Source organism: Actinomyces israelii, from assembly GCF_030253495.1.
GTDB classification, from domain to species: domain Bacteria; phylum Actinomycetota; class Actinomycetes; order Actinomycetales; family Actinomycetaceae; genus Actinomyces; species Actinomyces israelii.
In genome coordinates, this window is record NZ_CP124548.1 from 2,120,286 (window position 1) to 2,177,614 (window position 57,329).

Here is a 57,329-nt window from a genome sequence, read left to right on the forward strand (position 1 = left end):
CACGTGATCTGGCATACGTTTGACATCCTGAACCGGGACCGATGTCCCATGAGCGGGTCCCACCGGGTCGGCGCGCCGGGGTCCGGCGGCGAGACCGGGAGCCCGCGATCGGGCCCCGCCGCATCGCGCGTCGAGATCACATGTCGAGCATGTCCTGGGTGAGGGCGGACTCGGTGTCCGGCACGCCCAGCTCGCGGGCCCGCTTGTCCGCCATGGCGAGCAGGCGCCGGATACGGCCCGCGACGGCGTCCTTGGTCAGCTGGGGGTCGGAGAGCCGGCCGAGCTCCTCCAGGCTCGCCTGCTTGTGCTCCATGCGCAGGCGCCCGGCCTGCACCAGGTGCTCGGGAACGTCGTCGCCCAGGATCTCGAAGGCCCGCTCCACGCGCGCGCCCGAGGCCACGGCCGCACGGGCGGAGCGGCGCAGGTTGGCGTCGTCGAAGTTGGCCAGCCGGTTGGCAGTGCCGCGCGTCTCCCGGCGGGAGCGCCGCTCGCCCCAGGTCGCGAAGGTCTCCACGGCGCCCATCCGCTCCAGCAGGATGCCGATGGCCTCGCCGTCGCGCACGACGACGCGATCGGCCCCGCGCACCTCGCGGGCCTTGGCGGCGATGTCGAAGCGCCGGGCCGCGCCGACCAGGGCCAGGGCCGCCTCGCTGCCGGGGCAGGTGACCTCCAGGGACGAGGAGCGCCCGGGCTCGGTCAGCGACCCGCGGGCCAGGAAGGCCCCGCGCCAGGCGGCGGCCGAGGCGTTGCGCCCGCCCTGGACGACGGCGACCGGCATGCCGCGCACCGGCCGCCCCCGCCCGTCGACGAGCCCGGTCAGGCGCGCCAGGTCCTTGCCGCGGTCGGTCACGCGCAGCACGTAGTGGTTGCCGCGGTGCAGGGAGCCGGACTGGACCACGACGACCTCGGGCTCCATGGAGAACAGGTCGCGCAGCTCGCGGTGGAGGCGGCGCACCGCCCCCCCGTGATCGAGCTCGGCCTCGACGACGATCCTGCCGGAGACGATGTGCAGCCCGCCGGAGAAGCGGAGCATGGAGGCGACCTCCGCGCGCCGCTGGGCGGCGTTCTGAGCGGTGACGTGCGCGAGCTCGTCCTTGACGGCCACTGTCAGTGACATGGCGGGGAACCTCCTCGGTCGGTGAAGGCGGACGGTCAGTCCGCTTGGGTCCAGGCGACGTCACCCATGACGCCGTCAAAGGCGTCGCGGAAAGCGGCGGCCAGACGCAGGGGGTCGTGGTTGCACAGGGTCTCGCCCGTGCGCACCTGACGCAGGACGACGACGGCGCCGAGCTGTCCCGCGACAGCCTCCAGGTCGTCGATGTCCTCCACGACGCTCGGATCGGCAATAATAACGTCTAATTGCAGATCCGGTGCGTACTCATTGAGGACGCGCAGGTGGTCCGCGGAGGTCATCCCGTCGGTCTCCCCGCGCTGGGAGGACAGGTTGAGCACGACGGCCTTGAGGGCCTTCGTGCTCTCCAGGGCCCGCCGCATGGAGGGCAGGATCAGGTGGGGCAGGACCGAGGTGTACCAGGAGCCGGGCCCCAGGACCACCCAGTCGGCCTCGTCGATGGCCTGCACCGCCTCGGGGTGGGCGTCCGCGTCGGCGGGGACGATGCCCACATTCTCCATCTGGCCCCGCTCGGTGGCCACGGCCACCTGTCCGCGCACCCGCCTGCGGCGGGCGCCGTCGACGATGTCGGCCTCGATGACCAGGGGCGAGGCGCTCATGGGGATCACGCGCCCGTGGATCGCCAGAAGCCGTCCGACCCAGTCCAGGCCCTCGACCTCGTCGCCGAGGAGCTGCCACAGCGCGAGGATGAGCAGATTGCCCAGGGCGTGGTTGTCGAGCTCGCCCTGGCCGGCGAAGCGGTGCTGGAGCACGTCGCGCCAGGTCAGCCCCCACTCGGAGTCGTCGGTCAGCGCGGCCAGGGCCATGCGCAGGTCCCCGGGCGGCAGGCAGTCGAACTCGCGGCGCAGGCGCCCGGAGGACCCGCCGTCGTCGGCGACGGTGACCACCGCCGTGAGGCGATGGGTGACGTGCCGCAGCGCCCGCAGTGTCGCTGACAGGCCGTGCCCCCCGCCGAGCGCCACAACCGCCGGCCCGTCCTCGCCGCGTCGCGGCCAGCCCGCGGGGTCAAGCATCGAGTGCGCATTCACGGGCTCTCACTCCCGCCCCAGGTCGCGGTGCTGGGTGGAGACCTTGAAGCCGGCGGCGCGCAGATGGGCGGAGATCCGCTCGGCCGAGGCCACCGAGCGGTGCTTGCCGCCGGTGCAGCCCACCGCGATCGTCACATTCGGCTTGAGCTCCTCGAGGTAGGCGGGCAGGGCGGGGGCCAGCAGGGCGGCGTAGCCGTCGACGAAGGCGGCGGCGCCCTTCTGCCGGAAGACGTACTCGGCCACCGGCGCGTCGCGCCCGGTGAGGTGGCGCAGCTCGGTGACCCAGTAGGGGTTGGGGATGAAGCGCACGTCCAGGACGTGATCGGCGTCCATGGGCAGGCCGTACTTGAAGCCGAAGGACATGACCGTCACCTGGAGCGCCAGCTCGGACTCGGTGGCGACCAGCTCCCGCACGCGCCGCGCCAGGTCGTGGACCGAGTAGTCGGTGGTGTCGATGACGTGGTCGGCCTGGGCCTTCAGGCCCGCCAGCAGGGTGCGCTCGTGCCTGATGCCGTCCAGGATCGAGCCCGTGCCCTGCAGCGGGTGGGGGCGCCGGGAGGACTCGAAGCGCCGGATGAGGACGGAGTCGGAGGCGTCCAGGAAGATCAGGCGCAGGCTGACCCCGGACTTGCGCAGCTGGCCGAGGTACTGCATGAAGGAGGCGAAGAACTCGCGGGTGCGCACATCGACCACGGCCGCCAGGCGGTGGACCCCCGCGCCGACCGTCGTCATCATGCCCGCCATCGCGGGCAGCAGCTGGGGCGGGAGGTTGTCGACGACGTACCAGTCCAGGTCCTCCAGCGCATTGGCGGCACGGGAGCGGCCGGCCCCCGACATCCCGGTGACGATGATCATCTCGGGCCGCTGGGCCGGCGGGACGGGCGGAGTCGCGTCATCGATGACGGGGATGAAAGGAGGCACGGTGTCCCGCAGAGGGTCGCGGCCCTGACTCGGGTCGCGGGCGGAACTGGCGGCAGAGCGGTGGGCGTCCATGCGTCTAGCATGGCACGCTTCGCGCGGGCATCCGGGGCGCGCCATGGGTAGCGTTGCGGGTGACACGCCCCGACACCGCCGCTGGAGACGCCCATGGCCACTGAACCCGACGACGCCGCCGAGACCGCTGAGGACGCCGACGCCGTGAAGGCCGCCGGAACCGCCGGGGGCGCCGGCTGCCGTACCGCCCCGCCCCTCATCGGAACGCCGTGGACGCGGTCGGCCACCCGCGTGGCGCTGCTCGGCTCGGGGGAGCTCGGCAAGGAGATCGCCATCGCCCTCATGCGGCTCGGAGCGGAGGTCACCGCCATCGACCGCTACGACGGCGCTCCCGCCCAGCAGGTGGCGCACAACGCCCTGACGGCGGATATGGGCGACCCGGAGGCGCTCACCGCCGCGATCCGCTCCAGCGGCGCGAGCATCGTGGTCCCGGAGATCGAGGCGCTGGCGACGGATGCCCTGGTGGCCCTGGAGGACGCCGGCGGGGCGCGCGTCGTGCCGACCGCGAGGGCCGCCCGCCTGACCATGAACCGGGAGTGGATCCGGCGCCTGGCGGCCGAGGAGCTGGGCATTCCCACCAGCCCCTATGTCTTCGCCTCCAGCCCCTCCGAGCTCGCGACCGGCGCCGAGCGAGTCGGCCTCCCCTGCGTCGTCAAGCCGGTCACCTCCTCCTCCGGCCACGGGCAGTCGGTGGTGCGCTCCCCCGACGAGCTCGCCGCGGCCTGGCGCCGCGCGGGGGCGGACGGGCGGGTGGACCGCGGGCGGGTGATCGTCGAGGGCTTCGTCGACTTCGACGCCGAGGTCACGCTGCTGACCGTGCGCTCCCGCGACCCGCGCACCGGAGGGACGGTGACGAGCTTCTGCGCCCCCATCGGGCACCGCCAGGTCGATGGCGACTACGTGGAGTCCTGGCAGCCCCAGGCCCTGGCGCCGGCGGTCCTGGAGCGCGCCCGGCGCACGGCGGCCACGGTCACGGGGGCGCTCGGCGGCTGGGGCCTGTTCGGGGTGGAGCTGTTCATCTGCGGCGACGAGGTCCTCTTCTCCGAGGTCTCCCCCAGGCCCCACGACACCGGCCTGGTCACGCTGGCCAGTCAGCGCCTGAGCGAGTTCGAGCTGCACGCCCGGGCCCTGCTGGGCCTGCCGGTGGACACCGCCCTGCGCTCCCCCGGCGCCTCGGCCGTGATCAAGGCCGCCGGCGACTCGGCTCCCGGCGAGGGCGTGAGCTTCACCGGGACCGATGCCGCGCTGGCAGTCCAGGGCGCCGACCTGCACCTGTTCGGCAAGCCCGTGGCCCACCCGGGCCGCCGGCTGGGCGTGGCCGTGGCCTGCGCCGACGACGTCGCCACCGCCCGGCGGCGGGTCCGCGCCGCGGCCCAGGCGGTTCGGCCCAGCGTCTGAGACGGACGGGGCCGGACCGGGGTCGCAGTGCGACTGCGCGGGTCCCGAGCCGACTCGCGGCCTCCCGGCGCACCGGGCCCGGCCGGGACCCGTCGTCCCGGCCGGGCCAGAGCGGGACTGCTCAGTCCTGCGAGTGACCGGAGCGGTCGACGAGAGTGCCCCCGTTGGAGGCGATGAGGTCCCTGTACCAGCCGAAGGACCTCTTGCGGTAACGGGCCAGGGTCCCGGCGCCGTCGTCGTCGCGATCGACGTAGATGAAGCCGTAGCGCTTGGACATCTGGGCGGTGGAGGCCGAGACCAGGTCGATGCACCCCCAGGATGTGTAGCCCAGGACCTGCACGCCGTCGGCGATGGCCTCGCGGACCTCGACGAGATGGTCGTTCATGTAGTCGATGCGGTAGTCGTCCTCGACGGTGGGGCCGTCGGGGCCCTGAACGAGGACGTCCTTGGCGCCCAGGCCGTTCTCCACGATGAACAGCGGCTTGCCCCAGCGGTCCCAGTAGTCGTTCAGGATCGTGCGCAGGCCCGCCGGGTCGATGGCCCAGCCCCACTGCGAGACCTCGAGGGTGGGGTTGACGACGCCGCCCATGAGATTGCCTCCCCCGGCCTCGCGCTCCTGTGTGGCGGTCTCGCAGGAGGACATGTAGTAGGAGAAGGAGACGAAGTCCACCGTGTGCTCGGCCAGCAGCTCGCGGTCCTCGGCGGTGATGTTCAGCTCCACTCCCCTCTCGGCGAGCTTGCGCAGGTAGTATCCGGGGTAGGCGCCGCGCGCGTGGACGTCCCCGAAGGCGTAGTTGTCGCGCTCGGCCTGCTTGGCGGCCCACACGTCGCGCGGGTCGGGGGTCAGCGGGTAGAAGGGGATCGCCAGGATCATGCAGCCCACCCGGATGTCGGGGTTGACCTCGTGGGCGATGCGGGTGGCGGCCGCGGAGGCGACGAGCTCGTGGTGGATCGCCTGGTAGAGGTCCTGGTCGCTGAGCTCCTCCTTGGGGGTGTTGATGCCCCCGGACATGAAGGGCTCATGGAGCACTGAGTTGATCTCGTTGAAGGTCAGCCAGTACCTCACCCGCCGCCCGTAGCGCTCGAAGAGGGTGCGGGCGTAGCGCTCGAAGAACCCGATCGTGCGCCGGTCGGCCCAGCCGTCGTAGGCGCGGGCCAGGTGCAGCGGGGTCTCGTAGTGGCTGATGGTCACCAGTGGCTCGATGCCGTGCTTCTCGAGCTCGTCCAGGACCCGGTCGTAGAAGGCCAGGCCCTCCTCGTTCGGCTCGGCCTCGTCCCCGCGCGGGAAGATCCGCGACCAGGCGATGGAGAAGCGGAAGACCTTGAAGCCCATCTCCGCGAAGAGGGCGATGTCCTGCTCGTAGCGGTGGTAGAAGTCGATGGCCTCGAGCTTGAGGTTGTCCGGCGTGGGCTCCTGCGTGCGGGGTCTGACAATGCCCCCGGGCATGACGTCCTGGACGCTCAGGCCCTTGCCGCCCTCGTCCCAGGCGCCCTCGATCTGGTTGGCGGCGGTGGCCCCGCCCCACAGGAAGCCGTCGGGGAAGACGGGGGGTGAAGTGATAGCAGCGGTCATGGTCGTGTCATTCCTTCTGTGCTGTGCTGTGCTGTTCTGTGAGGTTCTGCACCACGGCACCACGGCGCCGCGGCTCTGCGCGGCCCGGTCCGGATGCGCTCGCGCCGTCAGTGACTGATCTCAATCACGGTGTCGTCGGTGGTGACCTCGCCGTCGACCACGGGGACGACGGCGGCCAGGGAGGCGGTGTTGGTGACCACGAGGATGGTCGTGGGATCGTATCCGGCGTCCCGTACCGCAGCCAGGTCCACATCTACCAGGGGGTCCCCGCGATCCACCCGTTGCCCCGCGCTCACCCTGGGGTTGAAGCCCTCGCCCTTGAGGTTGACGGTGTCGAGCCCGACGTGGATGAGGATCTCGACGCCGTCGTCGGTCTTGATGCCGTAGGCGTGGCCGGAGTCCATGGCGGTGACGACGGTGCCCGCCACCGGGGCCACGACGCGCCCCTCAGCGGGGAGGATGCCGACACCGCTGCCGAGCGCCCCGGAGGAGAAGACGGGGTCGGCGACCTTCTCCAGCGGCATGGCGGTGCCCGCCACCGGCGCGAGCGCAGCGGTGGTGGGCTCGGCGGGGGCGGTGTCGTCCTCGGCGGCCCCGGGCGCCTCCTGGGCGGTGGCCTCGGCAGGCTCGGTGAAGCCGAGAACGAGGGTGAGGGTCAGGGAGACGACGACGGCCACGGCCGTTCCGACGAAGAACAGCAAGATGCTGCCGTGCTGCAGGAAGGCAGGGATCGCGATGAGAGAGGGGAAGACGAAGGCCGAGCTGGCCACGCCGCCCATCGCGACGATGGCACCGCCTATGGCACCGCCGACGCAACCGAAGACGAAAGGACGCTTCAGCGGGAGATTGACGCCGTAGATGAGGGGCTCGGTGATGCCAGCCAGGAAACCGGACACCGTGGCGGGACCGGCCACGCCCCGCAGCCTGGCGTTGCGAGCACGTATGAAGACTCCCAATGTTGCCGCGGCCTGAGCGAGGACCGCGGGCACGAGCGGCCCCGCCATGACGATGTAGCCGACCTGGTCGAGGTCCGAGAGCATGATCGGCACGAACCCCCAGTGAACGCCGAACATGACGAAGATCTGCCAGCAGGCGCCCATAATGGCGCCCGCGAGCCAGGGCACGGTGTCGAAGAGCATGACGATGCCTCTGGACAGGCCCCGCGAGGCATAGGTGGTCAGGGGGCCGAAGGTCAGAAGCGTGAGGGGCACGATAACCAGCATGGAGACCATCGGGACCGTGAAGTTGCGGATAGCGCTCGGAAGCACCTTCTTGACCTGCCGCTCAAGGTGGCCCTGGATCCATACCGCGACAATGATCGGCAGCAGGGAGGACGTGTAGCTGGCCATGACCACGGGGATGCCCAGGAAGGTGACGTGGGTGGCGCTGGCCAGTTCGACGATGCCCGGATAGACCAGCGCGCCGGCGATGGCGACGGAGGTGATCTCGTTGGCCTTGAAGTGGCGGGCGGCCGTGATCGCCAAGACGATGGGCAGGAAATAGAATATGGCATCATCGACTGCGCCCAGGATCGTGTAGGTCGTACTTGCCGGGTCGATCCAGCCCAGCGTCTCGAACAGGGCGACGAACGCCTTGATCAGACCTGCTCCTGCCAGCGGCCAGATAATGGGGTTGAGGATGGCCGACACGAGCTTGACGAACCCGTCCATGATACTGCCGCTCGGGCCGTCACCAGCACCATCCGTGCCGTCCATGCCACTGGTCAGGCTCTGGAGCTCCTCGTAGAGGATGGGCACGTCATTGCCGATGACGACCTGGTACTGGCCGCCCGCCTGGACCACGGTGACGACACCCTCGAGCTGTTTGATGCTCTCGGTCGCGGCCTTGGACTCGTCCCTGAGGACGAAGCGCATGCGGGTGGCGCAGTGCGACATCGTGGAGATATTGTCCTCACCCCCCACCTGCTCCAGCAGGCGCGGCGCCAGCGCCGCATAGTCTGTCTTCGCCATGAAGATCCTCCTTGATCCGGGACCCGCGGGGAACAAAAAAGACCCGAGACTCCTCCTCGCGCTCACCGCGCGAAAAGCGTCTCAGGTCTTGCCCCGGTCGGGTCACAATCCTGTGGGCCGCTCCGGGCCCGGAAGAAGTTTACGACAGCCGGTCCGCGATCGGGCAAGCCTCCGCCGGCATGAGGTGTCTCTCAAAGGCGCCCAAAGACCTCGTCGCGGTCGTTGGGGCCGGTCAGCGCGCGGCGACCGCGTTCTCGAAGCGGGCCACGTGCATTGTGAGGTAAGCGGTCTCGTCGTCGGAGACGGCGGTGCCGAGCCTCAGCTCGAGGAGGTCCTTGATGCGCAGGGCGATCTGGTAGGCGTGCGGCCGGGCCTCGCGCAGTGCGATACCGACGATGGACGCTGCGCCGTCGGCGACCTGGATCCCGCTGCGGGCGCGGGCGAGAAAGTAGCGCAGGTGCGCCGCGAAGCGGGCCGTGTCGATGGAACCGGGGTCGAAGTCGTCGCCGTAGGCGGCCTGGAGGGTGTCGATGACCTGGGCGATGAGCCGCGACTGGCGGGCGGCCTCCCGGGTCGAGCGCGCCCCGACAGCGGCGGTGAACAGGTGAAGGGCCAGGGCGACCGCCTCCCCCGCGGGCAGCTGCACCTCCTGGGCCGCGTTGAGCTCGACCACCATGGCCTCGGCCAGGCGCAGCTCCTCGGGGTGCAGGTGGGCCGCCTCCGCGCGCAGCGGGTAGTCCATGACCAGCCCCCGACGGACTCGCTCCATGGCCTGGTTGACGTGGTCGACGACCGCGACAATGGTCGAGGAGGGCACTCCTGCGCCCAGCTCTCGGGCCGCGCGCCGGAAGACGCGCTCGATGAGCGCCAGGCGCTCCAGCGGGATCCCCGCGATCACCTCGGCGACGGACTCGGCGTTGTCGGCCGGGATGTAGCGGCGGGCGACGAGCGAGGCGTCCACCTCCTGACCGGCCCTGCGCCGGAAGCCGAGGCCGCGGCCGGTAAGGACCGCCTCGCGCCCGATCTCGTCGCGGGCCAGCACGACGTTGTTATTGAAGACCCGTAGGATCACCATGGCCCGATTGTGCCACGGGTCACTTCTTATTGGCCTCAGGGAGCAGCCGGCCCCGGCGGGGCCGGCCCAGCCTCCTCGGCCTTCTCAGTCCTCCACGCCCACCATGACCGAGGAGGCCTTGATGACCGCGACGGCCTTGGCGCCCTCGGTCAGGCCGAGCTCCTCGATGGCGGCGTTGGTGATGGAGGAGGTGATGACGACCCCGGGAGCCACCTCAATGGTGACAATGCCGTTGACGGCGCCCTTCTCGATCGCGATGACGGTGCCGGGCAGCTGGTTGCGCGCGGAGAGCCTCATGCGGGTTCCTTCCGGTCGTGCCGGCCGTCGGAGCCCGCGGGGTCCCGGACCGGCGTGAGGTTTTTGAGAATCGTAGCGGCCAGGGCCGGGCCGATGCCCTTGACCGAGGCGATCTCCTCCGCGCTGGCGGCGCGGATCCGCTTGACGGAGCCGAACTTCTTGAGCAGGGCGGCCTGTCGTGCAGGGCCGAGCCCGGGCACGTCGTCGAGCACGGAGCGGGTCATGCCCGCCGAGCGCTTCTTGCGGTGGTGGGTGACGGCGAAGCGGTGCGACTCGTCGCGCAGGTACTGCAGCAGGTAGAGGGCGGGGGAGGTTCGCGGCAGCACCACGGGGAACTCCTCGCCCGGAACCCATACCTCCTCCAGGCGCTTGGCCAGGCCCACCAGGGGCACGTCGATGCCGAGCTCGTCCAGGACGGCGCGGGCGGCGCCCACCTGCGGCGGGCCGCCGTCGACGACGACGAGGCTGGGGGCGTAGGAGAAGCGTCGGGCGCGACCGGTCTCGGGGTCGATGGGCCCCGAGGCGATGGGGACGCCGTCGCCGTCGGCCCCGACGAGCTCCCGGATGGACCCGGCGCCCGCCTCCCCGGGGCCGGCGCCCTGCTCGGCCAGCAGCCGCTTGAAGCGGCGGGTGAGGACCTCGCCCATGGCGGCGGTGTCGTCGGCCGCCCCGCCGCCGTCCTGGCCACGAACGATGAAGCGCCGGTAGTCGGCCTTCCGGGGCGCGCCGTCCTCGAAGACGACCATGGATCCGACCTGGTGGGTGCCCTGGGTGTGGGAGATGTCGTAGCACTCGATGCGCAGCGGCGCCTCGGGCAGGTCGAGGGCCTCGGCGAGCTCCTCCAGGGCGGCCGAGCGCTGGGTGAGGTCGCCAGCACGGCGGGTCTTGTGCAGGCGCAGCGCCTCCTCCGCGTTCTTGCGTACGGTATCCATAAGGGCGGCCTTGTCGCCGCGGGCCGGCACGCGCAGGTCGACCCTCGCGCCTCGCAGGCCGGCCAGCCACTGGCGCACGGCACCGGCGTCGGCGGGCACGGCGGGGACGAGGACCTCGCGCGGGACGGCTGTGGTGGCCGCGTGGGCGACGTCGTCGACGCTGGTTGCCGCAGCGGCTCCGGAGCGCCGCGCCCGGGCGCCCTGGGGCCCGGAGCGCGCCAGCGGCGCAGCGGGGGCGCGCTCCCCCACCCCCAACGAGGTCGTGGGGCCCGAGCGCTCGGGCGCGCCCGCCCCGGAGGGGTCGAGCAGGTCGCCGTAGACCTGCTGGAGAAGGCGCTCGACAAGCTCGGCGTCGGCGGCGTCCTCGACCAGGTCGATGACCCAGCCGCGCTGACCGCGCACGCGCCCGCCGCGCACGTGGAAGACCTGCACGGCGGCGGTGAGCTCGTCGCGGGCCAGGGCGAAGACGTCGGCATCGGTGGCGTCGGGCAGGACCACGGCGTTGCGCTCGATGACCTTGCGCAGGGCCTCGGCGTCGTCGCGCAGTCGGGCTGCCCTCTCGAAGTCCAGGGCCGCGGCGGCCAGGCGCATGCGGTCCTCGAGCTCGCGCAGGTAGGGGCCGGTGCGCCCGGCCATGAAGGAGCAGAAGTCCTCGGCGAGCTCCCGGTGGTCGGCCTCGCCTATGCGGCCCACGCAGGGCGCGGAGCACTTGTCGATGTAGCCCAGCAGGCAGGGGCGGCCCGAGGCGCGGGCGCGCTTGAACACCCCTGGCGAGCAGGAGCGGACGGGGAAGACGCGCAGAAGCTGGTCGAGGGTCTCGCGGATGGACCACGCCTGCACGAAGGGGCCGAAGTAGCGGGTCCCGGGCCTGCGGGCGCCGCGCACCACCTGGGCGCGCGGGTAGGTCTCGGACATGGTGACGGCCAGGTACGGGTAGGACTTGTCGTCCTTGTACATGACGTTGAAGCGCGGGTGGAACTCCTTGATCCAGGAGTACTCCAGGGCCAGGGACTCCACCTCGGTGCCCACGACCGTCCACTCCACGGCGCAGGCGGTGGTCACCATCGTCTGGGTGCGCGGGTGCAGGGCCGCCGGGTCCTGGAAGTAGCTGGACAGGCGGGAGCGCAGGTTCTTGGCCTTGCCGACGTAGATGACGCGGCCCTCGCCGTCGAGGAACCGGTAGACGCCGGGCGAGGTGGGGATCTCGCCGGGGGCGGGGCGGTACGTCGAGGGGTCGGCCATACAGGGCAGACTAGAGGAGTCGGATCAGAGCCCTGTTGCGGACGCCCGTCCGCCGGTAGGTTGCCGGTTATGAGCAGCGCCACTCATGCCGCCCCTCCGCCCGCGACCGGCGTCCGCCCCCCAGGCCTGCGCCTGGTGGCCGTTGACATGGACGGCACCTTCCTCGGCCCCGGCCTGCCCGGAACCTACGACCGCGCTCGCTTCGCCCCGCTGCGGGCCCGCATGCGCGAGCAGGGCGTGCGCTTCGTGGTGGCCTCCGGCAACCAGGAGCACCAGATCGCCGGGTACTTCGAGGGCAAGGAGGGCGGGGTGGCCCTGCGGCCCGACGGCATCGTCTCGGACAACGGCGCCATTGTCACCGCCTTTGACGCTGCCGGGCATCAGCGGCTCCTGGAGTCCTCCATGCCCGCGGAGGCGCTCGCAGCGGCCCTGTCCGTCCTGGAGGACTACCCGGGCATCGGCGTTCTCGGTTCCGGGCCGGAGGGGGCCATCGTCCCCGAGGACCAGGACCCGGAGCTGAGTCAGCTGCTGGTGCGCTACCACACGCGCTTCCGGTTCGTACCCGACCGTGCGAGCATCGCCGCCCACCGGGTGTCCAAGCTCGCGATCGTGGACCTGCGGGGGATCGACCCGGATCTGCCCGCCCGTCTGGACGAGGCGCTGGGCGCAGCGGTGAGGGCGGTGACCTCGGGGCACGAGTCGGTCGACCTGATCGTCGCGGGCCGTCACAAGGCCTCCGGGCTCGATCTTCTGCTCGACCACTGGGGGCTGCGCCGCGACGAGGCGGCCGCCTTCGGCGACTCGGCCAACGATGCGGAGATGCTGCGGCACGTGGGGGTGGGCGTGGCCATGGGCAACGCCTCGCCACAGGCCGCGGCGGCCGCGCACCACCGCGCACCCGCGAACACCGAGGCGGGTGTGCTTGCCGTTCTCGAGTCCTGGTTCCCTGAGCGCTGAGAGACCGAGACCAAGGAGACGTCCCGTGTGCGCAGGCTCTCAGCTTCCCTTCGCCGCCGCGCCGGACCGCCGGCGGGTCGTCCTGATCGACGTCGACGGCACCCTGGTCACCTACACCGGTGCCCTGCCCGACTCCGCCGCCAGCGCGGTGCGGCGGGCGCGCGCCGCCGGGCACCGCGTCTACCCCGCCACCGGCCGCTCCAAGGCCGAGATGCCCGCATGGTTCGACGAGGTCGGCTTCGACGGGATGATCGGCGCCAACGGCTCCTACATCGAGTCCGACGGCGAGGTGGTGGCCCACCGGCGCATGGCGCCCGTGGATGTGGCTGCCGTCGTCAACTGGCTGACCCGGCGCGGTCTGCCCTTCTACCTCGAGGCCAACTCCGGCCTGTACGCCTCCCCCGGGTTCCGTCAGGCCGCCCTGCCGGCCGTGCGCGCCTATGTCGCGGGCAAGGGCCGGGCCGACGCCGGGGCGGTGAGCGTCGATGAGGTCCTGCACGGGCTCGTGGAGACCGCCGACCTCGCCCGCGACGACGTCAACAAGATCAGCTATGTGCTCTCGGGCCCCGCAGACCTGGAGGCGGCGCGTGCGGCCTTCCCCGCGCTCGCGCACAGATCGTGGGGCGGGCGGGGGCACGCCGCGCTCTTCGGCGACACGGGCGTCAAGGGGATCGCGAAGTCCCGCGCGATCGATCTCCTGCTCGCCCGCATCGGCGCGGAGCTCGCCGACACGGTGGCCCTCGGCGACGCGATGGTCGACATCGACATGCTCGGCCACTGCGGCGTGGGCGTGGCCATGGGCAACGCCTCGCAGGCGGTCAAGGATGTCGCGGACCTGGTGACCGACGACGTCGAGGACGACGGCCTGGCGAAGGCCCTCGCGCGTCTGGGCCTGCTGGGCTGACGGCGGGCGCGCCGCGAGTCGGGACGGCGGCGGGCGCACCTGGCGCGGGGCCGGGCTCAGGGCGCGCCCGGGTCGCCCTCCCGGCCCTCGCGCTCGGGCGTCTGCTCGGCCGGCAGCTCCAGGCGCGCGCCCCGGCGGGTCTCGGGGACGAGGTCGGTGGTGAATGCGTACCGGGTGAAGGGCGTGCCGGGCTCGGCGCTGTCGCGGGCGGCGTCGGCCGCTCGCCGCATCTCGGTGGCCAGGTCCGCCAGGCGCCGGGCATAGGTGCGGGCCAAGTCCTTCGGCATCCAGATCATGCCGTCGATGTGGACCAGCGGCCCCTCTTCCGCCGCCTGCGCACGGATGACGTGCTCGGCCACCTGGCTGAAGCGAGTCCGCAGCACGGAGCCGAAGGCGTCATTCAGGTCATCGGCGTCGGTCGCCTCGCCGGAGTCCGTGATCCCGCGCCGGGGCGAGGTGTACCAGTGGTCGCGCGCCGTGCCGCCCTCGGGCCCCTCGGCGTCCAGAACGTACCCGGCGTCCCGCAGCCTGCGGACGTGGTAGCTGATGGAGTTGGCGGGCTCACCGAGGATCTCAGCGAGGTCGGCCGCCCGCAGCGGCCTGTTGGCGTCCCACATCTCGGTGAGGATCGCCAGGCGAAGCGGGTGGGCGACGGCTCTCATCACGGCGGGGCCGGCGACTTTGCGGACCATAGGGAGACCCTAGACAGCGCGAGAATCCTGCGCAAGACTCAATGTTCAGCAATTGTTGCACATGATTCGCCGCGCATGTGCGGTTGCAGTATGTCCGCTGCGCTACGACCGTTGCGCACGCCTTCTCTGCGTTCCCGTACCGCGCAGCGGCACCCGCTCCGGACAGCCCCGCCCCTTTCGGATCTCAGGTTCGCAGGCTCCTCGCGGCCATCCCGGACTTCGCCGCGCACGCCTTGTTGCTCATGCCGCGCGTCGTCTCCGGAGCCGCCCGCCTGCCCTACCGAGCCGCCCCGGCGGCCCTATCGACGTCCCCAAGACCCGAGGATCTTCATCCGTACCGACATCGTGCTTGCAGGGGCAGGCGATCTTGCGTCATAAGACGCCCGCCGACACGGCCGCCGCCGTTGGGGCGAGCGAGCCGCTCATCGTCCTCTGCCGGTCGCTCGCAGACGCGACTCTGGTGGTGGGCGATACTGGGATCGAACCAGTGACCTCTTCCGTGTCAGGGAAGCGCGCTCCCGCTGCGCCAATCGCCCGAGGTGGGTACCGGATTCGAACCGGTGTAAACGGCTTTGCAGGCCGGTGCCTAGCCTCTCGGCCAACCCACCAGTGAGATGCCGGGGGCTGGGAGGCCTCCCTGCTCCTCGGAGCGGATGACGGGACTCGAACCCGCGACCCTCACCTTGGCAAGGTGATGCTCTACCAACTGAGCCACATCCGCGTGCATTCCACTGACCCGTACCGGGGCGCGTGGCGCTGGAAAACCATAACATCCTCACGACCGCCGAGAGCAAACGACAGCGCGGTGATCCACCTCACCAGGGCCTCGTTTGCCCGACGGCACCGGCGGTGGATAGCCTGTCCCCCGCATCGGGCGATTGGCTCAGGGGTTAGAGCGCCTCGTTCACACCGAGGAGGTCACTGGTTCGATTCCAGTATCGCCCACCACGATGCCCCGACATGAGTCTGCGCCGTGAGCAGCACGGGTGGCGTCGGGGTCGGGGCCGTGTGAGCCGGCGGGCGTCCACCAGGTAGCCCTTGAGGGTCCGTGCGACTGCGTTCAGCTTGTGAGTCAGCCGGTCCCGCTCGAGCTTTGAGCAGGTCCGGCGGCATCGCTCCGGCGTAGCGATCCCGAAGCAGGCTGCGCCGCCGTCCCTCGCCTGGATGACCGGCTCCGATGCGGCCGACCCGACGTGCCGAGAGCAGGCGTTGCCGCCTGCCGTGACCTGACGAGCGCCCAAGGGCGAGTCTGGGACCGCTGTCGCCCTACCGTCTTGTCCAGCCAGGCTCCATGAGCAGTCAAGCAGCCACTGCGGGCCTTGGCCGACTGGGCGCGGCACCAGATGAGGGGCCGCCCGTGGCGGGCGGCCCCCGGACCTGTACGCACAACAGCACCGTCCCACCTATCGACGGCCCGCAGGCTCTGCGTGACGCTCCGGTCGCCGTGCTATGAAGACTCCATCGTTGACGATTGAGCGGATCATGCTCTCGTCTCATGTCAACGAAAGCGAACAAAAAATGTCACCACCGGTTGGTTGTCGCTGGCACGAGGCCTCACTACACTGCAATCATGAATAATACTCAGGCGCAGCCGCCCGCTCGCACCCTCCGGCTGAATGAGAATCTGATCTTTCTGCGAAGAAGCCGTGGCTGGTCTCTTGAAGCGGCGGCGGAGAGAGTCGGCGTGTCTCGTCAAGCAGTTTCCCGGTGGGAAGCCGGCAGCGCGACGCCAGATATTTTCCATTGCGATGCTCTGGCGAAGCTCTACGATGTGTCAATTGACAATCTCCTACATTTTGACAGGGCTCAATCCGAAGTGCCCATACCGCCTGCGGGCAAGCACGCCCTCGGTGTAGTACGGCTCGATGACGAGGGTCGGGTGGAGATCCCACATCGAGCGAGAGAGATTCTTCAATGGACAAGCAGAACAGAGCTGGTCGTACTTGTTGACGAGAACCCGCAGACAGCCGGTGTCGCGCTGGCGCCAGCCGATCAGTTCTTCGCCGTAGCGCGAAGGCTGATGGATCAATTCTACCCGCAGGAAGGCGCAGACGCACAAAGCGGCCTCATGCAGCCGCACAGAAGAAGAGACGAATCATGACCGTCCTAGGCCGAATCTGCATCAGCCTCATTGTCATTGCGGCGCTGGCCGGAATCTACGCCTATCGTAACATGACCTACGACCGGCGGGCGCTGCAACAGATTCAGAAGGCGAGGGTCACAGAGAAGCAGGCAGTGCTGCCGGACGGGTCGGTACTTAATTTCGGCGAGGGGCCGGACGGGGCAAAGAAACCACCGCTCTTACTGCTGCACGGACAAAATGTTTCATGGGAGGACTACGCGCCGGTTCTGCCTGCGCTGGTCAGGGAGTACCACGTGTACGCTGTTGATTGCTACGGGCACGGCGGCTCCAGCAAAAACCCAGACAAATACTCGGCGGAGGCTATCGGCGCGGACCTCATCTGGTTCTTAAAAAATGTCATCGGCCAACCAGCGGTCGTGTCGGGGCACTCCTCGGGCGGATTACTCGCAGCATGGCTGGCGGCCAACGCGCCCGACCAGGTCCGCGGCGCGGTCATCGAAGACGCGCCCTTCTTCTCGACGGAACCCGGACGGGCCGAAAGCACTTTTGCCGGAAAAACATTCAAGATCGTTCACGATTTCCTGAACCAGACAGACGAGCCCAGCTACACCGCATACAACCTGGAGCACAATTACATGCAGACACTCTTCAACAAGGGCGGCACCGACAACTGGGCCAGAATCGTGAAGAATCCTGCGCTTCACTACATGCAGAAGCATCCCGGAGAGCTCCCCCGCATCTGGTACTACCCCCGGTCGCTCGGAGTGAACAGCATCTACGACTTGACCGCAAACATGCAAGACGGTACCGGCGACTACGATTTGAGGTTCGGTGAAACCTTCTACAATTACTCGTGGTTCAAGAACTTCAACCAGTCCGAAACCCTGGCGCGCATCACAGTGCCAACCACAATTCTGCATGTAGCGGCCCCAAAAACTACCGCGCCGAGCTACTACGACAGCAACGGGGTGCTACTGGCGGCAATGGACGAAGAAGACGCGGCCAAAGCCACGAGCCTCATCAGAGGAGCCGAGCTCATTGACGGCTTTGAATCACAGCACGATATTCATCAGGACCAGCCGGAGGCGTTCACAAAGGCTCTGACTGATTTTAAATGGCGGGTCTGGCCGTAGCTTGTGCACGAGCGGCGACCACCACCCGCATCACCACGCCTCCCCGGCCGAGGACGGGGCGCTCCGGGGCGGGGCTCACGGCGATGGTCCGCCCGTCAGCAGGATGGGAATGCAGCGGGCGCACATGCTAGACTGAGCCGGTGAGGCACAACATAGTTTTTCGCATATTTTTCGGACTGTCGATCATTCTCATAGGCACTATTGTCCTGCTGCAGAATCTCAAGGTCATTCAATTCCAGTACTGGCCCGAGCTGTGGGGCGGTCTGTGGGCGCTGCTGCTCGTCGTGGCGGGCGTGACGGCCATGGCCGGGCGGCGGAAGATATGGGGCGCGCTGCTGCTGGTGGCCGGTGTTGCGATAGCGCTATGGAACTTTCACGTGGTCGACGTCGATCTGTGGGACGTCTTCTGGCCGGTCCTGCTGGTCGCCGGCGGCATCGCGGTGCTGTTCCCGTCGCTCAGGAGAGGCGGGCCGAGGCGATCCGGTGCCGCCGAGTCTGTGACCACGGTGTTCAGCGGCGACAACCGGAGAGTCAGCGGCGATTACGCGGGCAGCGCCATCACGGCGGTCTTCGGCGGTGCCGAACTCGATCTGCGCCGGGCTCAGATCAAGGACGGCGCGGTGATCGAGGTGTTCGCCCTGTTCGGCGGCGTCAACATCATCGTGCCGAGCGATGTCGTGGTGGAGAACCAGATCACCAGCCTCCTGGGCGGCGTCGACAATAAGACGAGTCCGGTGGCCGCCGAAAAAAGGCTGTACCTGCGTGGCCAGTGCATGCTCGGCGGCGTTGACGTGAAATAGCCTCGCCGTCGTCGCCGGCCGCCCGGCAGGGCGGAGGTGCCCGAGCGCGCACGGACCGGGGCCCGGACCGGCATGGTCCGGGCCCCGGTGCACCGGCCGGTGCGTCTGGACGGCGGTCAGAGCCGGGTGCCGGAGGCCACGTCCCCCGGCGAACCGGCCTCGGCAACATGAGCGTCACCGGTGGCGACGACGTCGGCCCCGAAGGTCCAGTCGCCCTCCACCGTGAAGCGCTCAGCGCCCCGCAGCGACGGCGCCCCCGCCGGGAAGCGCGCGTCGAAGTCCTTGATCTTCTTGTAGTAGCGCGGATCGAGGCTCACGGTGCAGGCCCGCTCGGGAACCATCCGGAGCAGGCCGTTCTCATCGACCTCGTAGACGTCCGAGCGCAGCAGAAGCAGGTCATTGGTCGTCTTGACCGGCAGGAAGCGGCTGCGCGGCACCTCCACGGCGGTGGCGCCCTCGAAGGCCTCGACGGCGGCGCCCATCGCGGTCTCGAGCTGGATGACCGGCGTCGAGGAGGAGTCCGCCGGGTCGACCGTCTTGGCGTTCTTGATCAGCGGCAGACCGAGGATGCCCTTGCGCTCGGTGAGCGTGTCGCGCAGGACCCGCAGGTCGAACCAGAGGTTGTTGGTGTGGAAGAAGGGGTGGCGGTACTGGTCGGTGAAGAAGTGCATCTCGTCGGCCGGCGTCTGGGCGGTGTCGCGCAGAATGATCCGGCCGTCGCTCTTGCGCACCGCCAGGTGCCCGCCCTTGACGTCGGCGGGCGTGCGCCGGCACATCTCGGGGGCGTACGGTGCGCCGGAGGCCGCGAACCAGCCGGCGATGCGGGCGCTCGGCGCGGCACCCAGGTTGTCAGAGTTGGAGGTCATGGCGTACCTGTAACCGTGCTCCAGCAGCGTATCGAGGACGCCGGAGGCGACCAGGGCGGTGTAGATGTCGCCGTGCCCGGGCGGGCACCACTCGAGGTCGGGATCCGCCTCCCACGTCACGGGGGTGAGGTCGTCGGCACGAAGCTTGGGCTCCCGGTTCTGCAGGAAATCCAGGGGAATCCCGTCGACCGCGACGCCGGGGTGCTCGGCGAGGGCCGCGAGCGTGTCGTCCCGGGTGCGGAAGGAGTCCATGAAGATCAGCGGCAGGGAGACGCCGTGGGTCCGGCGCGCCGCCATCACCTGGTCGACCAGGATGTCGAGGAAGGACTTGCCGTCGCGCACGGGCAGCAGCGACTTGGCCCTGTCCATGCCCATGGACGTGCCCAGGCCCCCGTTGAGCTTGATCATCACGGTGCGCGACAGCGCCTCGCGGGCACCGGCCTCGCTGATCTCGACGTCCTCGATGGAGTCGATATGCGTCAGAGGCTCGATGGTCTCCTCGGGGATCAGACCGGTGGCGCCGTCCTCCAGGGCCCGGTAGTAGTGGCTGAAGACGTCGATGGCCTGCTGCGCGACGCCGGCGTCGCGCATCTTGCGCTGGGCGGCGTTGAGTCCGTTCTCGCTCATGGCGCGAGCCTAACGGGTCGCCTGCGCATCTGCGCACCATCCGCCGCAGCGCCTCTCCCCTCGGTTCACGCCGCCCGGGAGACGAGTTATCCACAGGGCTGCACTTCCCTTTTCTCCGGTGCAGCCCATCTTCTACCCTCAATGAGTCACACCTCTTATTCTGGAGGCAATCATGTCAGCGCCCTACTATCCCGGCGTCCAGCCCCCGTTCGGCGGCGAGCTCCGGGAGATCCTGCTCAGGCTCGACCTCATGGAGCGCAAGATCGACTGGATCGCGCAACGCGTGACCGCCCCCGAGCGCTCTGCGGCGGCACCCGAGCCCGCGGCCCGGCCCTGTGCGCGCTCTGAGACTACCGCGCCCGTGCAGCCGGAGCGGCCGAAGAAGCCCGCGCCGGAGACCGCCGCGGAGCCCCACGGGCCCGCGACACCCGAACCGGCGTCGGCGATCGCAGAGCCTCCCGCGGCGCAGGGCCCCGCCGTCCCCCGTCCTGCCGATGTCCCCCGGCCCGCCGCCGTGCCGCCGGCCGCGCAGCATCCGGCCCACGCGCCCCGGCCTCAGCCCACCGCTGCCGCGGCAACGTCGGTGTTCGGTGTGTACGGGCCCCCGCCCGCCGGGGCCCAGCGGCCGCCGTCCCCGATCGCCCCCTCCACCGGCTGGGACCGCGCGCGTTCGGAGGGCAATATCGGCCGCTACCTGCTGTCCGGCGCCGCCGCGATCCTGGTGGTGCTGGCGGCCGTCAGCCTCATCGCGCTGGTCTGGAGCTCCATCCCCGACACGATCAAGGTCGGCTTCCTCATGGCGGTCGCGGCCAGCCTGGTCGTCTCGGGCACCGCTGTGGCACGACGCAGCAAACGCCTGCAGGTCGCCGCCGCGACCCTGACCGGCACCGGCGGGGCGCTCGGTTTCGTCGCGGTCATCGGCGCCGTCCTGCTGGAGACGGGCCTGCCGGTCTTCGCGGCCTTCGGGCTCATGACCCTCTGGAGCATCGTCCTCCTGATCACCGCCAGGGCGACGAGCCAGATCTTCACGGCGGTCGTCTCGGGCCTGGGCACGCTGGTGACCATCGGCTTCGCGGCGTGGCACGCGGGCGCCCACCCGGACACGGCCTCGCTCATCTGGCCGCTCGTGTGCCTGGACGTCCTCGCCCTCGCCGCCATCACCGCCTACCTGGCGCGCTCCTCGACGTCCATGCGGCTGGCCCCCTGGTTCCCCGCCACCGCGGTCCCCGCCGCCATCGCCGCGCTCCTGCTCACTCCGGCCCGCACGCTGGCCGCGGAGAACGAGCCCCTGTGCGCCCTGCTCATGCTGTTCCCCGCCGCACTCCTGGGCGCACAGGTCCTCGATGCCGGTCCTCGGATCCACCGCGCGGGATGGCAGTGGGTCGCGGGCATCGACTGGGCCCTGGTGGGACTGGTCGCGGTGAGCGCGCAGCTCCGGCTCGTGGGCCTTCAGAGCCTCCTCCACGGGGGCTCGGGGCTCTCCGCCCCGGGCGGCGCCGAGCACCGCGTCCTGCTCGACGCCGGAGCCCTGGGCGTGCCCCTGCTGGTGGCCGTCGCCAGTGTCCTTCTCCTGACAGTGAGGACCCCGCAGGCGTGGCGCACGCAGGTGACGTCGGTGCACCTGGCCATCGCCGTCGTCGTGGGGCTCGCCTCATGCTTCACGCAGATCCGTTTCTTCCCCGTCGTCGTCATCATGCTCGCGGCGGCCCTGGCGCTCTACGCGCGCCAGGGCCAGCCCACCGCCGTTCCCGTCATGGCGGCCTCCGGCGCCGCGGTGCTGGCGGGCGCGCTGCAGACCGACACCGTCAGCCGCGTCTGCGCCCTGGCCGGGCTCGTTCTCGTCCCGGCAGGAACGGCTGTGCTCGAGCAGGTGCTCGGCCGGGCGCCCCGGGCGCTCCCCGACAGCGGACCGCCGCATGAGGCCGGTACCGGAAGCATGAACGCGCGGCGCGACAACCTGGCCTCCGCGTCGTGGCTCCTGGCGGCCGACCTGGTTGTCCTTCTCCCCGTGCTCCTCTTCCAGGCCATGCCCTCCTCAGAGACGACGACGGCGGTCAGCGCGCTCGCCGCGGGCGTGATCGCCATTGCCCTGGTGCGCCTGGGCCTGGTCTGGTCCGCGCCCACTCCCACCGCGCTGCTGACCGCCGCCCTGGCCGGTCAGCGCGCAGGCGTCGACGGGACGACGCCGACGGCTCCCACGCCCCCGGCGCCCCTGTGGGGCGGCTACCTCGCTCTGGCCGTCATGGGACTGGTCCAGCTCCTCTGCGCAATAACGGTCAGTGCTCTCATATGGCAGTTGCTGCTGGTCGCCGTCGCCCTGGGCGCCGGGACGACGGCGGCCTGGTTGCTGTGGCCGTGGCTGCGCCGCCCCGCCGAGGCGCTGGCCACGGCGGGGCTCATGTCAGTCCTGGTGTGGTGGTCCATCCGGGTTCTCGCGGGCGAGCGCATGTCGGGCATCATCCTGACGGTCGTGCTGCTGGCGACCGGCGCGGCGTGCATCGCCGCCGGCTTCCGGCTGCGGGCCACGATGCTGCGCCACTACGGCCTCGTGCTGGTGCTCGTCTCGGTGCTCAAGCTGGCGGTCATGGACATCGGCGACCAGAGCTCCGTCACCCGCATTATCGCCCTGGGAGCCGCCGGCCTCGTCTGTTTCGGCCTGTCACTGGCCTACAACCGCATTGCCGCCGACGGGAACGGGAGCGCGCCGCCTGCGCGGCCCGCGCCTCCTGCCGGGGGTCCTGCCGCGCCCCCTTCCGTGTCACCGGGGTCCTACGGCATCGCACCCCAGACGGGCCGGCCGGCCGCGGCCGAGTACGGGCACGCCGGCGGGCCCACCGGACCCGCCGGTGGTGCCGGCCGTGCCGATGACAGCCGGTTCCAGCCGCCGCGGTAGGGGCCGGCGCCCCGCCCGGACGCGCTCAGGCGAGCAGGAGCCGGTGCAGGGTCGCGTCCCCCGTCAGCTCGGGGTGGTAGGAGACGGCCATGACGGAGCCGGCCTCCACCCCGACGACGCGCGGGGGCCGGCCCGGGCGGGCGGGGTCGGCGTAGGTCGAGCACACGCTCACCCCCGCACCCACGCGCGTGACGGCCGGGGCGCGGATGAAGGCCGCCGTCAGCGGGGCGCCCTTCCACTCCAGGTCGGCGCTGGCGGAGTCGACCTGGGGTCCGAAGGCGTTGCGCTCGACGTCGACGTCGAGCACTCCCAGGGCCGCCAGGACGATGAGTCCCGCGCAGGTGCCCAGGGTCGGCAGGCGCGAGGCCGCCTCGGTCAGGGGTTCGCGCAGCCCGACCAGGTCCACCAGCCGCAGCAGGGTGGTCGACTCCCCGCCGGGCAAGATGAGGGCGTCCAGGCCGCGCAGGCTCTCGGGGCGCCGCACGAGCACAACGTCGTGGCCCAGGGCCTCCACGAGGCGGGCGTGCTCGACGACGCCTCCCTGGAGCGCGAGGATCCCGACCCTCACCAGCCGCGCTCCGCCAGGCGGTGGGGCGCGGGCAGGTCCGCCACATTAATGCCGACCATGGCCTCGCCCAGGCCGCGCGAGGCCTCCAGAACGGCGGCGGGGTCGTCGTGCCAGGCGGTCGCGCGCACGATCGCGGCCGCCCGGCGGGCCGGATCCCCGGACTTGAAGATCCCCGAGCCCACGAAGACGCCGTCGGCGCCGAGCTGCATCATCATGGCGGCGTCGGCGGGCGTGGCCACGCCGCCGGCCGTGAACAGCACGACGGGCAGCGCCCCGGCCTCGGCGACCTCGCGCACCAGCTCGTAGGGGGCGCCGAGCTCCTTGGCGGCGACGTAGAGCTCGTCCGCGCCCAGCCCCCGCAGCGCCGCGATCTCCTTGGTGATGGTGCGGATGTGGCGGGTGGCCTCGGAGACGTCGCCGGTGCCGGCCTCTCCCTTGGAGCGGATCATGGCCGCGCCCTCGCTCACGCGTCGCAGGGCCTCGCCGAGGCTGGTGGCCCCGCACACGAAGGGGACGGTGAAGCGGTGCTTGTCGATGTGGTGGACGTAGTCGGCCGGCGAGAGGACCTCGGACTCGTCGATGAAGTCGACCCTGAGCTCCTGGAGGACCTGGGCCTCGACGAAGTGCCCGATGCGGGCCTTGGCCATGACGGGGATGGAGACCGCCTCGATAATGCCGGCGATGAGGTCGGGGTCGCTCATGCGGGCCACGCCGCCCTGCGCGCGGATGTCGGCCGGCACGCGCTCGAGGGCCATGACCGCGACGGCCCCGGCGTCCTCGGCGATGCGGGCCTGCTCGGGCGTGACGACGTCCATAATGACGCCGCCCTTGAGCATGTCCGCCAACCCGCGCTTGACGAGCGGGGTTCCGGTTGACGGGGTCGGTGCGGGGCCGGTGCTCTCGGCGTTGTCGTTCATGGCCGCGATGCTGCCCCGAGAGGTGGACTACCCTGAAGTCCAGTTCCGGGCCGTTCCTTTGGACCACTCGCGGGCAGGCGTCCGCACGGCCCGCCCGAGGGAGGCAACAGCCGTGCAGATTGAACGCGGCCGCCCCGTCCCCGTCCAGATCGTCGAGGACATCCGCGGCCGCATCACCGACTCCCGTCTCGCGCCGGGGGACCCGCTGCCCTCCACGCGCGTCCTGGCGCGCCAGCTGGGGATCTCGCGGGGCAGCGTCGTCAGCGCCTACGAGCAGCTGGCGGGCGAGGGCTTCCTTGTGGCGGGCCCCGGCGGCACCCGGGTGGACCCCTCGCTGCGGGTGCCCGCCGCGCCGACCGCGGACCCGGGCCCCGGTGTGCGCAGCACCCCCCTCCGAGGCGACCTGCGGCCGGGCGCCCCGGCCACGGGCCCGCTGACGACGGCCCTGTGGCGCAGCGCCTGGCGGGCGGCGGCCGCCCACCCTACCGCGTACCCGCCCCTGGGCTCGGAACGCCTGCGCGCCCTCATCGCCGAGCACGTGCGCCTGACCCGGTCCATACGCGTCGATCCGCGCGACGTCGTCGTCACCTCCGGCGCCCGCGACGGCCTGCGGCTGGTCCTGGCCGCCCACGGCCGCCCCGGCCGCCTCGCCGTGGAGGATCCCGGGTACCACTCCCTGCGGCAGGTGCCCCGCGCCATGGGGTGGAGGCTTCAGCCGGTGGGCGCCGACGCCGCGGGCATGAGCGCCCGTCCCACAGGCACCCCGGCCGATATTCTCCTGGTCACACCCAACCACCAGTTCCCCACCGGGACCCAGATGCCCGCCTCGCGCCGTTTCGCCCTGCTGGAGGCGGCCTCCCGCACCGGAGCCCTCGTCGTCGAGGACGACTACGACTCCGAGCTGCGCTCGACCCACCCGCCCCTGCTCGCCCTGGACTCCGAGGGGCGGGTCGCCATGCTCGGCTCCTTCTCCAAGACCCTCACCCCGGCGCTGGCCCTGGGCTACCTCATTGTGCCGCCGAGTCTGCGCGAGCGGGTGGCCGACCTGTGCCTTCCGGTCTCCGGGCTGGTGCAGGACGCCGTGGCCCGCTACATGGAGGCCGGCGGGCTGCGGCGCCACACCGCGCGCATGCGCAGGGAGTACCGGGCCAGGCGGGCTGCCTTCGTCGGCCTCTTCCCCGAGGGCGTCCCCATGGAGGGCGGGCTGCACGCCGTCATCCCGCTGCCCGCCGGCGCCGACGAGGACCGCATCGTCGCCCGGTGCCGCAGGCGGGGCCTCGCGGTCGAGGGCATGGCCGGCTACTGGTCGGCCCGGCGTCCGCGGGCCTCAGGCGTCGTCCTGGGGCTGGGGACCGGGTCGCTGGAGCGCCTGCGGGAGCGGCTCGCCGTGCTGCGGCGCACCATTGACAGCGCCGACGGCGGCTGAGGACGCCGGGCCCGCGAGTGAGAGCCGGCGCCCCGGCCCTCACCCGCGGGCGCGCCCCAGCACGGGGGCCAGGAAGCGGCCGGTGTAGGAGGCCTCGGTCCGGGCGATCTTCTCCGGTGTGCCCGTGGCGACAATGGTGCCGCCGCCCCTGCCGCCCTCCGGCCCCATGTCGATGACCCAGTCGGCGTTGGCGATGACGTCGAGGTTGTGCTCGATGACGACCACCGAGTTGCCCTTGGCGACCAGCCCCTGGAGCACCGACAGCAGCTTGCGGATGTCCTCGAAGTGCAGGCCGGTCGTCGGCTCGTCCAGCACGTAGATGGTCCTCCCGGTGGAGCGGCGCTGGAGCTCGGTGGCGAGCTTGACGCGCTGCGCCTCCCCGCCCGACAGGGTGGTGGCGGCCTGGCCGAGGCGCACATAGCCCAGGCCGACCTCCACCAGGGTGTTGAGGTGGCGGGCGATGATCGGGGTGGCGGCGAAGAAGTCGGCGGCCTGGCGGATGGTCATGTCCAGCACGTCGGCCACGGTCCTGTCCTTGTAGCGCACCTCCAGGGTCTCCCGGTTGTAGCGGGCCCCGTGGCAGACCTCGCAGGGGACGTAGACGTCGGGCAGGAAGTTCATCTCGATCTTCAGGGTGCCGTCGCCCTTGCAGGCCTCGCAGCGCCCGCCCTTGACGTTGAAGGAGAAGCGGCCGGGAGTGTAGCCGCGGACCTTGGACTCGGGGACCGCGGCGAAGATCTTGCGGATGTGGTCCCACACGCCCGTGTAGGTCGCGGGGTTGGAGCGCGGCGTGCGGCCGATGGGCGACTGGTCGACGTGGACGACCTTGTCGAGGTTGTCCAGGCCGCGCACCGTCTTGTGGCGTCCGGGCACGCCGCGGGCGCCGTTGAGCCGGTTGGCGAGCACCTGGTAGAGGATGGAGTTGATCAGGGAGGACTTGCCCGAGCCGGAGACCCCGGTGACGGCGGTGAACACCCCCAGCGGGATGGTGGCGGTAATGTCCTTGAGGTTGTTCTCGTGGGCTCCGACGACGGTCAGCTCGCGGCCCCTGACCGGCTTGCGGCGGGTGGCGGGGACCTGGATGGCGCGGCGCCCGGCCAGGTAGTCGCCGGTGACCGAGCCGGGCGCGTCGGACAGGCCGCCCACGGCCCCGGAGTAGACGATCTCGCCGCCCCTCTCCCCCGCGCCGGGGCCGATGTCCACCACCCAGTCGGCGGAGCGGATGGTGTCCTCGTCGTGCTCGACGACGATGAGAGTGTTGCCCAGGTCGCGCAGGCGCTCCAGGGTCTCGATGAGGCGGGCGTTGTCGCGCTGGTGCAGCCCGATGCTCGGCTCGTCCAGGACGTAGAGGACGCCGACCAGGCCGGAGCCGATCTGGGTGGCCAGGCGGATGCGCTGGGCCTCGCCGCCCGACAGCGTGGCGGCGCCGCGCGACAGGCTCAGGTAGTCCAGGCCGACGTCCACCAGGAAGCCGAGGCGGGCGTTGATCTCCGCCAGGACGCTGCCGGCGATCCTCGCCGCCTGCCCGGTCAGCTCCAGGTCCCGCAGGGCGTCGCGCGCCTCCCCGACGGGCAGGTCGCACAGCTGGGCGATCGAGCGGCCCCCCACTCGCACCGCCAGCACCTCGGGCTTGAGACGGGAGCCGTGGCAGGCCGGGCAGGGCACCTCGCGCATGTACCCCTGGTAGCGCTCCTTGGACCACTCGGACTCAGTCTCGTCGTGCTTGCGCATGACGTAGTCGAGCACGCCCTCGAAGCCGGTGGAGTAGATGCGCTCGCGCCCCCACCGGTTGCGGTACCTGACCTGGACCTCATAGTCCTTGCCGCGCAGGATGGCGTCCCTGGCGCGCCGGGGCAGGGCCCGCCAAGGGGTGTTGACGTCGAAGGACAACTCCTCGCCCAGGGCCTTGAGCTGGCGGGTGAAGTACTTCTGGTGGCCGGCCCACGGGGCGATGGCGCCCTCGGCCAGGGTGAGCTCCTCGTCGGGGACGACGAGCTCGGGGTCGACCTCCAGCCGGGAGCCGATGCCCGTGCACACCGGGCAGGCGCCGTAGGGGGCGTTGAAGGAGAAGGTGCGAGGCTCCATCTCGTCGAGCTGGAGGGGGTGCTCGTTGGGGCAGGCGCGCTTCTCTGAGAAGCGGCGCAGCCGCGCCGGGTCGTCCGCCTCGAGATCGACCAGGTCGATGAGTACCAGCCCGTCGGCCAGGCCCAGGGCGGTCTCGATGGAGTCGGTCAGGCGCTGGCGCATGCCCTCGCGCACGACGAGCCGGTCGACGACGACCTCGATGTCGTGCTTGAGCCTCTTGCTGAGCTCGGGCACCTCGCCCAGCCGGTGGGTCTCGCCGTCGACGCGCACGCGGGAGAAGCCGCGCCCCTGCAGCTCGGCGAGCAGCTCGGAGTACTCCCCCTTGCGTCCGCGCACCACCGGGGCCAGGACCTGGAAGCGGGTGCCCTCGTCCATGGAGCGGACCTGGTCGACGATCTGCTGGGGCGTCTGGGAGGCGACGACGGCGTCGCACACGGGGCAGTGCTGGACGCCGGCGCGGGCGTAGAGCAGACGCAGGTAGTCGTAGACCTCGGTGACGGTGCCCACCGTCGAGCGGGGGTTGCGGGAGGTGGACTTCTGGTCGATGGAGACCGCGGGCGACAGGCCCTCGATGAAGTCGACGTCGGGCTTGTCCATCTGGCCGAGGAACTGGCGGGCGTAGGAGGACAGGGACTCGACGTAGCGGCGCTGGCCCTCGGCGAAGATCGTGTCGAAGGCCAGCGAGGACTTCCCGGATCCGGACAGGCCGGTGAAGACGATCATCTGGTTGCGCGGAAGGTCGAGACTGACCCCCTTGAGATTGTGCTCGCGGGCGCCACGGATGATGAGGGAGTCGTTCACGGGAATCGAGTCTAGGGGGCCGAGAGGCTTCGTACACGCGTTCGACACGTCTCATCGGTCTCATGCGGGTCGTCCCGGGCCCTCCTCGCGGGCCCGCCCGGCGGCCCTGCCGGAACGCTCCAGCCGGCGGTCTGCCCGCCCTCGGCCCGCGCTGTGCGTAGGCTGGGGCCATGAGCAAGATCTACGCCGTCGAGTACCGCTACGTCACCGACCGCGACGAGGAGATGGCCGAGGTCCGCCCCTCCCACCGCGCCTTCAACGGCTCCCTGGCCGACAGGGGCCTGCTGCTCGCCGCGGGCCCTTACGTGGGCACGCACGACGCGCTCATCGTGGTGCGCGCCGAGGACGGGGCGGGGGCGCTGGAGCTGCTCGACGACGACCCGTTCAACAGGGCCGGCTTCATCGCCGAGCGGGTCCCCCGCGAGTGGAACCCCGTCATCGGCCTCCTGGCCTGAGCGGGCGCCAGGGCTGCTCGCGCTCAAGAGCGCGCCGGACACAGCGCCGTCAGTCGCGAGCCCGGGAGCCCGCCAGGCGGCGGCGCACGAGGTGGACCGTCTCGATCCCGACCACCGCAGCCCCTCCGACTACCGCGATGACCAGCCAGGTGGCCGGGGTCGGCCACGCCAGGACGAAGAACTCCCTCACCGCCGGCACGAGCACCCCCAGCACCGCCGCTCCCGCCATGAGGACGACCAGGCCGAGCCGCCAGCCCAGCAGGGGCCTGGCGGTCAGGGTGAGAAGCGACAGGCCCGAGACGACCAGGACCAGTGTGGCGCCGGTGGTGACCTGGTCCTGCCCGGCTCGCTCGACGGCGAGCCACTGGCGCGCCGCAAGGGTCGCGGCCCCGGCGATGACGCCGGCCGGGACGGCCAGGGTGAGCACCCGGCGCAGGAAGCCGGACCGGTAGCGCCGGCTGTTGGGGGCCAGGGCCAGCACGAAGGCGGGGACGCCGATGGTCAGGGAGGACACGATGGTCAGCTGGCGGGGCAGGAACGGGTAGCCGATCGCCGTGATGGCCACGACGACGGCGATGAGCGAGGCGTAGACCGTCTTGGCCAGGAACAGCGAGGCGATCCGCTCGGTGTTGGCCATGACCCGGCGGCCCTCGGCGACGACGCCGGGAAGCACGGAGAACTCGCCGGACAGCAGGACCATGCGGGCGACTGCCTTGGTGGCGGGGGCGCCGTTGCCCATGGCAATGCCCAGGTCGGCGTCCTTCAGGGCGAGGGAGTCGTTGACGCCGTCGCCGGTCATGGCCACGGTGCGCCCGCGGCTTTGCAGCGCCTGGACGAGGGCGCGCTTCTGCTCCGGGACCACGCGGCCGAGCACCTGCGCCCCCTCGGCCGCCTCGGCGAGCTCATCCAGCGCCGCCGGGCCGGCGGCCTCGGCGGGAAGCTCTCGGGCGTCGAGGGCCGCCGGCGCGCCGCCGTCGGGGGCGGCGACCCCGGCCTTGGCGGCGACCGCGGCCACGGTCGTGGGGTTGTCGCCGCTGATGATCTTGACGTCGACGCCCTGGGTGCGGAAGTAGTCCAGGGTCTGTGCGGCGTCGGGGCGGATCTGCTCGGAGAGCACCACCAGCCCGGCCGCCCGCCTGGTCTCGGGCAGCCGGGCCTCACCGTCGTCGCCCCGGGTGCAGGGCCGCTGCGCGCTGGCGAGGGCGACAACGCGCACGCCGCCGGTGCTCAGGTCCTGGACGTGGGCGAGCAGCTCTGGCCCGCCGTCGGCCCCGGTCAGGACGATCTCGGGGGCGCCCATGAGCCAGGTCTGCCCGTCCAGCACGGCCGCTGACCACTTGCGCCGCGAGGAGAAGGCGATGGCGCCCTGGACGCGGGAGGCGACCTGCCCGGCGCCGGGCGGGGTGTCCCCGTCGGCGGGCGTCTCCGCGCTCCGCCGCGCGAGCCCCTCGAGCACCGCCTTGGCGGTGGCGTTGGGGTCGGCGACGGCGGTCAGGGCCAGCAGCGGCTCGCAAAGCACGGCGGTGGCGTCGGCCAGCCCGCCCGCGCCGTCGTCGGCCAGCACGTCCGTCAAGGCGATCCGGCCGGTGGTGAGCGTACCGGTCTTGTCCAGGCAGAGGGTGTCGACGCGCGCGAGGACCTCGACGGCGGGCAGCTCCTGGACGAGCACCCGGCGGCGGGCCAGGGTCAGGGAGGCGGTGGCGAAGTTGACGCTGGTGAGCAGGACGAGCCCCTGGGGCACCATGCCGACCACTCCGGCGACGGCGGCCACCAGGGCGGTTCGCCACTGGCCCGTGGGCGCGCCGGCGGCGCTGATGGCCGTGCCGCGCATCTGCGACCAGAGCAGCAGCAGCGCCACGGGCACGATCACCCAGGAGATCCACCGCAGGACCCGGTTGGTGCCCACCTGGAGCTCGGAGGTCACCACCGAGTAGCGGCGGGCCTCGCGCGCCAGCCGGTTGGCGTAGGCGTCGGCGCCCACGGCGGTCGCCCGCACCAGGGCGGTGCCGGCGGTCACGGTGGTCCCGGACAGCACCCGGTCCCCGGCACGGGGCCGGACGGGGTCGGACTCGCCGGTGAGGATGGACTCGTCGACCTCCAGGCCGTCCGCCGTCAGGACGGCGGCATCGGCCGGCACCTGCTCCCCGCTGCGCAGACGCAGCACGTCGTCCAGGACGACGTCGGCCACGTCGAGCTCGACCTCGCGCCCGTCGCGCACGGCGCAGGCGGTCGGGGCCTCCAGGAAGGCGAGGCGGTCGAGCGCGCGCTTGGCGCGCACCTCGGCGACGGTGCCCGTGGCGGTGTTGAGGATCAGGACGATGCCGAACAGGGCGTCGGCCCAGTGCCCCACTGCGAGCACCACGACGAGCGCGGTGGCCAGGATGGCGTTGAACATGGTGAAGACGTTGGCGCGCAGGATCGCGGTCACGGAGCGGGACGTGCGCACCCGGTAGGCGTTGGTGCGCCCCTCCCGCACGCGCTCGGCGACCTCGGCGGCCGACAGGCCCCGGCGGTCCTCGGAGACGGGGTGCGACGTGCTCGTCTGGCTCATCGGGTCAGCATGCCCGGCCCGGCCGCCGGATCCCAGCCGGGCGCTCACGCCCGCCTCCGCGCGTGGATGAGACTGGTCACGGCCACGAGGGCCAGGGTGATGACGATCAGCCCCAGCGAGACCTCGGTGGACGGCTCCGGGAGGGCCGTGACGGGCTCGCCGCCGTTGATGAAGGGCAGCGTGTTCTCGTGCAGGGCGTGGTTGACGAGCTTGAGGCCGATGAAGCCCAGGATGACGGTCAGTCCGTAGGGCAGGTACACCAGGTGGGACAGGAGCCCGTCGATGAGGAAGAAGAGCTGGCGCAGGCCGAGCAGGGAGAAGGCGGTGGCGCTGAAGACGAGGAAGGGCTCGGAGGTCAGGCCGAAGATGGCCGGGATGGAGTCGAAGGCGAACATGAGGTCGGCGGTGCCCAGGGCGATCACCACGATGAGCAGGGGCGTGATCATGGTGCGCCCGGCGTGGCGGTGGATGAGCTTGTTCCCGACGAAGCCGTCGGTGGTGGGCAGCAGGCGCCGCACGAAGCGGGTCACCGAGTTGTCCACGTACGCGGTGGCGTCCTCCTCGGTGTCGTCGTCCTTGCGGGCGTCGAGGAGCTGCTTGACGGCCGTGTAGACGAGGAAGGCGCCGAAGAGGTAGAAGACCCAGCTGAAGTGCCGGATGAGGGCGGCGCCCGCCAGGATGAAGACCAGGCGCAGCACCAGGGCGGTGGCGATGCCCAGCAGCAGCGCCTTCTGCTGGAAGTCGCGCGGTACGCGGAAGGCGGACAGGATGAGGATGAAGACGAAGAGGTTGTCCACGCTCAGTGACCACTCGGTGAGCCAGCCGGCGTAGAACTGCCCCGCGTAGGTCCTGCCGTCGCTGCCCCACACGGCCAGCCCGTAGACGACGGCCAGGCAGATGTAGCCGATGGTCCATCCGGTCGCCTCGCGCATCGACGGCGGGTGGGGCTTGCGGGCATGACCGATGAAGTCGACCATCAGCAGGCCGGTGACAATGACGGCCAGGGCGAACCAGGCCATGGGGCTGACGCTCATGCGCTGATGCTCCTCGCAGATCGCCACGCGCTCAGGCGTCGGTGGACTCGGGGACCCGGGCCGGCCTCGATGCGTCTCGCGCGCGTCTGGAGGCCAGGACGGAGGCGGCGACGGTAATGATGACGACGACGACGATATAGCCCAGCGACACCCCGATGGACGGCTCGGTGACGGCATCCCACGGCTGCCCGCCGTTGATGAAGGGCACCTCGTTGGTGTGCAGGGCGTGGTTGACGAGCTTGAGGCCGATGAAGCCCAGGATCGCGGCCAGGCCGTAGTGCAGGTAGACGAGGCGGTCCAGCAGGCCGTCGATGAGGAAGTAGAGCTGGCGCAGCCCGAGCAGGGAGAAGGCGTTGGCTGCGAAGACGAGGTAGGGCTCGGCGGTCAGCGAGTAGATCGCCGGGATGGAGTCGACGGCGAACACGACGTCGGCGGTGCCGATGGCGATAATGCACAGGAGCAGGGGCGTGATCATGGTGCGCCCGGCATGGCGGTGGAGGAGCCTTCCCCCCACGAAGCCGTCGGTCATGGGGACGATCCGGGAGACCAGCTTGACGAGTCCCGAGAGCCGGTAGCCATCGGCGTCGGGCTCCTCGGGCTTCTCAATGCCCTCCCGCGCCTGGGCGACGGCGGTCCACAGCAGCCAGGCGCCGAAGAGGTAGAACACCCAGGAGAAGCTCTCGATGAGGGCGGCGCCCGCCAGGATGAAGACCAGGCGCAGCACCAGGGCGATGACGATGCCGGCGAGCAGGACCTCCTGCTGGTACCTCCGGGGCACCCGGAAGCTGGAGATCATAATGACGAAGACGAAGAGGTTGTCGATGCTCAGGGACTTCTCGGTGATGTACCCCGCGAAGTACTCCTCGCCGTAGTCGGCCCCCCACACGGCCGCGACGATCGCGCCGAAGACGACGGCGACAGCGATGTATCCGGCCGACCACCAGGCGGCCTCCCTCACGGTGGGCTCGTGAGGGGTCCTGACGTGGCCGACGATGTCGACCGCGATCATGGTCAGGATAATGGCGGCCAGGGCCAGCCACCCGAGGGCGTGGACGTCCACTAATAGTACCTCCGGTACAGCTCGAGTACCGGAGGTCTCCTCCCGCCATGGGCTCGGGCCGCCGGGGCCGTCGCGCTGGCCTGCGACGCCGGGGGCCGGCGCCTCGTCCGGACGAGGACCGGTCCGCCGTGATGACGACGTCGCCGTTGGTGGGAGTACTCCCCTCCGTATGCAGGTGCGTGATGCGAGTCTAGCCTCCCAGACCTGTCTCGGGCCTCACCGCGGGTCCCCAGCGCTGTGTCATCGGCTACGTCGGGGCGCGCCATCGAGCTGTGCGACCACGGTGGCGTCACCCGTCGGCGCAGCGCCGCACCGGCCCCAGACCGGCGGTGAGGCCCGCCTCGAGGAGGAAGGCGGGGGCCGGACGGGCGTAGGCCTCGGACGCGGGCAGGTCGCAGACCTCCCTGCGGACCGCGATCCACTCGATCCTCCCGAAGCTGAGCGTCAAGCGGCCCGTCGCCGTGGCGTTCCGGCAGGTGCGATGGCGCCGTCGGCACCCGAGGCCGATGACCGGTCCGGCGAAGGCGGCCATGGACACCCAGCTCTTGGGGGCCAGGTCGGTCGCCCCGTCCCGGCCGGTGGTGGTCGCGTAGACGATCTGCCCCGCCACCGGCGAGGGACGCCACCGCCACTTGTCGAGGGGCAGGGTCCGAAAGGTGCCGTCGCTCATGCGCTCGCCCCGTCTCACCGCCTCAGCTCGCCGCCCGCATGTCGCGCAGCTCCTTCTTCAGGTCGCGGATCTCGTCACGCAGACGGGCGGCCAGCTCGAACTGGAGGTCCTCGGCCGCGGCGTGCATCTGCTGAGTGAGCTCGTTGATGAGCCCCGTCAGGTCGCTCTGCGCCGCTCCGGCGAGCCTCTCGCGCACCGTGGCCTCGGCGGCCCTCTTGCGGCGCCCGACGACGGCCCGTTCCTCGTGCCCCCGGTAGCCGCCGGCCAGCAGCTCGGCGGTGTCCACGTCCTCGCGGGCGAGCATGTCGGTCACGTCCGCGATCTTCTTGCGCAGGGGCTGCGGGTCGATCCCGTGGGCGTCGTTGTAGGCCAGCTGCTTGGCGCGGCGCCGCTCGGTCTCCTCGATGGCCTCGGCCATGGCGGGGGTGACCTGGTCGGCGTACATGTGCACCTCGCCGGAGACGTTGCGTGCGGCGCGCCCGACGGTCTGGATGAGCGAGCGCGTCGAGCGCAGGAAGCCCTCCTTGTCGGCGTCGAGGATGGACACCAGGGAGACCTCCGGCAGGTCCAGACCCTCGCGCAGCAGGTTGATGCCGACCAGCACGTCGAACTTGCCGAGTCGCAGCTCGCGCAGCAGCTCGACGCGGCGCAGGGTGTCGACGTCGGAGTGGAGGTACTCCACGCGCACGCCGCGGTCCGCCAGGTAGGTGGCCAGGTCCTCGGCCATGCGCTTGGTCAGGGTGGTGACCAGCACGCGCTCGTCCCGCTCCACCCGGGTGCGCACCTCCTCCAGCAGGTCGTCGATCTGCCCCTGCGTGGGCTTGACGACGATCTTGGGGTCCACCAGGCCGGTGGGGCGGATGATCTGCTCGACGACGCCGTCGCCGCGCTGCGTCTCGTAGTCGCCGGGGGTGGCGGACAGGTAGACGGTCTGCCCGATGCGGTCCTCGAACTCGGCGAAGGTGAGCGGCCTGTTGTCCAGGGCGCTGGGCAGGCGGAAGCCGTGGTCGACCAGCGTGCGCTTGCGGGAGGCGTCGCCCTCGTGCATGGCCCCGATCTGGGGGACGGTGACGTGGGACTCGTCGATGACCAGGAGGAAGTCCTCCGGGAAGTAGTCCAGCAGCGTGTTGGGCGGGGTGCCCGGGGAGCGGCCGTCGATGTGCATGGAGTAGTTCTCCACGCCCGAGCAGGTGCCGATCTGGCCGAGCATCTCCAGGTCGTAGGTGGTGCGCATGCGCAGACGCTGGGCCTCCAGGAGCCTGCCGTCGCGCTCCAGGACGGCCAGGCGGTCGGCCAGCTCGGCCTCGATGCCCTCGATCGCGCGCTGCAGGCGCTCGGGCCCGGCGACGTAGTGGGAGGCGGGAAAGACGAAGACCTGGTCGGTGGAGGCGATGACGTCCCCGGTGACCGGGTGGAGGGTGGCCAGGGACTCGATCTCGTCGCCGAAGAACTCGATGCGGATGGCGAGCTCCTCGTACATGGGGATGATCTCGACGGTGTCCCCGCGCACCCGGAAGGTGCCGCGGGTGAAGTCGACGTCGTTGCGCGTGTACTGCATGGTCACGAAGCGGCGCAGGAGCTCGTCGCGGTCGATCTGCTCGCCCACGGCCAGGGGCGTCATGCGGTCCACGTACTCCTGGGGCGTGCCCAGGCCGTAGATGCAGGACACGGAGGAGACGACGACGACGTCGCGGCGGGTCAGCAGGGAGTTGGTGGCGCTGTGGCGCAGCCGCTCGACCTCGTCGTTGATGGAGGAGTCCTTCTCGATGAAGGTGTCGGTCTGGGGGACGTAGGCCTCGGGCTGGTAGTAGTCGTAGTAGGACACGAAGTACTCCACCGCGTTGTTCGGCAGCAGCTCGCGGAACTCGGCGGCCATCTGGGCGGCCAGGGTCTTGTTGGGCTCCATGATGAGGGTGGGGCGCTGGACCTGCTCGACCAGCCAGGCGGTGGTGGCCGACTTGCCGGTACCGGTGGCGCCGAGCAGGACGATGTCCTTCTCGCCGGCGCCCAGCCGCTCGGCGAGCTCGGCGATGGCGGCGGGCTGGTCGCCGCTGGGCGAGTAGGGGCTGACGACCTCGAAGGGCTTGGCGGCGCGCTGGAGCTCGGTGACGGGACGCATGGGCCCAGGCTACGCGGCCGCGGCGGCGTCATCCGCCGTCCCCTATCGGCCTCCAGGGGTCGCGGGGTCTCGTCGCACCCGATCCGGCCCTGCGATCCGCGGCCTCCAGAAGGTGATGACAACGGCTCGCCGCCCCTGACCGGGCGGACTGCGTCGGCGCTGGAACGGCGGGATACCCGCCCTGGCCGACAAGGGCTACGCGGGTGCCGGCATCGGCATCAAGCCCCCCATCAAGGGCCGCAAGCCCTCAGGAGAGACACCCTCGCCCCATCAACCATCACCAAAATCGTTGCCACCGCCCTCGTCATTCTCAACCTGAACAACACCACCCCCTGATGAGAAAGGCTCAGTACATCGAAGGAGTAGAAACCGCCGCGCCCGGCGCCCATTTGGACCAGCCAGGGCCATACGTCAGCCACGGGTGCCTGCAGCACCGTCTCGTGCGTCTCGACAATCTCGGCGTCGGGCAGGAGGTCATCCTCGGGGAGAGGCTCCGCATTATCGCCGCGCGGACGCAGGCAGCTGTTCACATAGGCGACCCCGGCACCCCCGAGGGCGATGGGCGCGATCCAGCGGCTGCGCTCGCTCATGCACCCTTCCTACGGGCGCTCAGCGCCCAGTCAAGCGATCGACGAGACTCATCTTGTATGCCCGCGAAAGAGGTTCGGTGCCTCATCTGGAACTGCCCGCGAAAGTCGCGGATCGTGGTGAGCATGGGGAGTGGATTGTCAATCGAGCCAGGGTGGAGATCACCAGGAAGTACGCGAGGGCGTATGCCAGGGCGTCGAAGAAGGACAAGGGGCGGATGCTGGACAAGGTGCGCGCGGTGACCGGTTGGAGCCGGGAGGGCGCCAGGCGGCTCCTGAGGACGGTGGCCAAGCGCCCTCCCGGTGTAGGAAAGCCCATGCCCCGGGCCAGGATGCGCAAGTACTCCTACGAAGAACGACCAGGCCACTATGGAGTCTAAGAACAACCACTTGGTGCGTCACTACGCCTTCTACCACCGCTATGACACCGCTATGACACCGACGCCGAGCGGGAGGTGGCGGAGCCGGCTGTGGGCCCTGGCCACGTGCAGGTCAGCTCCCCTAGACCCCCACCAAGAAGCCCAACGGGTGGGGCACCGACAAGGCTGGCAAACGCAAACGCCTGTACGACGCTCCCCGCATCCCGCTGGACCGCCTGCTGGACACCGACGTCCTGACCGGCAAGCAGAAGCAGGAGCTGATCGCCTACCGCAACCAGCTGAACCCGGCTGCCATCACCCGCCGCGCTGCACGGGCTCCAGGACGTGCTCATCGCGCTGGCCAAGGACAAGACCGACCAGCACCCGCCTCGCCCGGTTCCCAAGCGTCCTGCCCGACGTCCACAAGGGCATCCGAGTTAGACCCTCACAGCTTCGCGGGCAGTCCCAGGTGAGGCACCGATGAGTTTTCGCGGGCACCTTGACATGAGGCACTCCGGCGATCCGAACCAGCGGCCGTGACGCGGCGACCTACTCGGACACCAGCTCGGATGACGCCGCACGCGGCAGTGTCTTCGCTGCGAACCATGCGACGGCGCCGCAGAGGATCCCGAAGCCCAGGCACACGATCGTCATCTCCACCGCGTCGCCGCCCAGGTCGACCGTGCTCAGCCCGACTCGACCGAGCAGCACCGTGAGCAGCGGTTCCGCCAGGACATTCGAGGTGAGGGCCCCCAGCGCCGCCGCAGCAGCAGCCGTCACCGCGAAACTCAGCGCGAGCTGGCGGCGCAGCTGGCCGCGCGCGTAACCGAGCACGGTCATGATGGCGTAGGTCCGTCTGTCGACGGCCGCGGCCGACAGCGCAAGGAAGGTCGCCACCACGCCCGCGAGGAGCGCGCCGAGGGCCGAGACCAGGGCGATGACTCCCCGCAGCGCGAGCTGAACCGTCGAGACGGTGGACGCCACCTGCGCACGGCCCCCCGATGCGGAGATGCCAGTGCTGGCATTGAGCCGCTCCAGGAGGTCGCTCAGCTGGTCGCTGTCGAGCTCGTGGTCGAAGGTCACGTAGTAGTAAGGGCTGGGCGCGCTGGGCTCCAGGCGCTGAAACGCTTCCTCGGTGAGCCACACCGTCATGCCCGCCTGGTTGACGGTGTCGTACACGCCACTGACCTCGTAGGTCGTGGCGTCGTCGCCGCCGAGCGCCACCCGGTCACCGACTCCGACGCCGATGGACCGGGCCAGGCCCCGGGCGAGGAGCACCTCGTCCGCGGAGGCCGGCAACCGGCCCCTGGTGACCCTGAGCGAGTCCGGGAAGCCGGTCGAGACAGTGCCGACCACGGTCCGTCCCTCGACCCTGACGTTGACCGAGCGGTGGGCGGCGACGTAGACGGGCTCGGGCAGGCCGGTCTCCTCCACGGCCCGGTCCAGCGCGGCATCGAAGACGGCTCCCGGGTCCTCGGTCCGGGTCAGGACCAGCGCCGTCACGTCGTACGAGTCCAGGCCGAGGGTCTGGATCGTCCGGTCCCGGGTGGCGAAAGAGGCCCCGAGCGGCAGGAGGGTTCCCATGAGGAAGGAGAAGGCCAGCGCCGTGACGAACAGGCTCACGTACCTGCCGGGGGAGCGGACCAGGTCCTTGAACACTAGCGCCCAGCCCGTGGGCAGGCGAGTCAGGCGCGCGAGTGAGGGTCCGGCCCGCCTCGCGGGCCCCGACCCGGTCTGATTCGCCAGGGCGGCGCGCGGGCTGAGAGAAGACAGAACCCGGGTCGCCGCAAGCGCAGTCGCGCACACGAGCGCCATGACGCCCACGGCGGCGACGACCCCGGGCCATCGGACCACCGCGGGCACGGAGGACAGGCCGTTGGCGGACAGGTAGAGGCCCCCCAGCGCCGGGATCGTCCAGATCGAGGCGACGGCGCCCACGAGGCACCCGGCGCCGCTAAGGACCGCCAGCCTCGCCCCGAGCCTCAGCCTGATCTGGGCCGAGCTGAGCCCGAGCACCTTGAGGACCCCGGAGCTGCGCCACTCGCGGCGGATGAGCACGCCACTGATGTGCCGGAGCACGAGCACGAGCACGATCCCCAGGACGACAGTCGTCATGAGCAGGACGGCGCTGACGATGCCGGGAATGATGGCGAAGCTGCGCATGAGGAAGGAGCGGTCGTAGGCGAAGTCGGCGTCGGAGACCCAGTCGAGGTCGGCGAGGAGCCCTGCCGGGGTCGTCACGGCGCTGTCGGCCCGCAGGGCGACGAGCGTCACGAGGGCTCCGTCGCCCTGCGACGCCCGCACCGTGTCGAGGACCGCGTCGTAGGTCTCTTCGCTGACGACGGCGCGCTTGTAGCCCATCATCGGTGAGCCGAAGACCGGGTCGTCGAACGTGCCCGCCAGGGTCAGCTCGTGCTGGCCGACCCCGGTGTCGACGGTGAGGGCGTCGCCCTCGTGCAGGCCCAGGGCCTGTGCGGTCGCCACGGGCAGGATGACGTTCCCCCGCGGCGCCAGGCTTTGGCCGTCGATGTCGATGCCCGGCTCCAGGTCGGCGGCGCGCGTCAGGTTGAAGGACGCCTCCTCCCCCGCGACCCTCGCCGTCACGGTGATGCTGACCGTGCGGTCGACCCCGCTCACACCCTCCATTCGGGCGGTCCGCTCCAGCTCGTCGTCGATGGCCGGCTCCCCGGTGAAGCGGATGACGACGTCGGGTGACTGCGCCTCGTCGTAGAGCCGCCCCTGCGACCGGCTGGAGGTGAGCATCCCGCCGACCGTGGTCGACAGCAGGGCCGTCACCAAGAGGGAGACGAGCACGATCACCGTGGAGAACACGCGGTCCCGCCCCAGGTCCCGCCTGAGGAGGAGCCCGAGCGCGGTCGGAGGCCGCCTCACCAGCCCATCTCCTCGAGCCAGTCGCGCACCCGGATCTCGCGCTCCGCGAGGGGCACGTCGCGGGACCCGGAGTCCAGCTCGGCGACGACGCGCCCGTCACGCAGGTAGATGACGCGGTTGCCGCGGGCCGCGGCCCGGGGGTCATGCGTCACCATGACCGTGGTCTGCCCCGACGCGTTGGTCTGCTCAAGCAGGTCAAGAATCGTTGTTCCTGCGGCGGAGTGGAGGGCGCCGGTCGGCTCGTCCGCGAAGAGCACGACCGGATCGGTCAGAAGGGCGCGGGCGATGGCGGCCCGCTGCTGCTCGCCGCCCGAGGCCTGCTGCGGGCCCCGCTGCATGGCCTCGGCCAGGCCGACGGCGGTCAGCAGCTCCTCCGCCTGTTGGACGGCGCGCCGTCGTCCGGCGGCTCCTCGGCCGTTCAGCCCGGGCAGCGCCACGTTCTCCAGCAGGGACAGGTGCGGCAGGAGGTTGATCTGCTGGAAGACGAATCCGACCCGGCGCCGGATCGTCGTCAGCTCCTTCTCCCTGAGACGGTCGATCCGTGACCCGCCCAGCTCGATGCAGCCCTCCGTGGGTCTGTCGACGCCGCTCAGGCAGTACAGCAGCGTGGACTTCCCCGCGCCGGAGCTGCCCATGATGGTGACGAACTCGCCGGCGTCGACCCGCAGGTCGATGCCGTCGAGGACGGTCGCCCCTTCCCGGCCGTAGCGCTTGACCAGTCCCGTGGCCCTGATCGTCGCGGTCATGAGTACCTCCCTGTTCCAGTGGGTGTATCGGCCGTCTCACGGAGGCGGCGGGTCGGGTCGAGTTCGGCGTCACGAATCGTGCCGGCACCGGTGCGCGGGTCATGGGCGGCCCCTCCCGGGGCGGGGGAACTGGCCGGTCCGGATGAAGAACTCCACTGTGCGCGCGAGCATCTCATCGGTCACGGGCCTCAGGCCTGCGTCGACCTCGTTCAAAGCCCTGCGGGTCGACTCCGAGGATAGCGGGACGTCGAGCGCCCCCTGCCAGTCCAGCAGCGGCACCAAGGACGCGGCCGCGTTGCCCGGCTCGCCCTTGAGTCTCCCGAGCCACCGGTCCATCGTCGTCCGTCCGAGTCGGTAGCCCAGACCCCGAAGGACGCGGACAACTGCGTCCAGCGAGGTTCCGGCGCCGTGGCTCAGGTGGTAGGTCTCTCCGACGTATCCCCCGACCGACAGGCTCACGATCGCCGCCGCGACCTCGTCGACCGCGACCAGGTCGGCAGGGTACCCGTTTGCGCGGATCGACGATCCGAAGCGACAGCCCGTTAACGGGCCGACCGCAGCCCACAAGCGTCACGCTGCCGGGCCCCTCGGGGGCGCGTTCCGCCCTGTCCCGTCGAAGGGCGTCGGCATCGAGAGTGTAGGTCCTTACGCCCCGATCGCCCGAGACGAGCACGACGTTCTCGGCCAGGCCGTAGGACAGCATGAGCGCGTCGGGTCTCAGGCCGACCCGCCCGAGCTCGGCCTCAACCAGCCCCATTACCGCGCCGTTGATCGGTTCCGAGCCGACGACGACCCCGTGCAGCCCGCTGAGGTCGATCCCCTCCAGGTCCGCCGGCTGCATCCGGCGCATGATGAGCTCGAAGGCGAAGCTCGGCGCGGCCGAATACGCGCGGGGAACCTCGCGAGGGCGCCGATCCACGCCCCTGGCTGCCCTATGCACGCTGTCGGCTCCATGAAGACCGCCCGGCACCCAGGGGGTCGGCGTTGTTATGGGGTGGGTTGTTGTGTAAGTTGTTGGAGGGTTTGGTGGGGGTGGGTTGCCCAGTAGCGGCAGGTGGAGGCGATGCTGCTTTTTCGGCGTTGTCGGCTGGGGTGGTCGGGGCTGGTGAGGCGGATGAGGCTGATGGCGGTGTTCCTGAGTGTGGCCATGGCTCGGGCGGTGGTGGTTGTGGGCAGCTGGTGGCGGTCCTCGTCGAAGGTGACGTCGCGGACCCAGTGGAGGCGGTTCTCTATTCCCCAGTGGCCTTGGATCCAGGCTGCTACGTGATCGGGCGGGGCGGCGATCATGTCCAGGGAGCAGATGGCGTAGACGGTCTCGGTGGTGCGTTTGTTGCTTGCGTCCTTGGTCCTGGTGGTGCGGGTGCGCCGGATCTGGAGGACCTGGGCGGCGTTGGGGAAGTCGATCCATTGAGGTGCCTGGAGTGCTTTGATGGTCCTGCGCACGTATCGGCCGTGGGAGCGCTCGGCTGCGGTGGTGGCGGGAGTGTCCTTCCAGGGCAGGGCCTTGAGCTGGGCCAGCAGCCTGGGCTGGTTGGCCTTGACGGTCAGGACCCAGTGGCCCCCGCGGGCCGTGATCGCCTCGGCGGTGGCCCGTTGGGTGTGCATGGCGTCGGCGGTGGTCACCGCGCCGTCCAGGCCCGGCAGGCGGGCCACGAGATCGTCGATCATGTCCCGCAGGGCGGGGATCTCGTTGGTCTTGGGCCCGACTTCCTGCTGGGCCACGACCGCGCCGGTGGCGTGATCCAGAACGGCCAGCAGGTGGGTTGCGGTGGCCCGCATGGTTTTGCCGTCCACCGCCAGCACGCGTCTGCCCGCGACGGTGGCGGCGGTGCGCGACCACATCCACGCTCCCACGGCCGCGTCCAGGGCGGCTCCGTCGACGCTGGACAGGACGCGGCGGATCGTGGTCTCCTCGGGCAGGCGCGCCGAGGCGGGCAGGCCCAGCCTTGTGCGCGCCTCGGCGTCCAGGCCGGCGGCCCACTGCCCGATGGCCAGCAGGCTGCGCGCTCCGGACAGCACGGCCCCCACCGCCACGGCCAGGATCACCTCCAGCCGGTGCCTCATTCCCCGGGCGCACCTGGGACCGGGCACGGTGGACAAGACCTGCATCAGGCTCGGCTGGCGCCCAGCAATGTTGATAGGGGAAGATGGCATAGCGGCGCGGCTCCTGACGACGAAAGGGTGCGTAGGACACACCCATCGTCACCCCAGGAACCGCGCCGCACCCCCACCAACACACCCACGACTACGCCGACCCCCTGGCCCGGCACCCAACTCGGACCGGCACAAGCAGGCCATTGAGCAGATCCATGTCATGGAAGAACGGCAGCCAGGAGACCGACGTGCACCCGGCGTCAGGAGCGAACCTCTCCACGATCTGGTCGAGGTTCTTGTGCAGGGCGCTGTGCGTCACGACAACCCCCGCCGGTGTGCTGGTGGAGCCTGACGTGTACTGAAGGTACGCGACATCCTCGGCACCGATATCCTCGGCGGGCACCGGACGCTCCTCTGGATCCCGGCTGTCGTCGACCGCGATGACCCGCGGGGCTCGAGCCCGGTCGAGATCGCAACTGAGCCGCCCGACCAGCCCGCGCACGACATCCAGGTGCTCCTCCGTGGTCAGGACGACCGCGGGGTCGCAGTCCGCGATCACTGATCGAAGTCTTATCTCGTGACCGGGGCTCTCAACTGTCGAGACCGGCACGGCCACGAGCGCTGCGCGCAGGCAGGCGAAGAAGGCGACGGGGTAATACAGAGTCTGGGGCAGGGCGAGGACCACTCTGTCCTGGCGGTCGCACACCACGGTGAGCCTACGGGCCAAGATGGCGATCCGCAGGTCGAGCTGCTCCCACGTCAGTGTCTCGAGCGTAGAGTTCCCGTGCCCGTCCGGGCGCAGGTGTGTGTAAGCGGCGGCCTCGGGCCTCGTTCGCCGCCAGCCGCGCAACGCCGAGTACAACGGAGCGGGAGTTCCCATGCAGCGCCTCCATCAGGGTGAGAGGAACAGGGCTTGCGCCTGCAGCAACTTGTGTAGCACAACGACCGTCTGGCGTCAATGCTCCGACGAGACTCATCTTGTATGCCCGCGAAAGAGGTCTGGTGCCTCATCTGGAACTGCCCGCGAAAGTCGCGGATCGTGGTGGGCATGCGGGGGGTGGGTTGTCGATGCGGGCCAGGGCGGAGATCACTAGGAAGTACGCAGGGGCGTATGCCAGGGCGGCACAGGAAGGACAAGGGAGGATGCCGGGGCGAGGAAGCAGCCGTCACGCGATATCCTGACATCAGCGTCATCGAAATCTACCCATGCCCGCACAAGCGGGAACCAAGCTTTATAAGTGCTTTCCTTAATGCTGAAGAGCAGGCGGTCGAACGCGATGTCGGATTGTTCGAGAGCCAGCCGTCGAAGATGCCGTCGCTCCGACACCGTTGCCACTAGCGCAAGCGTATCTGCAGGCAGCGCAGCGTTCGGCTCTGCATCGATGCCTAGGAGCTCACCGCCGCGCTCGACGCGACCGCAGCCGCACGGTAGCCTTTGCAGTGCGTCATCGAACCGGCGATTCCTTCAGGCCAGGAGGGTTCTTCATGGCTACCAGGAACCTGGGCAGGACGGCCAGCGCCGAACCGTCCCAGGGCCAGCGCAACACATCGCCGCACTGTCATGAGCCCCAGGCGACGGCGATCGACAGCGCGTGCGATATTATGCCTCTTCGACAGGGTATAGTTGCTCGACGAGGTCTTCACGCGTCTCGACAACCACTACACCCGCAGGAGCGATAGTAGACATTGAGGTGCTCGGTGTTTCTCGGACAGTGGTGGAAAAGATCCGTATTTCGAAAAGCGAGGTAGAATCGGCTCATGGCAGTGCAGAGGTTCAGCAGTGAGTTCAAAGAGCAGGTGGTCCGCGAGGTAGTCGAGAAGGACCGTACTATCGCGGAGGTCGCGAGGTCCTACGACCTGGTTCTGCAAACAGTGGGGAACTGGGTCAAGAAATGGAGAAAAGACCACCCCGAATCCGTGGACGCGGAGGCGAGCACTGAGCAGGCGGCGGAGAACAGGAGGCTGCGCGCCGAGCTGCGAGAGGCCAGGATGGAGATCGAGCTCCTGAAAAAAGCGACGGCCTTCTTCGCCAAGGAGTCCCAGTAGCAGCCCGCTACGCATTCATCCACCACGAATAAGGCCACTATCCCATCACTATGATGTGCCGCTGCCTAAAAGCATCCAGGTCGGGACACTACGCCCGGCTGAGCCGGGAGCCATCAAGAACCGCGCGACGAAGGAAAGAGCTCAGCGCTTTGATCGAATGGATCTTCAACGATTCCCACGGCACCTACGGGCACCGAAGGGTCCACGCCGCCCTGCAACGCCGAGGCGTCAGCGTCCACTCCGGCACGGTCCGTCTCCTCGTGGGGGCTTTAGGCCTGGAAGCCGTCCAGCCCCGGACGAAAGTCCGTACCACGGTCCCCGTCGCCGACCTGGAATCCCGCCCGGACCTGGTCAACAGGGACTTCACCGCCGATAAGCCGGGAGTGAAGTGGGTTGACAATATCACCTACATCAGAACCTGGGAGGGGTTCGCCTATCTGGCCACGGTCCTGGACTGCTGCACCAAGAAAGCGGTCGGGTATGCGATGGCCGACCATATGCGCACCTGCCTGATCTGCGATGCCATCGATATGGCTGCGCGCAACTGCCCTCCCAGCGAGAGTGAGTGTGAGACGATATTTTATTCGGATCGGGGCTGCCAGTACACGTCGGAGCAGCTCTACCAGCACCTCAAGGCCCATGGTATTCTCGATCCGTGGACAGGACTGGGGTGTGCTGGGATAATGCCTGGGCGGAGTCATTCAACGCCACTCTGAAGAAGGAGAGGGTCTATCAGATGGTATACCTCACCCGAGCCAAAGCCATTCGGGATATTGCTTCCTGGATCGAGCTGGAACACAATCACAAGCGGCTCCACTCATCCCCGGGCTACCGCACCCCCAATGAGGTAGAGAAGGAGCACCGCCGCACAAGACAAGCAGCCTGAAACCCGACTTTCAACCCTGTCCGCAAAACACCAAGCAGTCCACCCGCCGAGAGGGTCAACTCCCTCATCAAGGGCTTCAAAGCCCTCAGGAGAGTCACCCTCGCCCCATCAACCGTCACCAAAGTCGTTGCCACCGCCCTCGTCATCCTTAACCTAAGCAACACCACCCCTGATGAGAAAAATTCATTCTGTAGGTGATTTTATTTTGTGATGAGCCAAGATGGGCGGTTGCGGCAATGGCGCACATGTCAGGGGCGAGGTAGGCCGGCCGGCGGGTGACGCCGTCTGTTTTGGTCCTGCTCCTGAGCGGGACCACGATCGTCGTTCCAGCGCCGACGCAGCCTCTACCCGTCAGGGACGGCGAGCCATTGACGGCGACACCATACAAGGACCAGTCCACGCCCATGACCCACGACCGTGGGCAGGACAGCACCGAGGGGACGGTTCTCGCTGATGGCCGGCAGCGGGCGGGCCAGTCGGGCTAATTGGGCTAATTGGGCCAATGGTTCACTGCCGGGCGGGAACTGTCGAGCTCACCCCGCAGCGGCAGCCAGCCGGTGCTCCCACAGCCAGTCGACGCCGTCGGCGAGGTCCTCCCGGGTGCCGTTGTTGAGCAGCAGGACATCAGCTATACGACGGCGCTCCTCGTCGTCGGCCTGGCTGGCCATGCGGCTCATGGCCTCCTCTCGCGACAGGCCCCGTTCCTCCAGGCGCGCGATCCTCAGTGCGAGGGGCGCCTCAACGACCACGACGCAGTCGAAGAGGTCGTCCATCCCCCGCTCCACCAGGAGGGGGACGTCGTACACGGCCACGCCGCCGGGCCCTGCGTCCTCCATGCGCTGGGCCGCCGTCTGGGCGATGTACGGCAGCGTGATCGCCTCGAGCACGCCGCGGGCGCCGGGGTCGGTGAAGACGCGCCCGGCCAGCGCCGCCCGGTCCAGGGCGCCGTCGGCGGTCAGGACCGTCGTCCCGAATGCTGACACGACCGCGGTGAGCGCCGGGGAGCCCGGCTCCACCACCTCCCGGGCGATGGCGTCGGCGTCCACGACGCAGGCGCCGCGCGCGGCGAGCAGGCTCGCCACCGTCGACTTGCCCGAGCCGATGCCGCCGGTGAGCCCCACGCGCAGCGTCCGGCCGCCGCGCGGCACCCTGAGCCTGCCGACGCCCGCCATCGCGGTGCGACGACGGCGGATCAGGTCGGCGAGCTCGACGATGAGCAGACGGAGCACCTCCGCGACCGCCCGGGGGGCCATGACCTTCGAGGGCGGCACGTGGACGAAGCCGATGACGGGCCGCTCCGCCTCGGGCAGGTGGGAGGCGGCGTCGAGCGCCGCGTAGAGCGTGGCGTTGCAGACATACCGTCCGGCGTCGTCCGAACGGGCCGCCAGCAGGCCGGCCGCGCTCAGCCGCCCCACCAGCGCCGCCGCCGGCCATGTCGCGCGCCGCAGCGGTGCGCCGCCGGGGACGAGCTCCTCGCCGGTGGGCCGGATCCCGGTGTTGTCGGGGATGCGCGCCGTCGCCTCGTTGTAGGCGGTGGTCTCCAGCACCACCGTCCGGGCTCCCGCCTGCTCTCCGACGTGCACGACGACGTCGGGGCGCAGACGCCCGATGACGCTGCGAGCGGCGGCCATCGCCGCGGTGAAGGCGACCGGGAGGACGTCCCGGGTCAGGGCGGCGCTGCCTCCTGCCAGCTCGATGGTCTCCGGCAGGAGCCGCACGGCCTCCCACGAGGCGTTGGAGCCGGCTCCGCCAAAGGGCTCGAACCCGGTGATATGGACCGTCACCGGTCTACTGGCCACGTCTGGGACCACCGTGGCGCAGCTCTGAGGGCCGGGGGCGTCCTGCGTCTGCGTCATGCGGTGAGATTAACGGTATGGGCGCCTGTGAGTCACCTGGATGGCGAGTGAGCATGGTCCGATCGTCGGCGGGAGCGCGAGCGGAACGAGCGCCTCGCACAACACCCGCTCATCCGCCGGCGCCCTCCCGCACCCGGCTCGCCCGGCCGGGCGTCGCCGTCGTCCCCTCGCCGCCGCGGTGCCGGCCGGATCGGCCCCGCCCGTAGGGGGCGACGGCCCGCTCAACCGCAGCGATCCGCTCGGCCACACCGCTGGGGACGGTCTTGCACCGCTCGAGCTCGGCACGCGCACGCCGGCACACGTCTCTCGCGCCCGAGGCGCGGGCGGGCTCCGCCTCGACGCCGGCGGCGGTGACCTCGGCCAGCAGCACCAGGGCGATGCTGCTCGTCTCCGGGCTGCCGATGGCGTCGGTCAGGACGGTGAGCCGCTCCTTCATGCGCGAGGTGCCCCAGTCCCCCATCTGCTCGTGCACGCGCCGCCAGTGAGTCCGCGCGGCCCGCGTGTCGTTGCGGGCGCCCGCCGCCCAGGCGGCGATGGCCAGGCTCGCGCACGCCAGCTCGATCCATCCCTGAGACAGGCACAGCTCGCCGGTGTCGAGGGACTCCCGCTCGGCCCGCTCACTCGCGCCCAGGGCCAGCAGCAGCCTGGCGAAGGCGATCCGCAGGGCGACGACGGTCTCGAGCTGGCTGTCGTCGGTGACGAGCTCCAGGGACCTGCTGACCGTCTCCGCCGTCTTCATGGCGCGCTCGTGCACCGAGCCCAGGCCGTACCCCCGGGCGAGAACCAGCAGCTCGTTGACATCCTTCAGCAGCGCGCCCCGGTGCTGCAGACGGTGCTCATCGACGGCGGTGCCGGTCACCGTGCCGTAGGACCGGGCCGCCAGCCCGGAGGCCTCCCCGGCCATGCGCGACTCCACCCGGTAGGACACGCCGTTGTTGCCGTTGCGCTCATCGAAGCGCACGGCGACCGTGCGGGCGAAGGTCGTCAGGGCGTCATAGGCGTGCACCACGGTGTCCCAGCCGGTGACCTTCAGGGAGGGCCCCCAGGACATGGTCCAGCTGATCGACGAGCCCAGCGCGTTCGAGCCGTAGCCGGCGCGATTGGCCTCGCGCAGGACGAGGCTGGCTCCGACCGCCGCGTTGAGCAGCCCCCAGGCGGTGGTGTCGCGGGTGTCGCTGAGGTTCGTGTGCCGCAGCAGGGCCAGACCCCGCTCCCACTGCCCCGACAGGCCGAGGTACTCCATCTGGTCGCCGAGGAGCGGGATGCGCAGCGAGACGGGCGCCTCGACCTGCCCCAGAGCCATCAGGGCGTCCTCGGCCTCGACCTTGCGCCGCTGCGCGAGGTAGGGCAGCAGCGACGCGGCCAGGCTGCGGGCGGTCCCGGCCGGATCGGCGTCCGGTCGCTTGGACGCCCCGGACGTGGTCCGGATGACACCGGAGAAGTCGTCGTGCATGCGGGCGGCCGCCAGCGTCGCTCCGGCGTCGGCGTCGTCGAAGGAGAACAGGCGCGCCACACGCAGCTGCTCGAGCGCGTCGGCTCTCTCGCCGAAGAACGTGCACAGCTCCACACGCGCGTACCGCAGGGGCAGCGCGGAGCGGCCCCCCGCCCGACGCAGGTCGCCGCACCGCTCGACGGCCCTGTCGATGTCCGCCCGGGATCGGGTCGGGTCCTCCCCCAGCGCGGCGAGCCAGGTCCTGTCGACCTCCGCCAGGGCGGTGGCCAGGCGCTGGGCGCCCTCCCCCTGCGGGGGCTGCTCCGGGGCGGCGTGCAGAAGCGCGTCGTAGAGGCCCGCCTGCACGGCGGGTGAGCGGACGTCTCCTGGATCGTCAAGCAGATCCGTGAGGTCGTCCCAGGTTGTCATCATCTTCCCCTGCTCGTGGGTCGTGCCCGCGCCGCGGCGCGGACGGGTTCCGGTGTCAGCCTCACACACCGCGAATGATCGCGCGATGGGGAGCTGGGCCCGTCGCGCCCGAGGGCCCGCCCACTCGCTGGTGGGCGGGCCCTCGGCGCGTGCAAGGACTGCTGCAAATCCCGAGCGGTCAGTTCCCGGTCAGCTTCTCGCGCAGAGCGGCCAGCGCCTCGTCGGAGGCCAGGGTGCCGGTCGACTCCGACGCCGCCGAGGAGTAGGACGTAGCGCCGGCCGGAGCCGCCGCGCCGCTGGTGTCCGTGTCCTCCTCCATGGCCCTGGCGACCTGCGCCTTGTGAGCCTCCCAACGCGCGTGGGCGGCCGCGTACTCGGCCTCCCAGGCCTCACGCTGAGCGTCGAAGCCCTCCAGCCACTCGTTGGTCTCCGGGTCGAAGCCCTCCGGGTACTTGTAGTTGCCATTCTCGTCGTACTCGGCGGCCATGCCGTACAGCGAGGGGTCGAAGTCCTCCGAGCTGGGGTCCACGCCCTCGTTGGCCTGCTTGAGCGACAGGGAGATGCGGCGGCGCTCCAGGTCGATGTCGATGACCTTGACGAAGACCTCGTCACCGACCTTGGCGACCTGCTCGGGCACCTCGACGTGGCGCTGAGCCAGCTCGGAGATGTGGACGAGGCCCTCGATGCCGTCCTCGACGCGGACGAAGGCACCGAATGGGACCAGCTTGGTGACCTTGCCGGGCACGACCTGGCCGATGGCGTGCGTGCGGGCGAACGCCTGCCAGGGGTCCTCCTGGGTCTTCTTGAGCGACAGGGAGACGCGCTCGCGGTCGAAGTCGACCTCGAGGACCTCGACGGTGACCTCGTTGCCGACCTCCACGACCTCCGAGGGGTGGTCGATGTGCTTCCAGGACAGCTCGGAGACGTGGACGAGGCCGTCCACACCGCCCAGGTCCACGAAGGCGCCGAAGTTGACGATGGAGGAGACCACACCGGTGCGGACCTGGCCCTTCTGCAGGGTCTGGAGGAAGTTGGTGCGGACCTCGGACTGGGTCTGCTCGAGATAGGCGCGGCGGGACAGGACCACATTGTTGCGGTTCTTGTCCAGCTCGATGATCTTGGCCTCGAGCTCACGGCCCACATAGGGCTGGAGATCGCGGACACGACGCATCTCGACCAGAGAGGCGGGCAGGAAACCGCGCAAGCCGATATCGAGGATGAGGCCGCCCTTGACGACCTCGATGACGGAGCCGGTGACGACGCCGTCCTCCTCCTTGACCCGCTCGATGGTGCCCCAGGCGCGCTCGTACTGGGCGCGCTTCTTGCTCAGGAGCAGACGACCCTCCTTGTCCTCCTTCTGGAGGACCAGGGCCTCGATCTCGTCGCCGACCGAGACGATCTCATCGGGGTCGACGTCGTGCTTGATGGACAATTCGCGAGCGAGAATGACGCCCTCGGTCTTGTAGCCGATGTCCAACAGGACCTCGTCTCGGTCGACCTTGACGACGGTGCCCTCGACGATGTCGCCGTCATCGAAGTACTTGATGGTCTCGTCGACGGCGGCGAGGATCTCCTCGGTCGAGCCGATGTCGTTGACGGCGACCGGGGCAGGGCTGGGCGTGGTGGTGGTCATTGAGTGGTTGCTCCGAATACGGACAGATAGATCGGGCTGATAGGAACCATGCACCCCCCGTCCCCCGAGCCAGCCCGGACTGACCTCGCGGTACGGCGGCGCGTCTTGACGACACCCAGGGGCGCACAACTCGGACTCTATCAGGACATGCCCAGCGCGTAACCTGTTCGAGATCACCAAAGAAGCCCATAGGTGCCGTGCGATCCCTCACTCCCGCATGACCCGCGGCGCGCGCCTCAGTGAGCGGCGTCCCGCCAGGTCCCGCCCCGACCGATCGATACGTCCAGGGGCACCGACAGCTCGGCGGCGCCCCCCATGCACCGGCGCAGAACGTCCTCGACGGCGTCCGCCTCGCCCGGCGCGACCTCGGCGAGCAGCTCGTCGTGGATCTGCAGGAGCAGCCGCGAGCCCAGCTCCGCGGCCTGAAGGGACTGGGCCACGTCGATCATCGCCTTCTTGACGATGTCGGCCGCGCTGCCCTGAATGGGGGCGTTGAGCGCGGCGCGCTCCGCCATCTCCCGGCGCTGCCGGGTGTCGCTGGTCAGGTCCGGCAGGTAGCGGCGCCGCCCGAACATGGTCTGGGTGTAGCCGTCGCGCCGGGCCTGCTCGACGACGCCCTCGAGGTAGTCGTGGACCCGGCCGAAGCGGGCGAAGTAGGCGTCCCGGAGGGTCGCCGCCTCGGCGTTGTCGATCCCCAGCTGCTTGGCCAGCCCGTAGGTGGACAGCCCGTAGGCGAGCCCGTAGCTCATGGCCTTGACGTGGCTGCGCTGCTCGGCGGTGACATCGGCCACGTCGATGTCGTGGACCAGGGCGGCCACGTAGCGGTGCAGGTCCTCCCCGCTGCGGAAGGCCTCGATGAGCGCCTCGTCCCCCGACAGGTGGGCCATGATGCGCATCTCGATCTGGGAGTAGTCGGCGGTCATCAGGCACTCGTACCCCTTGCCGACGGTGAACGCCTCCCGGATGCGCATGCCCTCCTCGGTGCGCGCGGGAATGTTCTGCAGGTTCGGGTCCGTCGAGGACAGCCGCCCGGTGGCGGTGATCGTCTGCTGGAAGGTGGTGCGGATGCGCCCATCGGCCTGGACGGCCTTACGCAGGCCCTCGACGGTCTGACGCAGCTTGATGGCGTCGCGGTGCTCCAGCAGGCCCGCCAGGAAGGGATGGCCGGTCTTGGCGTACAGCGCGGCGAGGGCGCCGGCGTCGGTGGTGTAGCCGGTCTTGGTCCTGCGGGTCTTGGGCATGTCGAGCTCATCGAACAGGACCGCCTGGAGCTGCTTGGGGCTGGAGAGGTTGAGCTCGTGGCCCGCGGCGGTGTAGGCGGCCTCGGCGGCGTGGTTGACGCGGGCGTCGAGCTCGGTCTCGCGAGCGAGGAGCACGGCGTCGTCCACGGCGATGCCCGCGTCCTCCATCTCAGCCAGGGTCGCGGCCACGGGCATCTCCAGCTCGGTGAAGAGCACCTCGGCCTCCCGCCGGCGCAGCTCGCGCCCCAGGGCGGCGGCGAGGTCCCCCTGGACGGCGGCGCGCCGGGCGGCGGCCAGCACCTGGGCCGGGACGGCGTCCGAGTCCTCCGATGCGGTCAGGGCCTCCAGGTCGAAGGAGGTCTGCGCCTGGCCGTCCTCGTTGTCCCCGAGCGCCTCCAGGTCGATGCCCAGCCAGCGCTGCGCCAGGGAGCCGACGTCGTAGCCGCGCTGCTCAGGACGGCACAGGTAGCCGGCCAGCGCCGGGTCGAAGACGACGCCGTCCAGGGGCAGGCCGCGGGCGTGCAGGGCGTGCCAGGCGCCCTTGGCGTCGGTGACCACCAGGGGCGTCTCGGTGCCGCCGAGCAGCCCGGCCAGCGCCGACTCGTCCTCGGGCGCGGCCAGCGCCGGGTCGACGACGACGGCGGCGCGGGAGTCGGACAGTGCGATCGCGGCGGCGTCGGCCTGGCCGGGGCGCAGCGTGCCGGCGACGTCGAGACCGAGGAGACGGGGCCCTCCGTCGTCGTCCGTCAGGTGAGCCGAGAGCCACTCCCCCAGCGCGCCGGGGGCGAGGTCGCGGCCGAGCACGGCGACCTCGAGGGCGTCGAGGCGGGCCGACGGCGAGTTCTCGCCGTCGGCCGTGACCGCGCCGTCGATGCCACCAGCGGCATCGGAGAAGGTCAGGATCCGCTGGGCCCGCTGGTGGAGGGTGCGGAACTCCAGGACCTCCATGACGCGGGCCAGCGCGCCGCGGTCGGCCGGGCGCAGGGTCAGGTCGGCGGCGGGCGCCACGCCCAGGTCGAGGTCGGTCACCAGGCGGTTGAGGCGGCGGTTGCGCACGACGTCGGCCATGTGGTCGCGCAGGGACTGGCCCGCCTTGCCCTTGATCTGGTCGGCGCTGGAGATCACGCCATCGAGTCCGTCGTACAGGGTGATCCACTTCGCCGCGGTCTTGGGGCCGACCCCGGGCACGCCCGGCAGGTTGTCGCTGGACTCGCCCACCAGGGCGGCCAGCTGGGGGTAGCGCTGCGGCGGGACCCCATAGCGCTTCTCGACCTCCGCCGGAGTCATGCGCCGCAGGGTGGACACGCCCTTGACGGGGTAGAGCACGGTGCAGCGGTCGGTCACGGTCTGGAAGGAGTCGCGGTCGCCGGAGCAGACGAGGACCTCCATCCCCTCGGCCTGGGCCAAGGCGGCCAGGGTGGCGAGGATGTCGTCCGCCTCGTAGCCGGAGGCGGTCAGGGCTCGCACGTTCATCGCCTCCAGCACCTCCTCGATGAGCTCGACCTGCCCGACGAAGGGCTCCGGGGTCTCGTCGCGGGTGCCCTTGTACTCGGCGTACTCCTCGGTGCGGAAGGTCCCGCCGGGCAGGTCGAAGGCGACGGCGACGTGAGTCGGCTCCTCGCGCTCGAGCAGGGACAGGAACATGGAGACGAAGCCGTGCACGGCGTTCGTACTCTGCCCGGTGGAGGTTGTGAAACTGTCCACAGGCAGGGCGTAGAAGGCCCGGAAGGCCATGGAGTGGCCGTCGATGAGGAGAAGACGTCCGGCGGGCTCGGCGGCGGGACTGGTCGTGGTGGTGCTCACCGTGCCAGCCTACGGGCATGAGCAGCGACCAGTTCCCGACCTCCCGCTCCGCCGACGTGCCCGTGGCCTTCCCCGCCAAGGCGGTACGGCCCTTCCCCGACCCGCGCCCCGCCGGTTCCGCGGTCAGCGCGGTCAGCGCCGTCGGCGCGTCGGGCCTGTCGGACTCCGAGCGGGGGACTCTCATGGCGACGCTGCGCATGGAGGTGCTGGAGCGCTCCGCGGAGCGCACGGTCGTGCGCATGCCCGTCGACGGCGCCCGCCAGGTCCTCGGTATCCTGCACGGGGGCGCGAGCGCGGCCCTTGTCGAGACGGCCGCCTCGGTGGCGGCGCACGAGGCCGCCCCGGACGACATGGCGCCGCTGGGCACCGAGCTCCAGGTCAGCCACCTGCGCCCCGCCCAGCGCGGCTGGGTGACGGCGGTGGCGACCCCCGTTCACCGGGGCCGGCGCACCGCCGTCTACGAGGTGAGGGTCAGCGACGAGGACGGCCGCGCAATCGCCCGGGGCACGCTGCGCAGCCTCTTCACCGCCACCGCCGTCCAGGAGGGCTGAGGCGCGGTCAGTCGCTCACCGACCGCTCACCGACTCGGCGTGCGCTCAGCTCCCGTTCTTGGCGCCGACCTGTTCAATAACGGCGTCGGCGACCTCGCGCATGGTCAGGCGGCGGTTCATGGAGGTCTTCTGCAGCCAGCGGAAGGCCTCGGGCTCGCTCAGGCCCATCTTCTCCATGAGCAGCCCCTTGGCGCGGTCGACGCGCTTGCGGGTCTCGAAGCGCTCCTGCAGATCGGAGATCTCGCTCTCCAGGGACTGGATCTCCTCGTGGCGCGACAGGGCGATCTCCAGGGCGGGGATCAGGTCGGCCGGGGTGAAGGGCTTGACGACGTATGCCATGGCGCCGGCCGCGGAGGCCCGATCGACGAGCTCGGTCTGCGAGAAGGCGGTGAGCATGACCACGGCACAGCTGTGCTTGTCCAGAATGCGCTCGGCCGCGGTGATGCCGTCCAGGACCGGCATCTTGACGTCCATGACGCACAGGTCGGGCTCGTGCTCGTAGGCCAGGCGCACGGCCTCCTCGCCGTCGGCGGCCTCGGCGACGACCTCGTATCCGGCCTCGGTGAGGGTCTCGACGATGTCCAGGCGGATCAGGGTCTCATCCTCTGCGACAAGAACCCTGCGGGTTCGGGAGGTGCTTGACTCGTTGCTCACGGGGGTGATCCTAGTATGGTGTACCACGATGCCGCGCGAGCAAGGCGCGTCCCTGTGAGCGCGACCACTTATGCTGCGCCTCCATAGCCCAACTGGCAGAGGCATCCGACTCAAAATCGGAGTGTTGTGGGTTCGAGTCCCACTGGAGGTACCGATGCGCGGCGGGCCCCGCACCCAGAAGGTGCGGGGCCTCACCATGCCTCTCGGCGTCCCTCGGCCCGCTGCCTGCGGGCCGACGGGTCAGTCGAACTCGCCGACCGTGTGGACGCGGATCGAGTTCGTCGACCCGGGCGTGCCCGGGGGCATGCCCGCCACAATGATGACGGTGTCGCCGGCCTGCGCGAAGTGCCTGCGCTGGAGCAGGTCATCGACCTGGGCCACCATCGCATCGGTGTGCTCGACCTCCGGCACCTCGTAGCACTGCACGCCCCAGGACACCGCCAGCTGGTTGCGCGTGGAGCGCAGCGGGGTGAAGGCCAGCAGCGGGAGGGGCGAGCGCAGCCGCGACAGGCGCCGGGCCGTGTCGCCGGACTGGGTGAAGGTCACCAGGTGGGTGACGTCGAGCTGCTCGCCCATCTCGGCGGCCGCGCGCGTCAGGGCGCCGCCGCGAGTCTGGGGGTAGGAGCCCAGACCGGGGATGCGGTCCCCGCCGTTCTCCTCTACGTTCTCAATGATGCTGGCCATCGTGCGCACGGCCTCGATCGGGTAGGCGCCCACCGAGGTCTCGCCGGAGAGCATGACGGCGTCGGCGCCGTCGAGGATGGCGTTGGCGCAGTCGGAGGCCTCGGCCCGGGTGGGGCGCGGGTTCTGGATCATGGACTCCAGCACCTGGGTGGCGACGATGACCGGCTTGGCCTGGCGCCGGGCCAGCTCGATGGCCCGCTTCTGGACCAGCGGCACGGCCTCCAGCGGCATCTCGACGCCCAGGTCGCCGCGGGCGACCATAATGCCGTCGAAGGCGGAGACGATGTCGAAGAGGTTGTCCACCGCCTGGGGCTTCTCGATCTTGGCGATGACGGGGATACGCACCCCGGCTTCGTCCATAATGTCGTGGACGTCCTTGATGTCGTCGGCGCTGCGGACGAAGGACAGGGCGATGAGGTCGGCGCCGATCTTGATGGCCCAGCGCAGGTCATCGCGGTCCTTCTCGCTCAGGGCCGGCACCGAGACGGCGACGCCGGGAAGGTTGAGGCCCTTGTGGTTGGAGACGTAGCCGGGCACCTCGACCTTGGTGACGACGTCGGTGTCGGTGACCGTGATGACGCGCACGGCGACGTTGCCGTCGTCGATGAGGAGGCGGTCGCCGGGGCGGCAGTCCCCCGGCAGGCCCTTGAAGGTCGTCGAGACGCGCTTGACGGTGCCCAGGATGTCGTCGGTGGTGATTGTGAACTCGTCGCCCTTGTTGAGCATGACCTTCTGGTCGTTGACGAAGGTGCCCAGGCGGATCTTGGGGCCCTGAAGATCGACGAGGATGGCTACGGGGCGCCCGGAGGTCTCGGCGGCGTCCCGCACGCGGGCGATGACGTCCTCCTGGTCCTCGGCGCGTCCGTGGGAGCGGTTGATGCGTGCGACGTTCATGCCGGCGTCTACAAGCGCCTGCACGTGCTCGGGAGAATCGGTGGCTGGTCCCAGGGTGCATACGATCTTTGCTCTGCGCATGAGGCCTAGCCTACACGCCCCGCGTGCCGCGGCTCCGGCCGAATTCGGCCAAATCTTGACGGGTGCGGGGCGGGCCGCGCCCCGCACCGAGGCGCCCAGCACCGGTTCCCGTACCGGCGCCGCCCGAGCGTGCCGCCGGTCCCGGGCGGACCGGAAGGCGGACAAGGGCCGGTCCCTGCG

At 70.5% G+C, this 57,329-nt stretch carries 46 protein-coding genes and 5 tRNA genes; 16 read left to right on the top strand and 35 right to left on the bottom strand.

Annotated features, from left to right (window positions below; translation table 11 throughout):
- Positions 1-136: 136 nt before the first annotated feature.
- From whiA to rapZ, 3 genes are read right to left on the bottom strand one after another with little or no spacing between them, the layout of a single operon-like run.
- Positions 137-1,117, bottom strand: a complete 981-nt coding sequence (gene whiA, locus AIF0345_RS08720; RefSeq protein ID WP_043562133.1) for a DNA-binding protein WhiA — start codon at positions 1,115-1,117, stop codon at positions 137-139.
- Positions 1,118-1,152: 35 nt separating this feature from the next.
- The gene (locus AIF0345_RS08725) at positions 1,153-2,145 is read right to left on the bottom strand and encodes a gluconeogenesis factor YvcK family protein (RefSeq protein WP_268916262.1); all 993 of its coding nucleotides are present in this window, start codon (positions 2,143-2,145) and stop codon (positions 1,153-1,155) included.
- A gap of 21 nt (positions 2,146-2,166) precedes the next feature.
- The gene (rapZ, locus tag AIF0345_RS08730; protein WP_043562129.1) at positions 2,167-3,153 is read right to left on the bottom strand and encodes an RNase adapter RapZ; all 987 of its coding nucleotides are present in this window, start codon (positions 3,151-3,153) and stop codon (positions 2,167-2,169) included.
- Positions 3,154-3,246: 93 nt separating this feature from the next.
- Here rapZ and purT point away from each other — a divergent pair, with 93 nt between their 5' ends.
- Positions 3,247-4,551 (top strand): formate-dependent phosphoribosylglycinamide formyltransferase, encoded by a 1,305-nt coding sequence (gene purT / locus AIF0345_RS08735; protein ID WP_285295915.1) that lies wholly within the window; start codon positions 3,247-3,249, stop codon positions 4,549-4,551.
- Between the two features lie 121 nt (positions 4,552-4,672).
- Here purT and AIF0345_RS08740 read toward each other — a convergent pair whose 3' ends face one another.
- The 5 genes from AIF0345_RS08740 to uvrC form a co-directional block, all read right to left on the bottom strand.
- Entirely contained in the window at positions 4,673-6,124 is a 1,452-nt protein-coding gene (locus AIF0345_RS08740) for a glycoside hydrolase family 1 protein (RefSeq protein ID WP_285295916.1), read from the bottom strand.
- A 107-nt stretch (positions 6,125-6,231) separates the two neighbouring features.
- Positions 6,232-8,094: a beta-glucoside-specific PTS transporter subunit IIABC gene (locus tag AIF0345_RS08745; RefSeq protein WP_285295917.1), complete on the bottom strand. Its 1,863-nt coding sequence runs from the start codon at positions 8,092-8,094 to the stop codon at positions 6,232-6,234.
- A gap of 232 nt (positions 8,095-8,326) precedes the next feature.
- A complete protein-coding gene (locus tag AIF0345_RS08750) occupies positions 8,327-9,169 on the bottom strand; it encodes a PRD domain-containing protein (protein WP_043562122.1) in 843 nt (280 codons plus the stop codon).
- Positions 9,170-9,253: 84 nt separating this feature from the next.
- Positions 9,254-9,466 (bottom strand): TOBE domain-containing protein, encoded by a 213-nt coding sequence (locus AIF0345_RS08755; protein WP_043562120.1) that lies wholly within the window; start codon positions 9,464-9,466, stop codon positions 9,254-9,256.
- A complete protein-coding gene (gene uvrC, locus AIF0345_RS08760; RefSeq protein WP_285295918.1) occupies positions 9,463-11,640 on the bottom strand; it encodes an excinuclease ABC subunit UvrC in 2,178 nt (725 codons plus the stop codon). The genes AIF0345_RS08755 and uvrC overlap by 4 nt, the downstream gene beginning before the upstream one ends.
- 69 nt (positions 11,641-11,709) lie before the next feature.
- Here uvrC and AIF0345_RS08765 point away from each other — a divergent pair, with 69 nt between their 5' ends.
- Together AIF0345_RS08765 and AIF0345_RS08770 are read left to right on the top strand one after the other, a co-directional pair.
- Complete coding sequence (locus AIF0345_RS08765) at positions 11,710-12,597, top strand: HAD-IIB family hydrolase (RefSeq protein WP_285295919.1); 888 nt, start codon at positions 11,710-11,712, stop codon at positions 12,595-12,597.
- Between the two features lie 25 nt (positions 12,598-12,622).
- Positions 12,623-13,501, top strand: a complete 879-nt coding sequence (locus AIF0345_RS08770) for a Cof-type HAD-IIB family hydrolase (protein WP_052374839.1) — start codon at positions 12,623-12,625, stop codon at positions 13,499-13,501.
- Between the two features lie 56 nt (positions 13,502-13,557).
- Here AIF0345_RS08770 and AIF0345_RS08775 read toward each other — a convergent pair whose 3' ends face one another.
- The 4 genes from AIF0345_RS08775 to AIF0345_RS08790 form a co-directional block, all read right to left on the bottom strand.
- Positions 13,558-14,193: a winged helix-turn-helix domain-containing protein gene (locus AIF0345_RS08775; protein ID WP_285295920.1), complete on the bottom strand. Its 636-nt coding sequence runs from the start codon at positions 14,191-14,193 to the stop codon at positions 13,558-13,560.
- 461 nt (positions 14,194-14,654) lie between these two features.
- Positions 14,655-14,729: transfer RNA gene (locus AIF0345_RS08780), tRNA-Val, on the bottom strand.
- Position 14,730: 1 nt separating this feature from the next.
- Positions 14,731-14,801, bottom strand: a tRNA-Cys gene (locus tag AIF0345_RS08785).
- Positions 14,802-14,841: 40 nt separating this feature from the next.
- Positions 14,842-14,914: transfer RNA gene (locus tag AIF0345_RS08790), tRNA-Gly, on the bottom strand.
- A gap of 151 nt (positions 14,915-15,065) precedes the next feature.
- Between AIF0345_RS08790 and AIF0345_RS08795 the strand changes: the two genes are divergently transcribed.
- The 4 genes from AIF0345_RS08795 to AIF0345_RS08810 all read left to right on the top strand — a co-directional run bounded on the left by AIF0345_RS08795 (position 15,066) and on the right by AIF0345_RS08810 (position 18,209).
- Positions 15,066-15,141: transfer RNA gene (locus tag AIF0345_RS08795), tRNA-Val, on the top strand.
- A 622-nt stretch (positions 15,142-15,763) separates the two neighbouring features.
- Entirely contained in the window at positions 15,764-16,294 is a 531-nt protein-coding gene (locus tag AIF0345_RS08800) for a helix-turn-helix transcriptional regulator (RefSeq protein ID WP_285295921.1), read from the top strand.
- On the top strand, positions 16,291-17,409 hold the full coding sequence (locus tag AIF0345_RS08805; protein WP_285295922.1) for an alpha/beta fold hydrolase: 1,119 nt from the start codon (positions 16,291-16,293) through the stop codon (positions 17,407-17,409). The genes AIF0345_RS08800 and AIF0345_RS08805 overlap by 4 nt, the downstream gene beginning before the upstream one ends.
- A gap of 140 nt (positions 17,410-17,549) precedes the next feature.
- Positions 17,550-18,209: a LiaF transmembrane domain-containing protein gene (locus tag AIF0345_RS08810; RefSeq protein WP_285295923.1), complete on the top strand. Its 660-nt coding sequence runs from the start codon at positions 17,550-17,552 to the stop codon at positions 18,207-18,209.
- A 116-nt stretch (positions 18,210-18,325) separates the two neighbouring features.
- Here AIF0345_RS08810 and AIF0345_RS08815 read toward each other — a convergent pair whose 3' ends face one another.
- Entirely contained in the window at positions 18,326-19,702 is a 1,377-nt protein-coding gene (locus AIF0345_RS08815) for a UTP--glucose-1-phosphate uridylyltransferase (RefSeq protein ID WP_285295924.1), read from the bottom strand.
- 172 nt (positions 19,703-19,874) lie between these two features.
- Between AIF0345_RS08815 and AIF0345_RS08820 the strand changes: the two genes are divergently transcribed.
- A complete protein-coding gene (locus AIF0345_RS08820) occupies positions 19,875-22,595 on the top strand; it encodes a DUF2339 domain-containing protein (protein WP_285295925.1) in 2,721 nt (906 codons plus the stop codon).
- Positions 22,596-22,620: 25 nt separating this feature from the next.
- On the opposite strand, the gene pdxT is transcribed toward AIF0345_RS08820, so the two are convergent.
- Positions 22,621-23,163: a pyridoxal 5'-phosphate synthase glutaminase subunit PdxT gene (pdxT, locus tag AIF0345_RS08825; RefSeq protein ID WP_285295926.1), complete on the bottom strand. Its 543-nt coding sequence runs from the start codon at positions 23,161-23,163 to the stop codon at positions 22,621-22,623.
- Positions 23,160-24,080, bottom strand: a complete 921-nt coding sequence (gene pdxS / locus AIF0345_RS08830; RefSeq protein WP_285295927.1) for a pyridoxal 5'-phosphate synthase lyase subunit PdxS — start codon at positions 24,078-24,080, stop codon at positions 23,160-23,162. Before pdxS ends, pdxT begins: the two co-directional genes overlap by 4 nt.
- Before the next feature lie 112 nt (positions 24,081-24,192).
- Here pdxS and pdxR point away from each other — a divergent pair, with 112 nt between their 5' ends.
- The gene (gene pdxR, locus AIF0345_RS08835; RefSeq protein WP_285295928.1) at positions 24,193-25,506 is read left to right on the top strand and encodes a MocR-like pyridoxine biosynthesis transcription factor PdxR; all 1,314 of its coding nucleotides are present in this window, start codon (positions 24,193-24,195) and stop codon (positions 25,504-25,506) included.
- Positions 25,507-25,545: 39 nt separating this feature from the next.
- On the opposite strand, the gene uvrA is transcribed toward pdxR, so the two are convergent.
- Positions 25,546-28,392 (bottom strand): excinuclease ABC subunit UvrA, encoded by a 2,847-nt coding sequence (uvrA, locus tag AIF0345_RS08840; protein WP_285295929.1) that lies wholly within the window; start codon positions 28,390-28,392, stop codon positions 25,546-25,548.
- A gap of 170 nt (positions 28,393-28,562) precedes the next feature.
- Between uvrA and AIF0345_RS08845 the strand changes: the two genes are divergently transcribed.
- Entirely contained in the window at positions 28,563-28,847 is a 285-nt protein-coding gene (locus tag AIF0345_RS08845) for a YciI family protein (protein WP_043562103.1), read from the top strand.
- Positions 28,848-28,896: 49 nt separating this feature from the next.
- On the opposite strand, the gene AIF0345_RS08850 is transcribed toward AIF0345_RS08845, so the two are convergent.
- The 6 genes from AIF0345_RS08850 to AIF0345_RS08875 all read right to left on the bottom strand — a co-directional run bounded on the left by AIF0345_RS08850 (position 28,897) and on the right by AIF0345_RS08875 (position 36,871).
- Positions 28,897-31,398, bottom strand: coding sequence for an HAD-IC family P-type ATPase (locus AIF0345_RS08850; RefSeq protein WP_285295930.1), 2,502 nt, complete (start codon positions 31,396-31,398; stop codon positions 28,897-28,899).
- A 44-nt stretch (positions 31,399-31,442) separates the two neighbouring features.
- Complete coding sequence (locus AIF0345_RS08855; RefSeq protein WP_285295931.1) at positions 31,443-32,432, bottom strand: TerC/Alx family metal homeostasis membrane protein; 990 nt, start codon at positions 32,430-32,432, stop codon at positions 31,443-31,445.
- A 31-nt stretch (positions 32,433-32,463) separates the two neighbouring features.
- Positions 32,464-33,492: a TerC family protein gene (locus AIF0345_RS08860; protein WP_285295932.1), complete on the bottom strand. Its 1,029-nt coding sequence runs from the start codon at positions 33,490-33,492 to the stop codon at positions 32,464-32,466.
- A 289-nt stretch (positions 33,493-33,781) separates the two neighbouring features.
- Positions 33,782-34,162, bottom strand: coding sequence for a PNPOx family protein (locus AIF0345_RS08865; protein ID WP_285295933.1), 381 nt, complete (start codon positions 34,160-34,162; stop codon positions 33,782-33,784).
- Positions 34,163-34,184: 22 nt separating this feature from the next.
- A complete protein-coding gene (uvrB, locus tag AIF0345_RS08870) occupies positions 34,185-36,281 on the bottom strand; it encodes an excinuclease ABC subunit UvrB (RefSeq protein WP_268916282.1) in 2,097 nt (698 codons plus the stop codon).
- A 230-nt stretch (positions 36,282-36,511) separates the two neighbouring features.
- Positions 36,512-36,871, bottom strand: coding sequence for a hypothetical protein (locus tag AIF0345_RS08875; protein ID WP_268916377.1), 360 nt, complete (start codon positions 36,869-36,871; stop codon positions 36,512-36,514).
- A gap of 152 nt (positions 36,872-37,023) precedes the next feature.
- Here AIF0345_RS08875 and AIF0345_RS08880 point away from each other — a divergent pair, with 152 nt between their 5' ends.
- Positions 37,024-37,248 carry a hypothetical protein gene (locus tag AIF0345_RS08880; protein ID WP_268916283.1) on the top strand — a complete coding sequence of 75 codons (225 nt, stop codon included), beginning with the start codon at positions 37,024-37,026 and terminating at the stop codon, positions 37,246-37,248.
- Between the two features lie 528 nt (positions 37,249-37,776).
- Here AIF0345_RS08880 and AIF0345_RS08885 read toward each other — a convergent pair.
- From AIF0345_RS08885 to AIF0345_RS16690, 7 genes are all read right to left on the bottom strand, one after another.
- Entirely contained in the window at positions 37,777-40,119 is a 2,343-nt protein-coding gene (locus AIF0345_RS08885; protein ID WP_285295934.1) for an ABC transporter permease family protein, read from the bottom strand.
- Positions 40,116-40,865, bottom strand: coding sequence for an ABC transporter ATP-binding protein (locus AIF0345_RS08890; protein ID WP_043562091.1), 750 nt, complete (start codon positions 40,863-40,865; stop codon positions 40,116-40,118). The genes AIF0345_RS08885 and AIF0345_RS08890 overlap by 4 nt, the downstream gene beginning before the upstream one ends.
- A 99-nt stretch (positions 40,866-40,964) precedes the next feature.
- Positions 40,965-41,324: a hypothetical protein gene (locus AIF0345_RS08895; protein WP_285295935.1), complete on the bottom strand. Its 360-nt coding sequence runs from the start codon at positions 41,322-41,324 to the stop codon at positions 40,965-40,967.
- 528 nt (positions 41,325-41,852) lie between these two features.
- Positions 41,853-43,019 carry an ISAs1 family transposase gene (locus tag AIF0345_RS08900; protein ID WP_285295904.1) on the bottom strand — a complete coding sequence of 389 codons (1,167 nt, stop codon included), beginning with the start codon at positions 43,017-43,019 and terminating at the stop codon, positions 41,853-41,855.
- Between the two features lie 91 nt (positions 43,020-43,110).
- Entirely contained in the window at positions 43,111-43,839 is a 729-nt protein-coding gene (locus AIF0345_RS08905) for an AMP-binding protein (RefSeq protein WP_285295936.1), read from the bottom strand.
- 210 nt (positions 43,840-44,049) lie between these two features.
- Positions 44,050-44,295 carry a 4'-phosphopantetheinyl transferase superfamily protein gene (locus AIF0345_RS16685; RefSeq protein ID WP_353962049.1) on the bottom strand — a complete coding sequence of 82 codons (246 nt, stop codon included), beginning with the start codon at positions 44,293-44,295 and terminating at the stop codon, positions 44,050-44,052.
- A gap of 50 nt (positions 44,296-44,345) precedes the next feature.
- Complete coding sequence (locus AIF0345_RS16690; protein ID WP_353962050.1) at positions 44,346-44,603, bottom strand: hypothetical protein; 258 nt, start codon at positions 44,601-44,603, stop codon at positions 44,346-44,348.
- A gap of 114 nt (positions 44,604-44,717) precedes the next feature.
- On the opposite strand from AIF0345_RS16690, the gene AIF0345_RS08910 reads away from it, so the two are divergent.
- From AIF0345_RS08910 to AIF0345_RS08920, 3 genes are read left to right on the top strand one after another with little or no spacing between them, the layout of a single operon-like run.
- Positions 44,718-45,005, top strand: coding sequence for a transposase (locus AIF0345_RS08910; RefSeq protein ID WP_285295937.1), 288 nt, complete (start codon positions 44,718-44,720; stop codon positions 45,003-45,005).
- A gap of 44 nt (positions 45,006-45,049) precedes the next feature.
- Complete coding sequence (locus AIF0345_RS08915; protein WP_285297917.1) at positions 45,050-45,721, top strand: IS3 family transposase; 672 nt, start codon at positions 45,050-45,052, stop codon at positions 45,719-45,721.
- On the top strand, positions 45,676-45,891 hold the full coding sequence (locus AIF0345_RS08920; protein ID WP_285297918.1) for an integrase core domain-containing protein: 216 nt from the start codon (positions 45,676-45,678) through the stop codon (positions 45,889-45,891). Before AIF0345_RS08915 ends, AIF0345_RS08920 begins: the two co-directional genes overlap by 46 nt.
- A gap of 533 nt (positions 45,892-46,424) precedes the next feature.
- Here AIF0345_RS08920 and coaE read toward each other — a convergent pair.
- From coaE to polA, 4 genes are all read right to left on the bottom strand, one after another.
- Positions 46,425-47,747, bottom strand: coding sequence for a dephospho-CoA kinase (coaE, locus tag AIF0345_RS16540; RefSeq protein WP_311136083.1), 1,323 nt, complete (start codon positions 47,745-47,747; stop codon positions 46,425-46,427).
- 109 nt (positions 47,748-47,856) lie between these two features.
- Positions 47,857-49,608, bottom strand: a complete 1,752-nt coding sequence (locus AIF0345_RS08935; RefSeq protein WP_285297920.1) for a hypothetical protein — start codon at positions 49,606-49,608, stop codon at positions 47,857-47,859.
- Between the two features lie 178 nt (positions 49,609-49,786).
- On the bottom strand, positions 49,787-51,241 hold the full coding sequence (gene rpsA / locus AIF0345_RS08940) for a 30S ribosomal protein S1 (protein ID WP_043557983.1): 1,455 nt from the start codon (positions 51,239-51,241) through the stop codon (positions 49,787-49,789).
- Between the two features lie 236 nt (positions 51,242-51,477).
- On the bottom strand, positions 51,478-54,285 hold the full coding sequence (gene polA, locus AIF0345_RS08945) for a DNA polymerase I (protein ID WP_285295938.1): 2,808 nt from the start codon (positions 54,283-54,285) through the stop codon (positions 51,478-51,480).
- Between the two features lie 17 nt (positions 54,286-54,302).
- Between polA and AIF0345_RS08950 the strand changes: the two genes are divergently transcribed.
- Positions 54,303-54,836, top strand: coding sequence for a PaaI family thioesterase (locus tag AIF0345_RS08950; RefSeq protein ID WP_043557987.1), 534 nt, complete (start codon positions 54,303-54,305; stop codon positions 54,834-54,836).
- A gap of 45 nt (positions 54,837-54,881) precedes the next feature.
- Here the strand turns inward: AIF0345_RS08950 and AIF0345_RS08955 are convergent, their stop codons facing one another.
- Positions 54,882-55,490, bottom strand: a complete 609-nt coding sequence (locus AIF0345_RS08955) for an ANTAR domain-containing response regulator (protein ID WP_268916300.1) — start codon at positions 55,488-55,490, stop codon at positions 54,882-54,884.
- Positions 55,491-55,567: 77 nt separating this feature from the next.
- Between AIF0345_RS08955 and AIF0345_RS08960 the strand changes: the two genes are divergently transcribed.
- Positions 55,568-55,641 (top strand) — tRNA-Leu (locus AIF0345_RS08960).
- Positions 55,642-55,730: 89 nt separating this feature from the next.
- On the opposite strand, the gene pyk is transcribed toward AIF0345_RS08960, so the two are convergent.
- Positions 55,731-57,149, bottom strand: coding sequence for a pyruvate kinase (pyk, locus tag AIF0345_RS08965; RefSeq protein ID WP_285295939.1), 1,419 nt, complete (start codon positions 57,147-57,149; stop codon positions 55,731-55,733).
- Positions 57,150-57,329 lie beyond the last annotated feature (180 nt).

Coding starts and splice junctions, on each gene's coding strand:
- whiA (WP_043562133.1), bottom strand. CDS start 1,117: ATGTCACTGACAGTGGCCGTCAAGGACGAGCTCGCGCACGTCACCGCT.
- AIF0345_RS08725 (WP_268916262.1), bottom strand. CDS start 2,145: ATGCTTGACCCCGCGGGCTGGCCGCGACGCGGCGAGGACGGGCCGGCG.
- rapZ (WP_043562129.1), bottom strand. CDS start 3,153: ATGGACGCCCACCGCTCTGCCGCCAGTTCCGCCCGCGACCCGAGTCAG.
- purT (WP_285295915.1), top strand. CDS start 3,247: ATGGCCACTGAACCCGACGACGCCGCCGAGACCGCTGAGGACGCCGAC.
- AIF0345_RS08740 (WP_285295916.1), bottom strand. CDS start 6,124: ATGACCGCTGCTATCACTTCACCCCCCGTCTTCCCCGACGGCTTCCTG.
- AIF0345_RS08745 (WP_285295917.1), bottom strand. CDS start 8,094: ATGGCGAAGACAGACTATGCGGCGCTGGCGCCGCGCCTGCTGGAGCAG.
- AIF0345_RS08750 (WP_043562122.1), bottom strand. CDS start 9,169: ATGGTGATCCTACGGGTCTTCAATAACAACGTCGTGCTGGCCCGCGAC.
- AIF0345_RS08755 (WP_043562120.1), bottom strand. CDS start 9,466: ATGAGGCTCTCCGCGCGCAACCAGCTGCCCGGCACCGTCATCGCGATC.
- uvrC (WP_285295918.1), bottom strand. CDS start 11,640: ATGGCCGACCCCTCGACGTACCGCCCCGCCCCCGGCGAGATCCCCACC.
- AIF0345_RS08765 (WP_285295919.1), top strand. CDS start 11,710: ATGAGCAGCGCCACTCATGCCGCCCCTCCGCCCGCGACCGGCGTCCGC.
- AIF0345_RS08775 (WP_285295920.1), bottom strand. CDS start 14,193: ATGGTCCGCAAAGTCGCCGGCCCCGCCGTGATGAGAGCCGTCGCCCAC.
- AIF0345_RS08800 (WP_285295921.1), top strand. CDS start 15,764: ATGAATAATACTCAGGCGCAGCCGCCCGCTCGCACCCTCCGGCTGAAT.
- AIF0345_RS08805 (WP_285295922.1), top strand. CDS start 16,291: ATGACCGTCCTAGGCCGAATCTGCATCAGCCTCATTGTCATTGCGGCG.
- AIF0345_RS08815 (WP_285295924.1), bottom strand. CDS start 19,702: ATGAGCGAGAACGGACTCAACGCCGCCCAGCGCAAGATGCGCGACGCC.
- AIF0345_RS08820 (WP_285295925.1), top strand. CDS start 19,875: ATGTCAGCGCCCTACTATCCCGGCGTCCAGCCCCCGTTCGGCGGCGAG.
- pdxS (WP_285295927.1), bottom strand. CDS start 24,080: ATGAACGACAACGCCGAGAGCACCGGCCCCGCACCGACCCCGTCAACC.
- AIF0345_RS08845 (WP_043562103.1), top strand. CDS start 28,563: ATGAGCAAGATCTACGCCGTCGAGTACCGCTACGTCACCGACCGCGAC.
- AIF0345_RS08850 (WP_285295930.1), bottom strand. CDS start 31,398: ATGAGCCAGACGAGCACGTCGCACCCCGTCTCCGAGGACCGCCGGGGC.
- AIF0345_RS08855 (WP_285295931.1), bottom strand. CDS start 32,432: ATGAGCGTCAGCCCCATGGCCTGGTTCGCCCTGGCCGTCATTGTCACC.
- AIF0345_RS08865 (WP_285295933.1), bottom strand. CDS start 34,162: ATGAGCGACGGCACCTTTCGGACCCTGCCCCTCGACAAGTGGCGGTGG.
- uvrB (WP_268916282.1), bottom strand. CDS start 36,281: ATGCGTCCCGTCACCGAGCTCCAGCGCGCCGCCAAGCCCTTCGAGGTC.
- AIF0345_RS08875 (WP_268916377.1), bottom strand. CDS start 36,871: ATGAGCGAGCGCAGCCGCTGGATCGCGCCCATCGCCCTCGGGGGTGCC.
- AIF0345_RS08890 (WP_043562091.1), bottom strand. CDS start 40,865: ATGACCGCGACGATCAGGGCCACGGGACTGGTCAAGCGCTACGGCCGG.
- AIF0345_RS08900 (WP_285295904.1), bottom strand. CDS start 43,019: ATGCCATCTTCCCCTATCAACATTGCTGGGCGCCAGCCGAGCCTGATG.
- AIF0345_RS08905 (WP_285295936.1), bottom strand. CDS start 43,839: ATGGGAACTCCCGCTCCGTTGTACTCGGCGTTGCGCGGCTGGCGGCGA.
- AIF0345_RS08910 (WP_285295937.1), top strand. CDS start 44,718: ATGGCAGTGCAGAGGTTCAGCAGTGAGTTCAAAGAGCAGGTGGTCCGC.
- coaE (WP_311136083.1), bottom strand. CDS start 47,747: ATGACGCAGACGCAGGACGCCCCCGGCCCTCAGAGCTGCGCCACGGTG.
- AIF0345_RS08935 (WP_285297920.1), bottom strand. CDS start 49,608: ATGACAACCTGGGACGACCTCACGGATCTGCTTGACGATCCAGGAGAC.
- rpsA (WP_043557983.1), bottom strand. CDS start 51,241: ATGACCACCACCACGCCCAGCCCTGCCCCGGTCGCCGTCAACGACATC.
- AIF0345_RS08950 (WP_043557987.1), top strand. CDS start 54,303: ATGAGCAGCGACCAGTTCCCGACCTCCCGCTCCGCCGACGTGCCCGTG.
- pyk (WP_285295939.1), bottom strand. CDS start 57,149: ATGCGCAGAGCAAAGATCGTATGCACCCTGGGACCAGCCACCGATTCT.